Genomic DNA, 42013 nt, shown 5'->3' with positions numbered 1-42013 from the left:
GTCAATGGAGACGAGGCCGTTCTGACGTACACCGTGCCCATGCCGAGCGACGGCGTGAGGCGGGAAAAGGCGTCGGTTCTTGATTTCGTCCAGTCCAGCCCACCAACATATACGGTAGACAGAGCCGTCTTTGAGCTTTGGCTTGGCGGGCTGTGATCCCAGCACCGTGATTCTCACGGAACGTTCGAGCCCCTTCGGGCTGACCGGGCAGCACGGAATTCGCCGCAGCCTGCCGCACGCCATTCCGACATCCGTCGATCGCGCTCGCCGCGCCGGTTCCAACCCGCACCTCGATGGCCTGCTGATGGGGAGTGCATGGGCGTAACCGGGCGCTTGTGCGGCACATTGAAGATGGTCATAAGTGTTTTGCTGGAAGTTACGCAAGGGTTACACCTGCTTTGGTACAATAGGCGCTGAGGACCAGATCTCGAAGGTTAGAGAGGTTGTCCAACTCGCCTCAAGAGGACAATGTTGAGGATACCTGCGAGAAGAGCGCCAGGATTTCCCTTTACGGCGATCGTTCTGTCGGTGTGGTTGTTGATGCTCCTCGCGGCGGCCTGCGCCTCTGAGGATGGCACAGATAGATCCGGCTCAGCCGCGGCAGGGCGGGAAACCGACCGAACCGGGGACGGCAGCGCGGAGGACCGCGACGTATTCCTGGGCCGGGCCACTGCCACAGATACGCCACAGCCTGAGGCCACGGAAACGCCGTTGCTTTCCATCGAGCAGACCACGGTGGAGACGGACGAGGCGGCGCTTGTGGCGCTCTACAACGCCACGGATGGCCCAAATTGGGACGACAACACAAACTGGCTGAGCGACGCGCCACTGGCTGCGTGGCACGGGGTCACCACGGACAGGGACGGCCGCGTCACTGAGGTGGTCCTTACCGGCAACGGGTTGAACGGGGAGATCCCCCCGCAGCTGGGGAACCTTTCCTATCTGGCTGAGCTGATGCTCAATGAAAACGGGTTGAGCGGGGAGATCCCGCCGGGGCTGGGGAATCTTGCCAGCCTGGAGTGGTTGAGCCTCGATGAAAACGGGTTGAACGGGGAGATCCCGCCGGAGCTGGGGGACCTTGCCAACTTGCGGTGGCTGTCCCTCAGGGTCAACAAGTTGAGCGGAGAGATTCCGCCGGAACTGGGGAACCTCTCCAATCTGGAGTACCTCAATCTCGCTCGCAACGAGTTGAGCGGGGAGATCCCGCCGGAGCTGGGGGACCTCTCCAACCTGGAGGACCTGAGCCTTGGCTCCAACCGGTTGAGCGGGGAGATCCCGCCGGAGCTTGGGGACCTCTCCAACCTGGAGGACCTGAACCTTGTCGACAACCGGTTGAGCGGGAAGATTCCGCGGGAGTTGGGCGACCTTTCCAACTTGCGGTGGCTGTTCCTCAGTTTCAACGAGGAGTTGAGCGGGGAGATCCCGCGGGAGTTGGGGAATCTTTCCAGCCTGATTGGGGTGGAACTCGGGTATACCCAGGTGAGCGGGTGCATACCCGGAGAGTGGCGCCGCCTTGGCGATTACTACATCGAGGCCATCGGCATGCCCTTCTGCTAGGCTGCGTCCTCCGGTGAGGAACTGGACCGCCCGTGCATCGAACCCGGGGACACCTCGCTCCGGGGCGCGTGCGCGCCGGACTCGATCCGCCGGGGTTGTCGTGGCCCCGGGCTCGCTTTGGCAGCTGCTTGTGTGCGGCGGCCGTCCTGCGTTCGAAGGACGGCCGCCGGTTTGTGCTGGATGCCCGCTATTGCCAGAGGTCGGGATCGGGCCGATTCATGAGGCCGACGCCCAGGTATCCGTACCAGATGACCAGCAGCACGTAGAAGCTCCGAGCCAGCGAGATGAACGTGTCGCGGCCATCGTTGTTGAGGATGGCCACCATGAAAAAGACCATTATGGCCAGGCTGACAAGGGCAGCCAACAGGGAGATTATCCGGTTGAAGTCGTCTCTGGTGGAGAGGCCCAACGCGAATATGGCGCCGCCAAAACCAAGTGTAATCCCACCGGCGTAGACGAGAGCGGAGCCGGCGTAGTAGACGGGAACGCTTCCCATGATCTGCTCACTGGTCTGGGCATCGGCCAGAATGAAGTCCATGCCGCTGGATAGGATCCAACCGGTCAAGCCGACGAGGGTCATGAAGAAGCCCATCTGGACCAACGCCTTGCCGTTGCCCTGCAGGGTTACGTTCCGCATGAGCGCATAGAGGCCCGAGAGGATCAGGGCTATGCCAAGGATTATCCCGATGTTGGTTACATTGGTCAGCGCAGGGTTGCCACTCCTGGCCGATATGGAGCCAACAGCGTCTGACACCTTGGCGCTGTCTATCAGCAGTCCGCCCGGCTCCATGAGAAAGAAGACGAAGGCGATTATAGGCCCGAATATGAGAGACAGCCCCGCCAGCCGGTTCACGGATATTGTGCCCATGCTTGAACCTCCTTCATGCGATGTCATGAGAATGACCCTTTGGCTCAGTCCTTCCCGGCATACATCCTGACGCCAGAGTTGTGACATTGCAATAGGAGAGTGACCTGGCCCGACGGTTGCACAACTCGCCAAGGTGGTCCTGTGGGGCGAGGATGCCTGGCAGACCAACGCCTCAGATCTGGACCTCCCACCGCAAAGTTTGCAATTCGGTATGCTCCGGCCCATCAACTACGCTGGCTAAGGGCCCGGAACGGGCAACGGTCCTACAGACCGCTTCCAGGCGGTTCGAGCCCTGCTTACCCTTGACCCAGGTGGAAGAAGGTGACGAGCAATTTCCCCGCGCGTACAAGCTGCTCGTCGTTGCGGATTCGGGCATCGTGCTCCTTATCCGACGGCATGCCGCCTTTTGGCTGATGGGGCGCTCGGGCATGGGGAGCAAATGTCCTCGTGGACAACAACGCAGGACGGGAAGCCTTATCCCCGCTGCCTGATATCCCGCCGCTGGAACAGAACAAACGACAGGCCGAACAGCACGATGGAAAGCGCGGCCAACACAGCGGCGTCACCCCAGTCCATGCCGTTGATGAGCGGGTCGCTGCCAAGGTAGTAGTGGAACGGCGATAGCCATGCAATGGCCCCAAGGCCCTCGCTGATGTTTGCCAACGAAGTGAGCAGGTGGAAGACCAGCGCCCCGCCCGCAGCGCCAAGAATCGCGACGCCGGTGCGTCCCGTGCCCGCGCTGAGGGCCAGTGCAAGGGTCCCGAAAACCAATCCCACAAGCACCTGGTGCGCTGAGGCTGCTGCGATATTCCCTATGCTCATCCCGAGGTCGCCGAGCACGGACCCGAGGGCCACGCCCGCGAAGGTCGCAACACCGACGAGGATGCCGAAGAGGGCCATCGGCACGGTCTTTTCAAGCACGATCCTGTGCCGGCTGACCGGGTTGGCAAGCACGAGTCCCATCGTGCGGCGCGATTCCTCGCCGGCGAAGGCGCCCGCGCCCATGATGGCAGTCACCAGGATGACCGAGAGGGGGGCCATCAAGCCGAACGTCTCAAGGGTGTACCACCCTTCCGGTGTGCTCAGGTCGCCTCCGCCGAAGAGGGCGATCAGTTCTTCAGGGAAGTTCTCAAAGGCGGTCAACGTCTCTTCCGGAAGGGACGCGTACATTGGGCCCAACATCACACCCATCATCAGGAACATCGCGGCAGCCGTGACCAGGAGAAGCACCTGGTAATCCGACGCGGTCTTGACCCGAATCGATGAGACCCTTGCCGAGCCGGCAAGACGCCCGACCAACCTGTTCAGGTGTGGGTTGCCTCGGACTCTGTCCAGGAGGGTCGTCCCGACGGACTGGCCCTTCAGGTCCCGTCGATTGAACCCGATGACGGCCGCGACCAGGAACAGGGCTGACCCGAGAATCAGCACAGCCATGTGGCCCCAGGCAATGCCGTTGTAGACGGGGTCGCTGCCGTCGAAGTAGTACCAGGGGAGGGCCTTCCGCAGACCCTCCAGTCCCTCAACGAGGGGCAGGAGGCCGACCGCGAAGAAGGACAGCACAAGGATGGCGGATGTCCCGCCCGTCGCCGTGTCACGATTGCCGGTCACGGCGCCGATGGCCAGAGCCAGCATTCCGTAGAAGACGGCGTTGAAGAACATGTGAAGCGCCAGGGCCTCGACCTCCAGGCCGCCGATCTCTACGCTCAGCAACCCGGCGATGGGATGCACAGGAAGCCACATGACAAAGACTGTCAGGGCCGTGAGCAGCAGGAGGGCTACTGCCTTGGACAGCAGGACGCTGGTGCGGCTCCTGGGATTGGCGAGGAGAATGCCCATCGTGCCGTTCCGCTCCTCGCCGGCAATGGACGCCGCGCCCATCACGAGGGCCATCACCGCCACGACAATGGCGCCGATCGATCCGAAGACATAGCCTATGGCCAGCCCGCCCACGTCGACACTGTCGCCGATGCCAAGCAGCGACCGAAACGCTTCAGGCAGTTCGGTGTAGACCGTGAGATCGATGTCGCGGTAGGTGGCCATCCCGAATAAGAGGAGCAGCGTCAGGCTGGCGGCAGCGATCGCCCACCCCAACCAGCGGTCCCGCGCGGTCTTGAGGAAGATGTTGGCAACCGCCACGTCAGTCCTCCCTGTCGCTCTTGTAATACGTGAGGAAGATCTCTTCGAGGTCGGCCTCGCTGGTCTTGATGTCCGCAACGCCGTAGCGGTCGGTCGCCGCCTTCAGGAGCTCGCCCATGTCTCCGTCGAAGGACATCTCGACATGCTTGTCGTTGGCGATGACGTTGCGGACCCCCGCGACCGATGCGAAGACGGCGGCATCTGCCGGGGAATCCAACACAAACTCCACCTGACGGATCGCCTTCGACCGCAGGTCCGCGACCGACTCGACCGTTATGAGAAAGCCGTCGCGGATGATGCCGACCCGGTCAGCAATCCGCTGGACCTCAGAGAGCGTATGGCTGGACAGGAAGACGGTGCGCCCCTCCGCTGTGACCTCGCGCACCATCGTCTGAAACTCCCGTTGCACCAACGGATCAAGTCCCGAGGTGGGTTCGTCCATGATCAGTAGTTCGGGGCGGTTCATGAAGGCCTGAATGACTCCTACCTTCTGGCGGTTGCCTGTCGAAAGGTCTCCCACTTTTCTGGACAGGTCGGAATTGAGGCGTTCAGCGAGCTCGCCGACAAAAGACCAGTCGACCCCGCCGCGCATGTTCGCGAAGTACTCGAGGGTGTCGCGGCCCGTAAGGTTCGGGTACAGCGCCAAGTCTCCGGGGATATACCCAATGTGCCTTCGTATGGCCACAGCATCCCTGTGCGTAGCAAGGCCCAGGATCGTGGCGGCGCCGGCAGTGGGCCTGATCTCGTCCAGCAACGTTCTGATGGTCGTCGACTTTCCTGCGCCGTTGGGGCCGAGGAAGCCGAAGACCTCGCCTTCCCGGACTTCCAGGTCGAGATTCTCGATGCCGCGTTTCTTGCCGTAGTACTTGGTCAGTCCACTCGTGTGAATGGCCGCCCTTGATGCACCCTTGATCGATCCGGACTCCGTTTTCGCTTCCGTTGCCATGCGGCTGCCTCCCTGCGAGTCACTAGTCTTGTTGGTCAATGCAGCGTGTTCTCCTCAATCGGGGGCACTCTCTCTCGTGCCGACACCCGGGACGGCAACGGCATCATCGTTGACCGCCTCCAGATGATCGGCTCCCCGGTTGAGTATCTCTAGCGCTCGAACGACCACCTCGAGCTCGGCAATCGATAAGGCCATCGTGAGATTCTCAACGACTACGAAGTTGCTGCGCGCCATTGCTTCAATGACCTGTCGCCCCTCGTTGGTTAGACAAGCCAGAGCGACTCGTCTGTCATTGGGGTCGGGCACTCGCTGCACCAGACCCTTCTTGACCAACCGCTCGACCATGTTTGAGGCGTTGGGAAGGGCGACGCCGTGGGCGCGGGAGACCTCGGTGATCCTCTTTGGGCCGCGACTCAGGAAGTAGAGAATCCGAATCTGCGGAAGGGTCAGGTTGGTCTCCGTGGCAAGGTCTTCGGGTTTTGGTTGACTCTTGGCCGCCAGTGACTCCGACAGCTCGGCAATCCTGGCTACCAACTCGCCCTTTGCTGCCATGAGTCCCTCGCTCCATGAATGTTACCTATAGCATAATGATTATAATTATGATACTAGCTATTATCAAGTAGATAAGTATGGTAAGGATAGCTAAAGGAGTCTTCGCGAATCCGACAGCGCCAGGCGGCAACCTACTGAACTGACCATCGCCTACAACTTCGGCCTGACCGGGCGCGTACCGGCGCTACGGACCTGCTGGGAACGACTTCGCGCAGGTTGCGCTCAAGTCTGTCGATAGGGGATCAGGTGACGAGATGCGTGCTGTCAGCCCCATCGCCATCTGCTGGTTGGAATCGTTCAATGGATTGGCAGAGCCGCGAGATCCAGACTCCGAGGACTCGCCGAACATAAGCGAAACTGGCGACCCGCTCCCTGGATCAAGACTTCCCAGCGAAAAGTTCGCAATTCGGTACGTGCCGCCCACCAACTCTCCCATCAGTCATGGTCCCGCATCACAACCTGCCCCTCTCTTGGTTTGCTTCATGCTTGGCGCACGGCTGCTCAACATTTCGTGTGTCCCGGCCCGAGAGGGCTTGACCGCGAATTGGGTCTCCCAGAGATTGAGTCGTTCATGTCCTGTTCTTGGAGCTTCCCCACCCTCGTTTCGAAGGCGAGTAGCAGATGCAACCTTGTATTACGTACTCTCGGCCTCACCTATGCACTTGCCGCAGGTGGCGCAGATTGAGATACTACGGGAGTGTTTTGGAGCGGGCACTTGCTCGAAGAAAGATGCAAGTGCAAGCCAATGGCATGGCAGAAAGCTCTGTTCCTCGTTGAGTTACCGCACTTTTCTGATTACGGGGCAATGGAGAGTAAAACATGGACTTGTCCGCGATACGACGGGCCTCATGGTCGATAGTGCCTCTGTTGTTGGGCATCCTCCTGCTAACTACTGCCTGTGGTTCTGATCCCCCGCCGACTCCCACGCCGGAACCAGAGTTGTCGTTGGAGGAGTTGCTTTCAAGCGCGGGCGGGAATCTGGCCGCCTTGTCGACCGCCAAGTTCCGGATGAGCGACGAAACACAATCGGGAGCAAAGTTCTTTGGAACGACGCTGAAGACCGTTGAAGGAGACATACAGTCTCCGGCCAGCGCCAGGATGCTGGTGGACGTGGAAGCCCCGGGCATGGGGTTCGTGGAGATTGAGATCATAGCGATCGAGGAACAGGCCTTCATGAAGTTCTCCAGGGATGCGCCGTGGCTGCCCCTGCCGCTGGAGCAGGTGCCCTTCAACTTCGGGGGGATGGGGCTGACCCTGAGCGCATTGCTTCCCGTCCTGCAAGACCCAACGGTCGTTGGGCGGGAGTCTGTGGGGGACTTCCAGACGATCCGGGTCGATGGGAATGTGATGTCTGAAGACATGTCGAACCTCATCACGTCGGTGGACCCGGGCCACGCGATCACGCTGAGCTACTGGTTCGACGAAAATGGGCACACCCTGCGGCAGCTCAGAATTGACGGACAACTCTTCAACGACGACGCACCGGAAACGAGCCGTCTGGTGAACATGGACATTGACGTGCCTGTGGACATACAACTCCCAGAGGTAGCCTCCGGGTCGTGAACGCTGCAAGGACTTTCCTCACTTCTATAAGGACTTCCGAATCGGTTGTCCTGGGCATTATCTGCCTGGGCGTGTTCTCCACTGCGCTGGACCAGACTGTCGTGGTGGCGGCGCTGCCCAGCGTCATGGTCGACCTGGAAATCCCGCTTACGGACCTGGACCGGGCTTCCTGGATCGTGACCGCGTACCTCATCGCCTACACGGTGGCCATGCCGCTGGCGGGACGCCTCTCAGACGTTTACGGCCGCATCAGAATGTTCCATGCGGCGTTGCTCCTGTTTGCCATTGGGTCGGCGCTGGTGGCGCTTGCGCCGAACTTCCCCTGGGTCGTGTCCGCCAGAGTGCTGCAGGCCATCGGCGGCGGCGCGACGGTGCCCATCGGCCTGGCGATGGCGGTTGCAGCCGTAGCGCCGGAGAGAAGGGGAATTGCCCTGGGACTCGTGGCCGCTTCGGCCGAGGCCGGCTCCGTCCTGGGCCCGCTCTATGGAGGGGCCATCATCGAACTCCTTGGCTGGCGATGGATCTTCTGGCTGGACGTTCCCCAGAGCTTCTTTCTCATTGGGCTCCTGGCCGTCTTGCCGAACCGCCCCAACCCCGCGGCCAAAATGGACTACTTTGGGGCGCTGGTGCTGGCGGGCGCCCTCACCATTCTGTCCATTTCGCTATCGCAGAGAAGCATCTTTTCGGGAGAGTCCATCGTCCCGTATTTCATGATTGGCGCCGGCGTCCTCATGGTCCTCGCGCTGGTCGTTCTGGAGCGGAACACCGCCCAGCCATTGATGGCCTCCTTCCTGTACACGTCAAGGGCGTTTTTGTCCTCCAACATTGCGCAGTTCTTTGTGGGGGTCGCCTTGATCATATCCCTGGTGACTGTGCCCCTTATGGCCGCTACCGTCCAGGAAAAAGGCGCTTGGGAGAGCGCTCTTCACCTGTTCCGCCTGACGGTCGCCATACCGGTGGGAGCCGTAGTAGGCGGCTACATGCTGCGCTGGACTGCGGTGAAAGCGGTATGCATAACCGGGCTTGCGTTCATAGGGGTGGGGTTGCTGGTCATGAGCGGATGGGAAACAGAGGTGGACCAGTTCAGGCTGACGGCGCCCCTGGTCACGGCGGGGCTGGGGGTTGGGCTGGTCATCCCTGCCATAACCGTCAGCGCCTTGAGCGCGGCGCCGAGCCACTATTGGGGCGCCGCGGCCTCTTTGGTCACGGCAGCCCGGATGGTGGGTATGGCGCTGGGGTTGTCAGCCTTGTCCGCATGGGGGATAGAGCGTTTCTACAGCTTGACCGCCCACGTGACCATTGGAGCAACGTACGAGGAGACGGAAGCCCCTCTGATTGAGGCCGGTGTGACCGTCTTTCAGAACCTCTTCATGATATCCGGCTTTCTGGCGCTGATTGCCATTCTGCCGGCCCTGATGATGCGGGTGGAGAACGCTGAGGGAGGGGAGGGATTTCTCCTGGATTCCTGATGTATCACCGACCGTGCCGTATGGGCTGTAGCTGGTTGCCGGGAGTGGACCGGTAATGAGGCGCAGCCCATGTACGGCCTGTGACTGATAATCAGACCGTGCCGGCATTGGCAAGTGCATCGAGAGGACTTGCGGCTTCATTGTGTTTGCGGTTGAAAATTGCGTGTAGAATCAATTGCGTCAGGGATGGGGTGAATACGCGGTTCCAGCAGAAGCGGTGGGTTGCTACAGGGGACGAATACCGTTCGCCCGAGAATTCGCGTGAGGAGCGTTGTTCAATGACGACTCGGAGCAAGGTGCCGACGAACGACACAATTCCCTCTCCGTTTCCGGAGGGGTGGTACTTTGTCACAAGCCGTCAGGAGCTGCGAAAGGTCAATCTCGTCCGAAAGGCCTGGATGGGCGAGGAAATCATCGCATGGTGTGATGAGGACGGCCGCATTTGCGTCGCCGACGCCTATTGCCCGCACCTTGGGTCCGACATGGGCCCGGCCGCGGGAGGCTGCGTGCGGGCCGGCCGGCTCGTGTGCCCCTTCCACGGCTACGAGTACGATGCAACCGGCCAGTGCGTCGCCACACCCTACGCCGACCCACCCCGGACGGCGAAGCTACGGGTATATGAGACGCACGAGGAGGCGGGACTTGTCTTCGCATGGTGGGGCATAGGCGGACGAGAGCCGCAATGGCGCTTGCCTGAAGATGCGCTTGACCAGACCGGTTGGAGCGGCCTGGAGTTCTGGAAAACCAGATTTCCGGGCCATCCCCAAGATACGGCGGAGAACTCCGTGGACTTGGGGCATCTGCGCTACGTCCACGGCTACCACAACGTGGAACGCGTGGGCAAGTTGACGATTGACGGACCCCTTTTGAGGAGTTGCTTCAACTTCCGGACCGTCCGGAAAATCGCCAAGGTTGTACAGTTGACAATGGACTTGTCCGCAGACACGACCGTCTACGGGTTGGGCTACTCTTTCGTCCAGACCCGGGAGCTCACTATCGGAATGGACCTGAGAATCTGGGTGCTCGCCACGCCCGTTGATGGGACTGTCATTGACCTGTGGATCATCATGCAGGTGGGGGAGCTGCGGAGGCCAAAGCGTTGGATCGCCGGGTTGGGGTTTCTTCCGGTCAAGTTCCGCGCCAGCGTCATGTGCAAGTTCCTGGCGCCCATGCAGCACAAGGACGTTCTGCAGGACGTGATCATCTGGAGCCGCAAACAATACCGGTCACGCCCCCGCCTCTGCCGCTCTGACGGTGAGATCATGCCGTTCCGGACGTACTGCGCGCAGTTCTACCCTGATCCGCAGGACGCGGAGAACCCGCTCCCGGCAACGGTCGGCAGTATGGCGCAATGAACGGTCAAAGGATTGAGAGCCCATTGGCCGCGACCCCGAAGGGCGGTAGGTCTGAGGGAAGAGTTGTACGCTCGGACGGCCACCCAGGAGCGGCGTCCGGCGCCCCTCGGTGTTATTTCAGAGAGAAAGGGACGCGATGAGCAAGATACTGGATTGGCTGAGCCGGCTGGTCACCGCTCGACCGTGGTTGACGGTCCTCGTGGTCCTGATCATCACCGTCCTGTTGGGTATGGGCGCCGAGCGGCGGGCGCCGCCGCCGGAGACTGCGGACACGCTGCCGCAGGGCAACGCCGTCGCCGAGGCGCTGGACGAGATTGACAGGCTCTTCTCGGACTCCGGCGAGGCTCGCGTGACGACGGTCCTCTTCCGTGGCGACGCGATCACCCCGGCCGGCCTCTCGCAGATGGACGCTCTGCTCGCTCAGGTTGCCGTCGAACCGGGCGTGGCGGAGCTCCTGACCGCCACAGACCCCCTTATTGGCCCCTCACTGCTGTACAAAGCCATTTTGCAGGTGGGGAGTTTCGAGTCGGTTTCACAAGCAGAGATCGACTCGGCGGCGGTTCCGCCGCAGTTCCAGCTGGCCCTCGATGCCCTGACCGGAAACGACGATGACGGCACGCCCGTCAGCGTCGCCACCGTCCGCCTCCGCGATACGGGCGACGAACGCATCAACGACGCCGAGCGGACAATCCATGAGCTTGCGCTTGCGAGCAAGGGTATGCTGCAGGCGAGCACTATCTCGTTCATCGTCATTGAGGACGAATACGTCAAGGCCACTGAGGAGGGAATGGCGCCCCTGATCGGACTGGCCTTCCTGCTGATCGCGGCGCTGCTCCTCCTCTTCATGCGCACCATCATCGACCTGCTGCTCACGCTTGGCGGACTCTTCATAGCGGTCATTTGGATCGTCGGAACGGAGGGCTGGCTCGGCCCAAACGCGCTGGGGGTCATCGGCCCTCCCAACTCACTCACGACGATGGTGCCGATCATCATGATCGGCCTCACGGTGGACTACGCCATCCAGATCGTCTCGCACTACAGGGAGCAGCGCAACGCGGGCGAGCAGGTCCTGGGGGCTGTCCGCGCGGGCTGGCGCATCGTGGTGGTCCCGCTGCTGCTTGCCGCCGTTACGACGATTGTGAGCCTGCTGGCGAACCTCTTCTCACCCATTGAAATCGTCGGGGACTTCGGCATCGTCGGCGGACTTGCCGTGGGCATGAGCTTGATCGTGATGCTGACGCTGGTCCCGGCGGGCAGGGTGATCGTCGACCGGCGGCGGGAGGCGCGCGGCACCCTGCCGCCGGCCAGGCCGATCTCGACCGCGCTGCCTGGCGTCGAGCGGTTGGCGGAGACGCTGGGCAGGAGCGTCACGCGCAACCCCGCTCCTTACATTATCGCGGTGCTCGCGGTGACGGTTGCGCTTGGGTTCGCGGCCCGGGGGATCGAAGCCGAATTCCACATCCGCGACATCCTGCCTAGGAACGGCGACGTGCACGCGGACATGGCGACCCTCGACGCGGCCGTTGGCGGCTCCACCGAATTTGCCAGCGTGCTCCTGAAAGCGGAGGCGACGGAAACCCGCACGCTCCTGAACCTGCAGGACCTCACCAGGGCCTTTGCGGATGAACGGTCGCGTCCGGGCGCCGCGTCCGGCCCGATCGAGGCGTCGTACCATCTGCTGGTTGAAGACTGGATCGACGACAGCGGAGCGCCGGGCGACAAGTACGACCCGGAGCTTGCCGCGCTCTTCCGGGAGGCCTCGGCAAGCGTCGAACTCGACCCGGCGCTGATGCAGGAGTTCCTGGACACGCTTGGAGAGCGGGACCCAACTCTCAGTCACCTGCTGATCGACGACCCGAACGGCATCGACGCCATGTTGCTCCAGTTCCCGGTCTACACCAACGATCCCGCCCGGACCAAGGCGCTCCAGCAGCAGGTGGAGGCGGTCTGGCAAGGCGAGGACGATGCCATCACCGTGACCTCCAACACCGTCATATCGGTCACCGTGACGGACGCCATCACCGAGAACCAGACGGAGTCGATCACCGTGACGGTCGCCGTGGCCCTCACCGTCCTGGCCCTCTTCTTCTGGATGACGGTGCGCCAACCCGCGTTGGCGATCATTGCGGTGGGGCCCATCGTCCTCGTCCTCATCTGTGTGCTGGGCACGATGGCGCTGCTGGGCATCCCCTACACCATCATCACATCAATCATCACGGCGCTGTCGATAGGAATCGGGGTGGACTACACCATCCACATCATCCATCGCTACCGTGAGGAGTACGGCAAGGTGCGCGATCCGGAGAGGGCTGCAATCCAGACGCTCAGGACCACCGGCTCCGCGCTGCTGGGCTCCGCGATGACGACGGCGCTGGGGCTTGGCGTGCTGGTGATCTCGCCGCTGGCCGCCTCCGCGCAGTTCGGCGTAACGGCGGGGATCACCATCGCCTACGCGCTGATTGTGTCCATCCTGGTGGTGCCGCCCGCCATGACGGTCTGGGGCGCGTACCAGAACATGCGGCTGCGGGCCAATCTCATGCGCTGGGCGGACGAGCTTGACACGGCCATCGACTCCGTGCACCGGCGCTACGATCAGGAACAGAACTCATCCTAGAAAGAAGACTCATGCAATTCCGTAAACTGTCCAACGGGCTAAAGGCCGCGTACCGGGGATCGGACGCCCGCCGCCGTGTGAAGCATTTCTCCGGATGGCTGCACAGGGCGACTACCGAGGACGCCGGCCCTGCGGGTTACGACCACGCCGAAACCGTCAGGGAATACTACGACCTTTCCACTGAGTTCCTGGTGTTCGGTTGGGGCGAGTCCCTCCACTTCGCGCCGCTATCTCCCGGGGAGACCCTGGAGGACTCCAAGGCCCGGCACCAGCGGTTGATGATCGCCAAGCTGGAGTTGCGCCAGGGCATGGACGTGATCGATGTCGGTTGCGGGATCGGCGGTCCGATGCGCCGTGTGGTCCGGGAGGCCGGTGTCAGGGTTGTCGGGGTCAACAGCAGTGAAGTCCAGTTGGAGAAGGCGAAACAGCTGAACGCCGAGGCGGGGATCGACCACATGGTTGACTACCTCGGGTGCAGCTTCATGGACATGGGCGCCATCGCGGACGACACGTTCGACCGGGGATACGCGATCGAATCGACGTGCCATGCGCCGGACAAGGCGGGCGCGTTCGCCGAGATCTACCGCGTCCTGAAGCCCGGGGCCCTCTTCTGGGGTCAGGAAATGTGCATGACTGGCAAGTTCAATCCCGAAGACAATCGGCACCAGGACATCAAGAAGGAGCTGATGCACGGCATCGCGCTCAAGGATATCGCGACTATGGGCGAGGTGGACCGGGCCCTGGAGACGGCGGGATTTGAAATCATGGAGGCAAAGGACCGGGCCGTAGGGGGGAACGGTCCAACCACGCCGTGGTACAAGCCCATGGAGACCGGAGGGGCCAGGAAGCTGGGCAACGGTCTGCGCAGGATTCCGCTGGGCCGCAAAGCGATCATTGGGATGTCCAGGCTGGTTGAGGCGCTGGGGATGTTCCCGAAGGGGTCCGCGGACGTCGTCGGGCTGCTGGACCAGACCGCCAGCGCCTATGTCGCAGGGGGCAGGGCGGGGGTCTTCACGCCGTTGTACTGCTTCCTGGCCCGCAAGCCCCTCTAGGCCCCTGTCGTTCGGACTATACCATCGTGCATTAGACGTTTATCTCACGCCTCTGCTCTGCGATGCGGAACTTCAGCTTGCTGCTCGGCTTCAACGACGGTATTGGATTGATCTTGAGCTTGTAGTTGGCGGGGGCAATCCCAAGCGTGAAGTAGTGCGCCACCATCAGCACGTTGATGGTCAGTTGCAGGTTCATCCACTGGGAGCCCAGGCACGTGTGCGTGCCAAGCCCGAACGGGGCGTACCCTGGGTTGTGGTGCTCGTTGCGTGGCGGCAGGTAGCGGTCGATGTCGAATTTGTAGGGATCAGGGAAAACCTCCGGCATGTAGTGGGCGGCCGACTGGCCGATGTAGAGTCGTGTCCCAACCGGAATCTCGTAGCCCTCAACCATGCACGAATTCATCACGTTGCGGATGGACATGGGGACGATGGGGTACACGCGCAGGCACTCCATAAGGAAGCGGTGCGTGACGTCGACTGCTGACAAGGTGAAGTCCTCACTGTCGGGGTCGCCGTTTTCGAACAGGGCGTCGGCTTCGGCCTGGATCATCCGTTGGAGCTCGGGCTGCGACGCCATGGCGTAGAGGGCGAAGCTGAAGGCGTCGCCCAGGTAGACACTGGCGACCAACGCCGCCGAAAGCGCGAAACGCAAGTTCGTCTCCGGCATGAACTGCGGTTCGCTGGCATGCAGGCTGAGAAGGTCGTCGGCCAGGTCCCGTGCGCTGCCCGCCCGCTGGGCGGTGGTGTGCATGCCCTGGACGCGTTCCAGCAGGATGTCGACGATCTTGGCCCGGCGCCGCATTCCCGGCGTCTGCAGCATGAACTTGGGGAGCGCTTTCATGATATGCACCAGCAGCGCCCGCTCCTTGTATTTCGCCAAGTCCACGAGGAGGTCCTGCGATTCCACGCTGAGCATGAGGGGCGAGAGCTGCGCATTGACCATCGAACGGCACATGAGCGTCGCCTGGTAGGCGTCTCCAACCTTCCAGTCAGCCATGAACCCCCGGATGTAGCGGTAAAGATTGTCTATTTGCCCTTCCAGCCTTCCGCGGGAGTAGGCGGACGAGAGGGACTTGCGAAGCCGAAAGTGATCGGCGCCGTCCAGGGAAGGCAGGACGCCGTTCGCCCCATAGACCTTCTCAAAGTCGGCAAAGTAGTCCTTGGTTCTCAGGTACATGCGGCCGCTGCGATGCACCCATTTGTTTGCTTCCGGCCCGGCCAGGAAAGTCATGGGTTTTACAAAGGGCGGGTTGATCTGAAACACCGGGCCGTACTCTTGCGTAAGTTCCGCAAAGAGCGCGGGAAGATTGCCTTTCCGAATGTGTGGACTGAGCAGCAACTTTCGGAGAGGGACGGTTGGGATCTTCTTCGAAAGGGCGGAGTGTCGGAGCAGAGGGCCCGCGAGGTTGTGAGAGACCGCGGCGGCGATGGACCGGCCGATGAGATCCATCCTGCTGACGAGATGAATTCTCTCCTCCGCAGCATCATCGAGCGGGAGAATGAAGCGGAAGACGTCGCAGGTATTGATAAGGGCGATGATGATGACGTCCCTCGGGGTAGGAATCTCGTCGGCCAGGATCACCTTGCCGATGCGGGTCTTGACGAACTCAACCGCGGTGCCTTCCCGAGAGCCGGTGTACAGTTCCGTCTGCCAGGCGGTGCGAGACAGCGTCCAGAAATCGCCATCGTGGTGGTCAAGCACATTGAGATTAACCAGGCGGTCCAGGGTCATGTCAGTGGTCGACTCCGCATGGGGAGCGAGCCGTTCAACCCAATACTGGGCGCTTCGCTTTATTGGATCGCCCGCAATTTCGCTCAGGATGGGGTCCAGAATGGGGTCGCCCGTTGCTGTCGCGTTCACCACGAACAGGGAGTCCATATCCGTATCAATGCGGGACTGGAGGGAGAGTTCCGCGAGCGCTGCGCCGACAATGGCGCAGTTCAAGGCCCAGCCCGGCACTTGGTGAAAGTAGCCGTTCTCCTCGTTGAGGAGCATCAGGACGAGTTCTTCGGGCAATGTGAGCGTTCGGGTCGGCACGTCCCTTGCAGATTGTGTCGTCACTTTGGGCCTCCCCGCATCACCTGGATGGACAATCCTGTATAAACAAATTTGTTATGGAGAAAAGTATAACGCTGACAAAGGGAGGAGAGCAAACAACGGTGCAGATAGAGCTGCAAGGCGGACTCCAGCGGCGCGCCAAAGCATTCGCCGGTGTCGTAGCAGACCTCTTTCGCCCGACCGCAGATGCTTTTCAACGAATTTCCAATGCCGGCGGACGGTGGTCTTCAGCCCTTCGCTTTCTTGAAAGCCCAACCGTACATGATGCTCCCGTAATGGTTAAACCACCGTTTGGCATCGGGATCCTCAAAGGGATAGTCGGCGCCCATCTGCCTGGCGGTGGCGAGCCCGCTGACGAAGCAGGTTTCCTGGCTATTGACCAGCGTATGCGCGCCACAGTGCCACGTCCGCCTCTTTCCCTGAATGAAGCAAAACACCTGAACGAGCCAAGCCACATGGCGGACGTCATGCACGATGTGCTGAAACCACCACCTGGCGATGACCTTCTTTTCGTCGATCTGGCTGACGGGGTTGTAGGTAACCAGACAGGGCTTGTCAGACCTGTTGGCCCATGGCTGCTGGTTGTGCATGATGTACGTGATTTCGTAGTTGTCCGGCCTGGCGCCGTATTGCTCGATGTGATTGCTCCGCATCTGCAACGGCCGCGCTTCATTGTCCGGCAGCACAGAGGGGTCCGAGTGCACGATAGTGTGGTTGTGCAACTCGCTTTCGTAGCGAACCGAGGAGAGGATGTAGCGTTCCAGCAGTGTGGGGCTATCGAGGACCATGAGCGTCTGGTTCGCATTGCACGCGAAGATAACCTCGTCGAACCTTTCCTGCACTCCGTCCTCGTCCTCAACCACTACGCCGGCCCTCTCTCGATACACCTTTTGGACCGGGCGGTTGAGATAGATCTTGTCCTGGAAACCGGCTGACAGGTTCTCGTAGATGCGCCGTGTGCCCTGGTCCCATGTTTGCATGGGCGTAGCGGTTTCGATGTCAAAGAACTCGAGATACCTCGCAAACAGGGATGCAGGCATGTCGAACACGTTGGTCGCCATCAGGAAGTTGACGAACATGGGCTTCAGAATCTTGTACCTGAAGTCCCCGGAGAATCCTGCCAGATTCAGTACCGTCCCCATGCTGATGTAATTGAACGGATTGAGGGCGTTTACAAGCCTCGACTTGGCGTGGGTCAGCGGGGCAAACCTGCGCAGGCGCCTCAGCACTCGCTGAAACTTGGCTATCTCCAATTGCAACTGGGTCCTGATGTCGGAGTCAAAGTCATGCGCGTAGATGCGGCCGCGGTACTTCACACTGTAGCTGAATCTGGTGTCGACCATCTCGATGTCGAATTGCTTCATCAACAAGAGGACGTGCTGATACACCGAAGGAATAAGAGCGGTGACGGAAATGTCAAAGGGGATTGAGCTGCCGTCATCCTGGGGCATATCAACCGTGACAGCGTTGCCGCCAACCCTGCCCTGTGCCTCAAATAGCCGGAAATCAAACCGGTCTGGATGGCGGTTCAGCGCCCATGCGGCCCCAAGCCCGGAAATCCCTCCACCAACAATGGCGATACGGCGCAGGGTTTCTGTGTTCCTGTCGGCAGCCATGAAACTCGCCTCGATCACAGTGGTGACTGCTTGCGGGATAAGCATACATCCCAACGCGTGCGATTGCTTCTAAGTGGTGGACTCCGCTTTCCACAAATCGGCAATTGTTGGCGCCGCCTGCTGGCGCCGCTGACAGGCTTGCCACGGACAAAACCCCTCCCCGTTCGCCCTGAGCCCCGCCCCGTTCGTGGTGAGCCTGTCGAACCACGCCCCAACTCTGGCTCCCACCCCCACCGCACTATGACACGGCCCCCTTGCGCCCGGCCCAGCCCCCTCGCTACCCTCTCGCCATGAACGACGAAAGCAGGACGCACAGAGTGCGCCGGCACAGTCCCCAACCGGCGCGCGTTTCCGCCCGCTACAGATACGAATTGTTTCCCAGATAGAGGGTGCGTTTTCGTAGCTGTGGACATCCTTAACAGCTACGAATTGATATCTGAAAACAATTCCGAAGCCCCCGCAGCTACGAGGAGGCGCGGAAAAGCAGGGCAGGGGATAGGCCCCCGGCCGCATGGCAAAGTAGAGAGCGGCGCGCGGGCGGTGTAGCGCTGCCCCGCAAAATGCAACAGGAACCCGCCGGCGGGTTTCCTTGGCTTTCGCGTTGCTGCGGGTGCGGTATAATGACGTTGGCATAGCCCCGCAAATGCAATCCGCGGTCGAACTGTGGGCGTGTGCGGTGCACATCGCCGAGTCAACAAGCAGCAATAGCATACGGAGGATTCACTTATGGCAGCGGTCAGAGAGGCACAAGTAACCTGGAACGGCAACTTGGCTGAGGGCAACGGCACAATCAATCAGGTCACCAGCAGCGCCGTCAATGGTCTGCCGGTCACATGGGCGTCGCGCACGGAAGGGCCTGAGGGCAAGACGAGCCCGGAGGAGCTAGTGGCCGCAGCCCACGCGAGCTGCTACGCAATGGCCTTTTCCCACATGCTCAACCTCAACGGCACCCCACCCACTAAGCTTGAAGTCAGCGCTACCGTCACCTTCGACCGTGTGGACGCGGGCTTCAAGGTGGTGTCCAGTGCACTCAAGGTCAGTGGCCAGGTTGACGGCATCGAGGCATCGGCATTCCAGGAGACTGCGGAGGCCGCCAAGGACGGGTGCCCAATTTCTCAGGCGCTCAAGGGCAACGTCGAGCTTAGCGTCGAAGCCACCTTGGAATAGCGCTTCCCCAATGACACAATCCGGTGATGAGCGGGTCGTTCGCTGCTTTGGCGGACCGGACGACCCGCTCATGATGCGTTACCACGACGAGGAGTGGGGCGTCCCCCTCCATGACGACAGGAAGCTTCTCGAGTTCCTTCTGCTCGACGGCGCGCAGGCGGGCCTCTCCTGGCGCACCATCCTGCACAAGCGCGAGGCCTACCGTGCCGCCTTCGATGGTTTCGACGCGGACAAAATAGCTGCCTATACCGACGCCCACCGGGAGCGGCTCCTGGCCAATCCCGGCATCGTGCGCAACCGACTCAAGATAGACGCATTCATCAACAACACCAAGCGCTTTCTTGAAGTTCAGGCGGAGTTTGGTACGTTCGATGCCTATATCTGGGGATTCACCGGGCGCCGAACGCTGCGCAGGCAAGGAGCGCTCACGTGGGAGAACACCCCTGCGCGATCAGATGAGTCGGACGCAATGGCGGCGGACCTGAAACGGCGGGGGGTCAAGTTCGCGGGGGCGGTGATCTGCTATGCCTTCATGCAAGCTGCGGGCATGGTCAACGACCACATCACGGGCTGCATCCGTGAGCCGCAGCAGGGGTAACTAGGCCGCCGACGCCGCCGTCAGCTGCGAGAGGTCGCAATGCGCCGAGAGCAGCTGACCAAAGCGCCGCGCCTTGTGGGCGCTGTGGACGGTGGCCCGCTCCCCGACATTGTGCAGAGCCTCCATTGTCTCCAACGTGGGACGGCCTACGAGCAGCATTGGGACCTGGTTGAGATCGGCGTGGTGGACGATGTATTGCACGGGCAGCCGGCCCTCGGTCAGCACCAGGCACACCGTCGACGTCTCCAGCGCGGCCATCTGCAGGTCCGGCCGGTCGCCCCTTACGATCACCGCCTTCTCCTCGCGCCTGCCAAAGACATAGACGCCGGTGTCGAGGAAGAGGCCACCCAGCATGAAGTGCTCCACGAGCGCGTCCAATGCCACATCCGGATCTTCGAGGTCGCCGTGATTGATGCAGTGTGCGCCGAGGTGCTCTGCGACGTTGCGCACTGTTGGCGCCAACATGCGCCGGTCCTCAGGCACGAGGCCGAGGACAGGAACACCTTGCTCCTCGAAAGCCGTGGAGGTCTCTGCCCGGGCCGTGTGCGTCCCGTGAACCGGGACGTGGTTGATGATCACACCGGCAAGCCTGTCACCGTAGGCTTCGGCGGCCCTCGCCGGCTGCGCCGACGCCGGGCTGCTCACGAGCACTACTCGCGCGTTGAGCGCGTCCGCTATGGCAACATCTGCGCGCAGGCTATCTGACGCGCTGTCCGCCCCGCTTACTCCCTCCACAATGACAAGGCCGTCCGCCACCGGAGCGCCCGCAAACTGCGTGACCGAGCGAGCCACGTCATCGGCGGATTCGAGCGAAACAGGCCAGCTTGCCGGGGCTGAGGCGTGGGGAAGCAGCGCTCGGTGAAAGGCGGCGTCCGGGTCAGGAGAACGGAAGGAGGCGGCCTTGGCGAGAGTCACCACGCCACCGAGGTGAGATGCAAGTCCCGTGGCAGCTGCAGTGACACCGACTCCCGGCGCGTCGCCTGCAATGTAGACGATAGGCACGTGCCCTCCGTTGTCCGGCCGCGATGCTTGCGGCGCATACGCCCGCCCACGGCATTGCGCCGTGGGCGGGTTTCCTCACGAACCGATTGTGGAGTTGACCGAGGCCATGCTAGTCGTCGTTAAAGGTGGCGTCCACCGGGTCCATTGCCATTAACGCGGAGAACTCTTCCAGCTCGGCGTCATGCTGCGCGTCTTCGAGGGCAAGCCGAGCGGCCATTTCGCGGGCCGCTTCCTCTTCCGCCACTATTCCGAGGCGCTCCCGGCCTTCTTCCGTCATGTCCATGCGCGCCGGGATGAGTCGCCCAATGATCACGTTCTCCTTGAGGCCGGCCAGGTGGTCGACGGAACCGGAGATAGCAGCCTCAGTGAGCACGCGGGTGGTCTCCTGGAAGGAAGCTGCCGCAAGGAAGCTCTCCGTTCCCAGCGACGCTCTGGTGATACCGAGCAGCATCGGGGTGGCGCGAGCGGGTTCGCCGCCTTCAGCCAGCACGCGGCGATTGGCTTCGTCAAAGATGGCGCGGTCCACCGGCTCGCCCGGCAGCAGCTCAGTGTCGCCCTGGTGGTCGACCCGCACCTTCCGCATCATTTGCCGGATCACGATCTCGATGTGCTTGTCGTGCATGCTCACGCCCTGGAACCGGTAGACCTTTTGGACCTCTTCAATGATGTAATCGTGCACTGCGTCGCGGCCCTGGATAAGCAGGATGTCGTGCGGGTTCTTCTGGCCGGCGGTAAGCTCCTGGCCCGCCTTTACCGGGTCGCCAGTCCTGACTACGACGTGAGCGGTCAGGGGCGCCAGGTAGGTGCGCTCTTCCTGCTCTTCCCAAGCCACCGTCACCTTGCCGTCGCTGACGGACACGGTGCCGGGCATCCGAGCGACGACTGGTTGAAGGTCTTCATCTTCCGGCGCGGCGCCTTCGGCTGCGGTCGCCTGGGCCAGCGCCGCGCCGGGCTCCACCACGTCGCCTGACTGCACAACGACGGTGTAGTTGTCCTCGACCGGGTACTCTTCCCGGTATTCCTCTGTGCTCACGACACGGATGTGCTTGCCTTCCGGCGAGTCTATGACCTCAGCAGTGCCGTCGATTTGCGAGAGAATCGCGTGGTTCTTGGGCACCCGCGCCTCAAAGAGCTCCTCAACCCGCGGAATGCCGCTCGTGATGTCGACGCCCGCGATACCGCCCGTGTGGAATGTGCGCATAGTCAACTGCGTGCCCGGCTCGCCAATACTCTGGGCGGCAATGATGCCAGCGGCGTCGCCAAGGTTGACCATCTTGCCGGTGGCGGGCATGACGCCGTAGCACATGCGGCAGATGCCGCGCGCGGCCTCACATGCCAGGGGTGACCGCACGTAAGCCTCGGTCACGCCGGCCTCCCAGAGATCCTTGGCCATTTCCGCGCTGATGATCTCGTCCCTGTCTACCAGCACCTCGCCTGTGTTGGGGTCGGCGATTGGCGAGCACACCACCCGGCCGACAAGTCTCTCGGCGAAGCTGGCAATTGAGTTGTTGCGCTCCTTCTCGTAGTCGTGGCGGACCCAGATGCCTGCCATCGTCTCGCAATCTTCAGAGAGAATGATGACATCCTGTGCCACGTCAATCATGCGGCGCGTCAGATAGCCGCTGTCAGCAGTCCGCAACGCGGTGTCTGCCAGTCCCTTTCTGGCGCCGTGCGTAGAGATGAAGTACTCCAGCACGCTGAGGCCTTCGCGGAAGCTCGACTTCACGGGGAGCGGGATCAGGAAGCCCTTGGGGTCCGACATGAGGCCCCGCATCCCCGCCATCTGCTTGATCTGGCTGATGTTTCCCTTCGCGCCGGAAGTGGCCATCAGGTAGACGCCGCCGTACGAGGGCAGAGCCTTTTCGATGAGGCTGGTCACCTCGTCACTGGCGTCCGTCCAAATGCGGATGGTCTGGTCGTAGCGCTCGCGTTCCGTGATCAGACCCATCTGGAACTGCTCTTCCAACTGCTGGATCTGTCCTTCCGCGCTGGCGAGGACGCCGGACTTCTGTTCGGGCACCTCCAGGTCGGAGATTCCAATGGTGATGCCGGACACGGTGGCGTAGTGGAAGCCGGCGTTCTTGATTTTGTCCAGCATGTCCGCCGTCTCTTCGTTGCCTAGAATCCGATAGGCGTCCGACACCAATGTCTTGAGGGCGCCCTTGTCCATGAGCTTGTTCCACTTGGAGGGGTCCTCGGCGACGGAGTCCGGCAGCAAGTCGCGGAAAATCAGGCGCCCGACGGTAGTCTCGATCCACGAGGCGCCGTGGCCGTTGCTGCCCTGTAAGATCTGCACCGGGGCTTGGATGTTCACTAACCCCATCTCGTGCGCCATCTCAGCTTCTTCGCCAGAGGAGAACTTCTTGCCGGCGCCAGGAGCATTGACGTTTTCCATGGTCAGGTAGTAGCACCCAAGCACGATGTCCAGCGTCGGAGCGACCACCGGCTCGCCGGATGCCGGGGAGAGCATGTTGTAGATGCTCAGCATCACGCGCCGCGCCTCCTGCACTGCGCGGCGGGAAAGCGGGACGTGGATGGCCATCTGGTCGCCGTCAAAGTCCGCGTTGAAGGCGGTGCATACCAACGGGTGCAACTGCGGGGCGCTTCCTTCAATGAGGACGGGCATGAACGCCTGGATGCCCAGACGGTGCAACGTGGGGGCACGGTTCATCAACACCGGCCGGTCCTTGATGACCTCTTCCAGCACGTCCCAGACCTCGGGGCGCACTCGCTCCACGGCCCGCTTAGCGCTCTTGATGTTGTGCGCCAACCCCTGCACCACCAATCGGTGCATGACAAATGGCTTGAAAAGCTCCAGCGCCATCCGCTTTGGCAGGCCGCACTGGTACAACTGCAGCGTTGGGCCGACGACGATTACGGAGCGCCCGGAGTAGTCGACGCGCTTGCCCAGGAGGTTCTGACGGAACCTCCCCTGCTTGCCCCGCAGGAGGTCCGACAGTGACTTCAGACGGTGATTGTGGCTGCCGGAAATGGCGCGGCCGCGCCGTCCGTTGTCGATGAGCGCATCCACGGCTTCCTGCAACATTCGCTTCTCGTTGCGAATGATGATCTCCGGCGCCTCCAACTCAAGCAGCCTCTTGAGCCGGTTGTTGCGGTTGATGACGCGCCGGTACAAGTCGTTGAGGTCGCTGGTGGCGAAACGCCCGCCGTCCAGCTGCACCATTGGGCGCAGGTCGGGCGGCAGTACAGGCAGGGCGGTCATGACCATCCACTCCGGGTGGTTGCCGCTCTTGCGAAAGGCTTCCACCAGCCGCAGCCGCTTCACTGCCTTCTTGCGCCGCTGGCCGGAGGTTGAGCGCATCTCATGGGTGAGCATCTCTCGCTCGTGTTCCAGGTCGATGTTCTTCAGGATTGCCAGGATGGCTTCCGCGCCCATGCCGGACTTGAAGAGGTGTGAGTACTTGTCGGAGAGCTCGCGCTGCCGGGCTTCCAACAGCAGCTTCATGGGGTGAAGTTCATTCAAGTCGTCCAGCTGGGTCTGCGTCTCTTCATCCAGCATCTCGCGCTGGTCTGAGTGACTCTTGACCAGGGTGGTCTCCTGCTCGACGAGCCAGACGTTGACCGCCTCGGATGCAATGGACTTCTGCTCTTCCAACGCGGTCTTCTCGGTTTCCAGTGCTTCACGCTCTGACTCGATGGCAGTTCGAAGCTCAGCTAATTCCGACCTCTCCGCCGCTGCCGTGTCGTCGGCGTCTGTGACCTCCGGCAGCCCGCCTTCTCGCGTGGCGAGATCAGCCTCGCGGGAGGCGAGGTCTGCTTCCCGGGCAGCAAGCGCCATGTCCTGTTCCTCGAATGGCGCCAGCGCCGCCGAGCGATCGGCTTCGGCCTGCTCGCGAACTTGGCGCACCTTTTCCTGGTGGCGTTCATCCAGCAACTGCAGGTTCTGCTCCAGCTGTTCATCGAGTTCCTGGATGGCCATATCGCGGCCGGCAGTGTCGACTTCGGTGATGATGTACTGCGCGAAGTAGAGCACGCGCTCAAGGTTTCGGGGGGACAGGTCCAGGAGCAGCCCCAGGCGGCTGGGGATGCCCTTGGAGAACCAGATGTGCGCCACCGGCGCGGCGAGCTCGATGTTGCCCATGCGCTCTCGCCGCACCTTGGCGCGGGTAACTTCCACGCCGCAGCGCTCACACTTGATGCCCTTGAAGCGGATCTTCTTGTACTTGCCGCAGGCGCATTCCCAGTCCTTCGTCGGACCGAAGATGCGCTCGCAGAAGAGTCCGTCCCGTTCAGGGCGCAACGTGCGGTAGTTGATAGTTTCGGGCTTGGTCACCTCACCGTAGGACCACGCCCGAATCTGTTCCGGGGATGCCAAGGAAATCCGAATGGCGTTGAATTCCGCGCCGCTCTGTGCCATTCGCTCACTCTCCCTTCACTGTGACGTCCAAATTAGGTGCGGGGCGCTTCAGGGGATAGCCGCTCCGCTAAGGGTTCTGGTTCTCTTGCTCGCCGTCGTCCCAGACCTCCGGCTCGCTCACCTCCGCCGTGTCTGTCGGTTCGAGGGCGGGCGCCTGCAGTTCGGCCACAATCGCCGCAATGTCATCGTCATCGATCTCGTCGCTCAAAACGTCCCCGAGTGGCGGGTGGGCCAGCGGCTCGTCGAGGTCGAACGCGCCTTCCTCGTCGCTGAGGAGCTCCATTGACAGGCCCAGCGCCTGCATTTCCTTCAGGAGCACCTGGAACGATTCCGGAATGCCGGGGTGGATGACGTCCTCGCCCTTTACGATGGCTTCGTAGGTCTTCTGGCGGCCCACCACGTCGTCAGACTTGACCGTGAGCATCTCCTGAAGGTTGTACGCGAAGCTGTATGCTTCCAGCGCCCAGACCTCCATCTCGCCGAATCGCTGTCCGCCGAACTGTGCCTTGCCGCCGAGAGGCTGCTGGGTGATGAGCGAGTACGGGCCAGTCGAGCGCGCGTGGATCTTGTCTTCCACAAGGTGGATGAGCTTCATCATGTAGATGTAGCCCACGGTGACCGGCTGTGCGAACTGCTCGCCGGTACGTCCGTCGCGTAGCAGCATCTTGCCGAGGATGGGCGGCGCCAAATTCCGTTCGCGGTTCAGTCGTTGCGCCTCGCGCTGCATCTCGGCGTATTCCAGGTTTGATGCGTCGATCCCCGCCTCCTCCTTGAGCCAGAGCTCCAGGCAGACCCTGCGGGCCTCACCCTGGACCTTCTCGTCAAAGAGACGGTCGGGGTCGTAGCCACGGTCCCGTATCCACTCGTAGACGTGGTCCCACATAACCGCAGGCGTCTCGGGGTCGTGCCAGTCGACGCCGCCGGAGGTCTGGATGAGCCACACGCGGCCCAGACCATCCTCAATGGCGGTGTCGGTCGCGCCGTCGAACACGGGACTGACGGCACGGAAGCCCAGGAAGTTGGCGACCCAGCCCAAGTGCGTCTCAAGCACTTGGCCTAAGTTCATCCGGGAGGGCACGCCGATGGGGTTCAGGATGATCTGCCCCGGCGTACCGTTGTCCAGGTAAGGCATGTCCTCCACGGGGAGCACGCGGGAGATAACGCCCTTGTTGCCGTGGCGTCCCGCCATCTTGTCTCCCACCGTGAGCTTACGAGTCTGGGCAATCCAGACGCGCACCATCCGGTTCACGCCCGGCGAAAGTTCCTCCCGGCTGTTGCGGTCTGAAACGCGGACGTCGATGACCTTGCCGCGCTCGCCGTGGGGCACGCGGAGGGAGGTGTCCTTCACGTCCCTTGCCTTCTCACCGAAGATGGCCCGCAGCAGCTTCTCCTCGGCCGTCAGCTCGGTTTCACCCTTTGGCGTAATCTTGCCGACAAGGATGTCGCCAGGGCTCACCTCTGCGCCAACACGGATGACCCCCTCTTCGTCGAGGTCGCGGAGGGCCTCTTCGCCGACGTTGGGGATGTCGCGGGTGATGTCCTCATCACCCAGCTTGGTCTGCCGGGCCTCACACTCGTACTTTTCGATGTGGATCGACGTGAACTTGTCGTCCTGCACTAGGGACTCGCTGATGATGATGGCGTCCTCAAAGTTGTAGCCCTCCCAGCTCATGAAGGCCACCAACACATTGTGCCCGAGCGCCAGGTCACCCTGGTCGGTGGATGACGAGTCCGCCAGCGGGTCTCCGACCCGCACACGCTGGCCCATTGTCACCACCGGCCGCTGGTTGACACAGGTGCTCTGGTTGCTTCGCAGGAACTTGACAAGGTGGTAGATGACGTCGTTGCCGTCTTTGTCGCGGACGATGACCTCATTCCCGCTGACGCCGGTGACAACGCCCTCTGTTTCGGACAGAACCACCTGCCCGCTGTCCAGGGCCACACGCCGTTCCATGCCGGTGCCCACCAGGGGCGCCTCCGGCTTCAACAGGGGCACAGCCTGTCGTTGCATGTTGGAGCCCATGAGAGCCCTGTTGGCATCGTCGTGCTCAAGGAACGGAATGAGGGACGTGGACACGCTGACGATCTGCATAGGGGACACGTCCATCAGGTCCAGCTCCTCAATCGGCTGAATGACGGGGAGAGCGTTTGTTCGCGTCTCAACCTTGTCCGGGATGAACTGACCCTTGTTGTCCACGGGAATGTTCGCCTGCGCAATGACGTGGACCTCCTCGTCGTCGGCGGGCATTAGCTTGATGTCCTCGGACCGCATCGTGACGAAGGGGCGCACCAGGACCGGCCTTTCAGGCTGCTGTTGCAGCGTTTCCCACTGCCTCTTCGTAAGCGCCTTGCCTGCCTTGACCATGTTCTTGCCCTCGGCGCTCTTCATGTCCTCCCACAGCGTCCGCCCTATTAGGTCCGGGTCCGTGGAAAGCAGTTGCTTAAACACTGCGCGGTACGGAGTCTCAATGAAACCGAACTCATTGATGTGTCCGTAAGTGGCCAATGAACCCAACAGGCCAATGTTCGGCCCTTCCGGTGTCTCAATGGGACAGATCCGGCCGTAGTGCGAGTTGTGGACGTCGCGGACTTCGAAACCCGCGCGCTCACGCGATAGCCCGCCCGGGCCCAGCGCTGAGAGCCTCCGCTTGTGCGTCAACTCAGCAAGGGGGTTTGTCTGGTCCATAAACTGGGAGAGCTGAGAGCCTCCGAAGAACTCGCGCACCGCTGCGACGACGGGCCGGATGTTCACCAATGCCGCGGGCGTCACATTTTCCGGCTCGATGATGGTCATGCGTTCCTTGATGACGCGCTCCATGCGCAGGATCCCGACACGCAGCTGGTTCTGGATCAGCTCGCCCACTGCGCGGACTCGCCGGCTGCCTAGGTGATCGATGTCGTCAGCGCGGCCCTGGCCATTGGAAATGCGCACCATCTCCTTGATGACGGCCACCAGGTCCTCTCGTGACAGCACGCGCTGCTCGCGGTCCGCGGGCAGTCCCAGGCGGCGGTTGAGCTTGTAGCGGCCCACCTTGCCGAGGTCATAGCGTCGCGGGTTGAAGAACAGGCTGTCCAGCAGATTGTTGGCGTTCTCCAGGTTGGCGGGCTCGCCGGGACGGAGCCGACGGTAAAACTCGAGCCGCGCCAACGCGATCGTCGCGGCGCCCGTGCGGTCGTAGGGGTCCGAGCCGCGCACTGATTCCCACAGCGGCTTCAACTCCTCTTCGCGATAGCCCTCGGTCCGGTCCGTGTCGATAGGGTCTTTGGCCAGAGTCGCCGAGATGTACGGGTGGTCCGGGTTTGTGTCCACATCAGCGAAGAGCTCGTGCATCTCCTCATCGGTGACGTACCCGAGCGCGCGCAGGAGCGTAGTCACGTTGGCCTTGCGCTTGCGGTCCACCTTTACAGACAGCAGGTCTCGCGCACCCGTCTCAAACTCAAGCCAAGCGCCGCGGTAGGGGATGATCTTTGTGGAGCAGACCCCTCGGCCAGTGGAGGGGTCGACTTCCACCGTAAAGTAGGCGCCGGGGGAGCGCACCAACTGGCTCACCACCACACGCTCTGCGCCGTTGATGATGAAGGTCCCGTGGGGTGTCATGATGGGGATGTCGCCGAAGAAGATCTCCTGTTCCTTGATCTCCCCGGTCTCCTTCACCGTCAGTTGCGCGGTCACATAGAGGGGCGCGCAGTAAGTGATCTCCTTCTCCCGGCAGACCTTCATATCATACTTGGGGTCCCGAAACGAGTGGTCCAGGAACGTCAAGTCAAACCGGTTGCCGGTGAAGTCGTCAATGGGCGAGACTTCCTTGAGTAGTTCGGCGATGCCCTCTGTCTTGAACCAGTTGAACGAATCGATCTGTGTCTGAATCAGGTTGGGGACGTCTACGACTCGGGAAATGTTGGCGAAGGACTTGGAGGCAGTCGGAGTTATCTGGCGGGACGGTGTGGCTAGGGTCATGCAGCACGCGCTCCTTCATGCAAATCTGGCGACGCCATGAGGATTGGACAGTGATTGGTCCTACAATGAGACTAAATGGAGACAGACCTTGAGGGCGGAACCGAGAGTCTTGCTAACATCCGGTTTCAATAAAGACATAGTTCTACAGGTAACACAGCATATTTGAATCACCATATGTTGTCAAGGGGGTTTGTGGCCGGTTTTCCAAGAGAGGGTTTACAATAGCATTAGCTGGTGGTAGACTGGCCGCCTGATTGGGCTCGTCCAACAGTACACGGGGCGGGCTACTGGAGACCCAAGCGAGCCGTACAGGGCAACGGGCTGCTCAAGTCCGTCCAGCGGCTGCCTGGAGGAAAGATACGTGGCCCTTCGCATCATTGGCGGGAACGCCAAAGGCCGAGCATTGTCGTCCCCTGGTGGGGCTCGCACTCGTCCTACGTCCAATGTCGTGCGGTCCGCCATTTTCTCCATGCTTGAGCCATACCTCGGCGGAGCGCGTGTCCTCGATCTCTTCTCCGGCACAGGCGCCCTGGGCGTCGAGGCCCTCAGTCGCGGCGCCGGGTGGGTCGACTTCCTGGAGCGCGATGCCCGTCAGTGCGCTGCCATCAAAGGCACTCTCCGGTTACTCGATTACGCAAATCAAGGGCGTGTTCATCGCAACCAGGCCGAGCGTGCGCCTGAACTGCTGGAGGGCCCCTACAACGTCATCCTCATGGACCCTCCCTACTCCTATAAGAAGCTTGAGGCGCTGCTGGAGCGCATCGGCGAGTCATGCCTGACGGACGACGGCAGCGTGATTGCCGTGGAGCACTCTCGCCATCAAGACCTTCCAATGGAAGTAGATGGCCTGCGGTGCATCAAGCAACGGCGATACGGTGAGACCATGGTGACGCTTTACCACTGGGGGGAAGCCGCATGACGGTCGCGCTGTATCCGGGCACCTTTGACCCGATCACCAACGGCCACATGGACGTGGTCAAGCGGGCGGCCGCCCGCTTCGATAAGGTGATCGTCGCTGTCTACGCTGGCTCGCTCAAGTCCGTGATGTTCTCGACGGAGGAGCGCCTTGGCCTGTGCCAGAAGGCGGTGGAAGGCGTGGCCAACGCTGAGGCTGTCACGTTCAGCGGGCTTGTCGTCTCCTACGCAGAGTCCATCAACGCATCTGTGATGCTGCGCGGCTTGCGTGCGGGCGCGGACTTCGACCACGAGTTCGACATGGCGTTGATGAACAAGACGCTCGCTCCAAGCATCGAAACCATGTTCCTGATGGCCAACATCGAGTGGCAGTTCCTCAGTTCGTCGAGGATAAAAGAGGTAGCCGCGCTTGGCGCAGACGTCTCCAACTTCGTGCCCGCGCACGTGGGAGAGGCGCTGAGGGCCAAGCTGAATAATCAGGCCTAAGAGAGGCAGTAGATAAAGGAGGCGCAATGGACCTGTTGAATCTGGTAGACAAGTTGGAGTCAATAGCCACGGCCAGCGGCAAGTTCCCGGGCACCCGCAAGATCATGATCGAGCAGGACAAGCTTCTGGAACTGGTCGACCAGATGCGCTTGGGCGTACCCCGGGACATCGTCGAAGCCGAGGAGCTGATGGCGCGGCGTGAGGCCATCATCAACCAGTCGCTGCTGGACGCGCGACGCATCAAGAGCTCCGCAGAGGAAGAGGGACGCAACAAAGTTCACGATAGCGAGATCATGTCGCAGGCCCACAAGAGGTCAGAGGACATGCTTGCGGAGGCACAGGAGCAGGCTGACGGCATTGTGATGGACGCCCAGAAGAAGGCGCACCGCCTGATGCAGGACGCCCAGTCCTTCGCCGACCAGCGATTCGAAGAAGCGAACCAGTACGCCCAGGAGACGCTCTACCACCTGGAGATGCATCTCTCCACCGTGCTGAATAGCGTTCGCCGCGGGCTTGACAGCCTCGAAGGCAGTCCCACCAAGGCAGCGTAGCGCCTCCCGGCGGGGCCTCATGGCTACGGGGCCCCGCCGTAACGGCGCGATGATGCGGGCCGATTACGAGCACAAATGAGCGACTTGACCCCTCAGGGGCCGACCGTCCCAGTGGGCATTATTCAGCTTGCCTATTGACAAGCTTGAATGTTCCTGTAGGATAGACTGCGTATGAGCATTACCCTGTCCTATCGCTATGGTTATTTCTTTACCGGCACATATGTCGGTCGGGGAATTGCTGTGTGACAATCAGGACAGCGTAAGCAGTTGACACTTTCCCCGCCCAGCAGACGCCGGCGGGTTTTTTGTTGGCCCCCGTTCTGCTCCGGGAGATGCGTTGGCATTTGAGCAGGTCCAGAAAGGGATGTGAGGATATGCAGAAAACCAAAGTGGAAGACCTCAACGTAGTCGGCACCGCGCCGCTGATCAGCCCCAACGACTTGGACGCGCAGGTCCCCATTACAGAGGAGACCGCAGACCATGTCGTTTGGGGCCGCTCACAGATAGAGGCTATCCTGAACGGCACGGACAAACGCCTGTTGGTCATCGTAGGGCCCTGCTCCATCCATGACGAAGCTGCAGCGCTGGAATACGCCGGCCGTCTTGCCGCGCTGGCCGAGAAGCTCAACGACAAGCTTTTCATCGTCATGCGAGTGTACTTCGAGAAGCCCCGTACCACTGTCGGATGGAAGGGCTTCATCTACGATCCCGGTCTGGACGACAGCTTCGACATCAATACGGGCATCACGCGCGCCCGCGCGCTCCTCTTCAAGCTCAATGAGATTGGCATATTCGCCGCCACCGAGTTCCTGGACCCGGTGGTCCCCCAATACCTGGCTGAGTTCATCACTTGGGCCTGCATTGGCGCGCGTACTGTTGAGAGCCAGACCCACCGCCAGATGGCCAGCGGCCTCAGTATGCCCATAGGGTTCAAGAACTCCACCGAAGGCGCAGTCCAGCCCGCCGTCGATGCTATGGTCTCTGCCCGCTCTCCCCATGCTTTTCTGGGAATTGATCACGAGGGCCGGACGTGCATCGTGCAGACCAGGGGCAACCCTCTGGGTCACCTGGTCCTCCGTGGCGGCAACTCAGGAAGCAACTTCGGCTCGGACGCCATCACCTCAGCGCACCAGCGCTTGGAGGCTGCGGGGGTTCCGACACGCGTGCTGGTGGACTGCAGCCACGGCAACTCGAACAAGGAGTTCTCCAAGCAAAGCCTTGCCTTCAGCGACGCCGTGGAACAGCGGCTCGGCGGCGAAACCGACATAATCGGTTTCATGTTGGAGAGTCACCTGAACCCGGGTAACCAAAAGGTGACGGCAGACCTTTCCTCACTCAAGTACGGTGTGTCCATCACCGACGCTTGCATCGGCTGGGAAGAAACGGAAGAGTTGTTGACTTGGGCACATGGGAAGGTTGACACCTAGACCGAATGCATCGTCGCCGCGCTGTATAATGACCCCATCACTTCGGTTGAGGGGGCGCCATGACCAGCGAGCAGCAAGCGACACTCGGCGTGGAGGACTCGCCGCTCCTGGTGCTTCTGGACGGCCACGCCATGGTCCATCGGGCCTTCCATGCCATCCAGAACCCGCTCACCCTGCGTCGCACCGGCGAGGAGGTCCGCGGCGTCTACGGCTTCACGCAGATGCTCCTTCGCGCCATTGAGACTCTGCGCCCGACGCACCTCATTCTGACCTTTGACTACCCCACGCCAACGTTCCGGCACGACCTCTTCAAGGACTACAAGGCTCAACGCCCAAGCATGCCCCAAGAACTGAGCAATCAGTTTCCGCACATCCGCCGTCTCATGGAGGCTCTTCGAGTCCCCATCATGGAGATGGACCGTTACGAGGCTGACGACCTCCTCGGCACGCTATCCGCGCAGGCGGCGGACAAGGGCCTCGACACCGTCATCATCACCGGCGACACGGACACCCTGCAGCTTGTGGGCCCGCGGGTGCGCGTCCTGCTGCAGTACTCCACGGCCAAGCAGACCCTGTACGGCGAGCCCGAGGTGCGCGAGCGCTATGGCGGCCTCACCCCCGGCCAAGTCATCGACTACAAAGCAATCTGCGGCGACACCTCAGACAACATCCCCGGCGTGCCCGGCGTCGGCCCCAAGACAGCCTCCAAGCTCCTGCTGGACTTCGGCGACATCCCCGGCATCTACGACCACCTGGACGAGTTGCCGGCGAGGCAGTCGGCCCTCTTTGCGGAGCATCACGACCGCGTGTTCCAGGGGCGCACCCTCGTCACCATCGTCCGGGATGCCCCGGTCTCCCTTGACCTGGATGAGGCGAGGTGGGGCACCTATAACCGCGCCGAGGTGATCGACGTGCTGAAAGACCTGGAATTCTTCAGCACCATCAACCGCATCCCCGGCGGCGAGTCCGACGGCCCCGTTGAGTCGCAGTCCGCCGATAGCCCCCAGGCCGAGCCTGCCGTCGAGACCGACTACCGCACCGTGCGGGACGCCGCCGCGCTGGACGATCTCGTGAACGCGCTTGCAGCGTCGGACGGTTTCGCGTTCGACACGGAGACAGCGCCCGACGGCCTCGACGTCAAGGGCGTCCAGCCGATGCGCTCCAACCTCGTCGGCCTGTCGTTCGCCACCGCCCCCGGCGTCGCCTGGTACGTGCCCGTCGGCCACACGGAAGAGGGACAACTATCGCAGGAGCAGGTCTTGGAGGCGCTCCGTCCCGTTCTGGAGGACCCGGATCTGCCGAAGGCCGCGCACAACGGCAACTATGACCTCACGGTACTGGCCCACCACGGCGTCCGTATGCAGGGCTTCGCATTTGACACCATGCTGGCGGCGCACCTGCTCGGCCACAAGGCCATCGGCCTCAAGAACATGTCGCTGGACCTGCTGGGCATCGAGATGACGCCCATCAGCGACCTCATCGGCTCCGGCCGCGCGCAGACGACCATGGACCGCGTGCCCGTCGACCAGGCCGCGCCCTACGCCTCCGCCGATGCCGATATGACCTATCGCCTGTGGGTGATGCTGGACGAGCGGCTGCGCACCCAGGGAATGCTTGACTACTTCAAGCTCATAGAAGTGGCGCTGCTGCCCATCGTCGTTGACATGCAGGTCACGGGCATCTCGCTGCAGGTCGACATGATGCACCAAATGGCCGACGCCCTGGGGCAGCGCGTTGCGCAGCTGGAGGTGGACGCCTACGAGACGCTGGGCCACCGATTCAACCTCGGTTCTCCCAAGCAGTTGGGCGACATCCTTTTCGAGGAGCTCAAGCTCGGCGAGATGGCGGAAGTGGGGAAGCCCAAGAAGACCAAGACCGGGGGGTACTCCACTGACGCCGCAGCGTTGGAAGCGCTGCGCGGCGTACATCCGCTTGTTGACACGGTGCTGGAGCACCGGCAGCTCACCAAGCTCAAGTCCACCTACGTCGACGCTCTGCCCACGCTGATCAACCCCGGGACCGGGCGGCTCCACACCACGTACAACCAGGCCGGTTCCGTCACCGGCCGCTTCTCCTCCAATGACCCCAACTTGCAGAACATCCCCATCCGAACGGACCTCGGCCGGCAGATCCGCGTTGCCTTTCTGCCGAACCAGCCCGGCTGGCTGCTGCTCGCCGCCGACTACTCCCAGATCGAGCTGCGGGTGCTGGCGCACCTGTCGCAGGACCCGGGGCTGCTGGAAGCGTTCCGCGAGGACCAGGACATCCACGCCGCCACCGCGTCGCAGGTCTACGACGTGACGCTGGACCAGGTGACGCCGGACATGCGGCGCATCGCCAAAGTGCTGAACTTTGGCATTATCTACGGCCTCAGCGCATTTGGCATCTCGCAGCAGACGGAGTTGACGGTCGAGGAGGGTCGGGGCTTTATCGACAGCTACCTGGGGCGCTACCCGTTGGTTAAGGAGTACATCGACGGCACCAAGCAGATGGCCCGCGACATGGGCTACGTTGAGACGTTGCTGGGCCGGCGACGCTACATGCCGGAGATAGCGTCGAGCAACCCGCAGATCCGCCAGGCGTCGGAGCGCGAGGCCATCAACATGCCGGTGCAGGGCACCGCCGCCGAGGCGCTCAAGCTGGCGATGCAGGGCGTCGCGAGGGAGATGTCGGCGCGAGGCCTCCGCAGCAACCTCCTCCTCCAGGTCCATGACGAGCTCATCTTCGAGACGCCCTCAGACGAGATTGAGGAACTCAAGTCTCTGGTGGTAGACGTGATGCCGAGGGCGATGGAGTGGGCCCCCAAGCCGGTGGACTTTGCAGTGCCGCTCAAAGTCGCGACAAAGAGTGGCGGCAATTGGGGAGAGCTGGAGTAGGGGTGGGCAAAGGTAGAATGACCATCCAGCATCGCTGGCAGCCAATTGAGCCATTGACTGAATTTGAGGAGCGCATTGCCCATGGGCTGCAACCCCTCACAGAAGTGTGGCGAGAAGCGCAGGCCCGGCTACAAGAAGAGGCCCCTTACGGGCTGCAACAGTTCAATGAGCGCTTGGTCCGGCGGCTGAGCGTGGAAACCGGCATCATTGAGCGGTTGTACGATGTGGACCGTGGCACGACGAATGTCCTGGTGGAGCACGGCTTTCGCGAGGACCTTATCCCTCGCGAAAGCACCAACGTCGACCCTGCCCACTTGGCCACAGTGTTGTCCGACCATGAATCCGCATGGACACTCGTGCAGCAGTGCGTGGGCGGTGCGCGCGAACTCACCATTGGCCTTATCCATGAGTTGCATCAAGCCTACACAGCGCATCAGCCGGCCGTCACAGCATACGACCGAGAGGGCCGCATGTATGAAACGCGGCTGCTGCGCGGCGCGTTCAAGGTTCACCCCAACTCCGTCACGCTCCGGTCCGGCGCAGTGCACGAGTATTGCCCCCCGCTTCAAGTTGCGCCGGAGATGGAGCGGCTGCTGTCCTTGCTGGCGGAGTATCAGGACAAGGACCCCATTGTGGTGGCCGCATGGCTTCACCACCGATTTGTGCAGATACACCCGTACCAAGACGGCAACGGGCGAGTGGCACGGGCGCTCATGGGCCTATCACTGCTCAGGGCTGGCCTCTTGCCCATAGTCGTGGATCGTGACGACCGTACGGAGTATATCGACGCGCTGGAAGCCGCAGACGCGGGCGATTTGGTGCCGCTCGTTAGATTTCTTGTTCGGTTGGAAGAAACAGCGATTATTGAGGGTTTGAACTTGCAGACTGGCCCCCTTGAACAACCTTCCGCCTCAGCTACGGGAACCGAGTTGGCCAGAATCGAAGCACGGTTCAAACGCCGGGAGCGGGACGCCATTGTGGAATGGGGTACGGTGAACCACTTGGCAATACGACTGGCCATACGTACTGAGCATGCCCTCAACTCGCTACTCAACAGCCTCAGTGGCATCATTAGGAGGGAACACGGTTCTGGGTCTGCATCGTTTAGGCACGATGTCGTTGGCACCGATATTCAGGAGCGAGGTGTAGTTGGAAGTAGGGACCCAAATCTCTACCAGAACCTCGTCACACGAGCAGCGAATGCTCAAGGCCGCGAAGTAGATTTCAACGAACCGCATTATTATGTGGCCAAGATGATGGTTGAAGAACGCGAGACAATACGCAGAACATTTGCCTTTGTGGTGTCGCTGCACCATACTGGCCCTTGGCATGGAGGCATTATGGAGGCCCGTGCCTTCTATGCTGCTGAGGCCGAAGTGCGAGCGCCGTCTGAGCAGCCGTATGAAGTGTCCAGCGATGTGCCTCCTGACATCCTCAAGCCTTGTTCCCTGGGGCAGTTCGTATTTACATACAAGTCCCTTCTGGAAGAAATCGTTCCAAGTCTAGAGTCTTGGCTAGACAAGGCCTTTGCGGAGGCAGTGCGGGAGTACGGTGCGTTGCTGTAGCGCAAAGGTTTATGGCCAAAGGACTGACACAGGGTAAGCTCGCCAGTATTGTTTAAGGGAGACGACAGCCTTTTCTATTTGCTTGAAGTGCGGTGGCTGCCCTAACAAGAAGAAAGCAACTGTACTAGAATATATCACCCATACGTTAGTGTCGGGGAATACTTCCTGAATCTCACTAAGACGGCTCAGGGCTGAACAGCGGGGAGACAGCCCTTGATCTCTATGCTGATAGATTAGAAGAGTGTGGTTTAGCCCATACGCGTATCGCAGTTCATCCCAGCATATGAATTTCACCCTGTCTTTACCCTTTGATGAATCCCGCTCAATTCCAGTGTCAGGGTCAAAAAACATCACAGGAATCCCATTAGCACTAGAAAGAAACTTGTTGAACCATCTCTGCCTTTCTCCTTGGTCTTGAGGCACATAGTCATCAAAGAACTGGCAATTCGCAATTGGGCCTCCCAATGCCATCACCGAGACATTGAACTGCTTACGCTGCACTACTTGTTCCTGTAGGTAGTCAAAGACGTACGGGTCGAAGCTCCTGAAGTGATGTTTGGGGTTTCTGAGATAGCTGGTCTTACTCAGGTCTAGATTGCCAGCGTCCGGCATCAACATCCAGTTGACTGCCACACGTAAACTACCATACGCAAGTAGATGCCGTATTACACTGTATTTGAAGTAGTCATTCTTCTCGCCAAACCACCTGTTCTGCAACTCTACACCTCTCCCGCCACCCACGCCTTGATGAGGTGGTGCGCGATGGCTATGGGGCCCGGCAGCGCGAGGTTCTCGTTGGTGCCGGCGAGGGCGCTCGTGACGTCGTCCCGGGAGAACCACCGCACATCGGACATCTCGCCCGTGTCCATGTGGATGTCCGTCGTCGCCGCGTCCGCGTGGCAGCCGATCATCAGCGTTGACGGGAACGGCCACGGCTGCGACGAGTGGTAGCGCACGTTCTTCACGCGGATGCCCGACTCCTCCATGATCTCCCGCGCCACCGCCTCCTCTATCGCCTCGCCCTGGTCCATGAAGCCCGCCAGCGCCGAGTACCGGTTCATCGCCTGCAGCCGCCCGCGCGACTGCCCCAGCAGGCACCGGTCGCCGTCGGCGACGACGGTGATGACGACGGGGTCCGTCCGCGGGAAGTGCTGCGAGTTGCAGTTGGGGCAGAGGCGCATATGGCCGCCGCGCCGCATCTCCGTAGGTGTCCCGCACACGGAGCAGTAGCCGTGCCGGTTGTGCCAGTTCACCTGCGCCCGCGCCTGCGCGACGATGCCCGAGTCTGCAAGACTGATGAGATCAGTGACGCCCCGCGTGTCCTCGAAGGACCATGCTTCGTCGGCGCGCAACGCCTCGGAGGCAGCCTCGTTGCGTGTGATGTCCACCGTGAAGTGGGCGGCGCCGTCTCGCAGTCCAAGGAAGATGCCTTCCACCTCAATACCCAGCCGCTGCACGTCGTCCAGCCCAATCCAGCCGAGGTCGTGCTCATCCGAGCTGCTGACCAGGACCGTGTTCTCCCACAGTGGCAGGAACTTGCTGGTTGCATCCAGTGCACGGTCCCGAAGCCAACCCTCGTCTCGACGCTCCTGGTCACCGCGGTCGAGGGGGTTGCCGGCGTAGATGTGGGTGATGGGCGGAAGCTGATTGGGCATGGTGTCATCCATTCATTGAATTCAGGTGCATGCTACGACCAATCGCGCCAAACATGCGACGACGGGAGACGCATTCGAGCGACCTCCCGCCGTCGTTGCCTTGCCAGATCCGCTTACTTCACAGTGATGTCGTCCCAAACGACTGGGTCGTCCTTGAAGTAGACATCACGAGGCAGCACTGCGCCGCCGGAGCGCACCTTGAACACCTCCGGGTGGCTGGCCGCGTAAGGCTCGATGCCCTCTTCCAATTCGCGCGCGCCGATGATGAGGCGCCGGCGCATGCGGATGATGGCCGTGTCCGTGGTGCCCAGGTGTTCTTCCGTGCGGTCCACAATCGCGCCCATGCTGTCCGTCATTGCCGAGTCCTGCGCGCGGCCCATGCTGTCTGGAATTCCGCTGAAGGTCTCTGTCTTCTGCACAGTCCGGTCAATCATGTAGTGGTTGCTCTTGTTCGCAATTCCCTTGTACGTGCCGGGGAGCATCCCGCTCTTGGGCGCCTCAGTCCATTGACCCTCCAGAGGCCCGTAGGGGTTCCAGCGGCACAGGTAGAACCAGCAGTTCTCATCGTCAATGGGTACGATGAGGCCCGACCGAGCGTATCCGTGCGGCTCACGGGGGATCATGGTGACCCACGGGAAGAGCCAGCGGGAGATGCGCCAGTAAGAGGAGTCTGCTTCGGCGTTGCGCTTGGCGCCGATGAGGATGCCGCTGTCCGTGTCTTCCACGTGGAAGCGGGCCGGGCGGTCGTTGTACGAGTAACGCCCACCCATGGTCGTCGCTGTTGCAGCCTTCTCTTGGGCGTCCAATCGACTGTGCAGGATGGAAGCGTGCACCGTGTCAATCTCTCCCTCAATGACCTGCACGAAATTGGACTCGTACCACACCTTTCGGGCCTCTCGCTGGTTCTCCGCTATCGTGAGGTACTCCAGCTCCGGCATGGGCGGCTGAAGCTCCGACGGGCCCATGTACGCCCACACGAAGCCACCCGCCTCCTGCGCGGGGTAGGCCAGGATATTGACCTTTTCGGCGAAGTTGCTGTCCGCCGGCTCTGACATCATGTCGACGCAGTTGCCCGCGATGTCGAACTTCCAGCCGTGGTAGGCGCAGCGCAGACCCTCTTCTTCATTGCGGCCGTAGAAGAGGCTCGCGCGACGGTGGGGGCAAAACTCCTTCAGCACGCCTACCTTGCCGCTGGTGGTGCGAAAGACCACCAATTCCTCGCCGTAGATCTTGCTCTGCACAGGCGGGCAGTCCGGCTCCGGTATCTCCTCAGAGAGGAGCACCGGCGTCCAGAACCTGCGGCAGAACTCGCCCATCGGCGTGCCCTTGTCCGTTCGACACAGGAATTCGTTTTCTTCCCTGGTCAGCATCCCCTTGCCTCCTCTTTGTTGTTGCGCTACGTCTGAAGACAAACCGCAAATGCTACTGGTGAATGCCGGTAGCCTTAGCCTGCTAGCCTACCACTGAAAACCGCTCTAAGCTACTGGACCGTAATGTCCTCCCACACAACCGGGTCGTCCTTGAAGTAGACCTCGCGCGGGAGCAGCGCGCCGCCGGACCGCACCTTGAAGACCTCGGGGTGGCTGGGCGCGTATGGCTCGATGCCGTCTTCCAACTCCCGGGCGGCCACGATCAGCCGGCGCCTCATGCGAATGATTGCCGTGTCCGTGGTGCCGAGGTGCTCCTCGGTGCGGTCGACGATGCGGCCCATGCTGTCCGTCATAGCGGCGTCCTGCGCGCGGCCCATGCTGTTGGGGATGCCGCTGAACGTTTCGGTCTTTTGTGCCTGCCGGTCGATCAGGTAGTGGTTTGTGGAGTTGGCCTTGCCCAGCCACGTGCCGGGCACCATACCGTCGCGCGGAGCCTCATTCCAGTTGCCCTCCAGGGGGCCGTAGGGGTTCCATCGGCACAGGTAGAACCAACAGGTCTCGTCGTCAATGGGAACAATGAGGCCGGAACGGCAGGGGCCGTGCGGCTCCCGAGGGATCATGGTGACCCAAGGGAAAAGCCAGCGCGAGATGCGCCAGTAAGAGGAGTCCTCCTCGGCGTTGCGCTTGGCGCCGATGAGGATACCGCCCTCGGTGTCCTCGACGTGGAAGCGGGCCGCACGGTCCCGGTACGAGTAGCGGCCAGCCAGTGTCGTCGCCGTTGCCGACTTCTCCAGCGCGTCCAACCGGCTGTGGAGGATGGATGCATGCACGGTGTCAATCTCGCCCTCGATGACCTGTACGAAGTTGGACTCGTAGAGCACCTTGCTCGTCTGCCGCTGGTTGTCAGGCACACTCAAGTATTCAAGGTCCGGCATGGGAGGCTCCAGCTCCGGCGGGCCCATGTACGCCCACACGAAACCCCCTGCCTCCTGTGCGGGGTAGGCGAGAATCTTGACCTTGCTGGCGAAGTTGCTGTCCGCGGGCTCCGACATCATGTCGATGCAGTTGCCCTCGATGTCGAACTTCCAGCCGTGGTAGGCGCAACGCAAGCCCTCTTCCTCGTTCCGGCCGTAGAAGAGACTGGCGCGACGGTGGGGGCAGAACTCCTTGAGCACGCCCACCTTGCCGCTGGTGGTGCGAAAGACCACCAGCTCCTCGCCGTAAATCTTGCTCTGCACGGGTGGGCAGTCCGGCTCCGGAATCTCCTCAGAGAGGAGCACCGGAGTCCAGAAGCGCCGACAGAACTCCCCCATGGGCGTGCCTTTGTCCGTTCGACACATGAGATCGTTCTCTTCCCTTGTCAGCATCGCGATGCCTCCTCTCTTAGGCTTTCCGGGGCCGGTGCGGTCTCACTTCCGCTACGCGTATGGGTTTACGCCCTTGCCGATGGCCGGTGCAAACTCATCCGAGCCACCCAGCGGCACTGCCGCGATTGGCACGCCGGCGTCGGCATTACGGGCCTTGTCAGTGTGTGCCTTCCAGTCTTCTCCCGGAGGGAGAATGATCGACGCCGAACGGACGCGGTACAGCCTCTCGTCGTCTACGACGGCGGGCACTGACCCATCCTCCATGTATTGCCGCGCCGCGGCCATCAACTGCTTGCGCACCATGATGATCATCCGGTCGCTGGTGCCCAGGTGCTCCTTGCGCCGGTCATAGATGGGGCCCATTGTTTCGGTCATTGCCCGGTCCTGCAGATTCCCTGCGAAGGGTATGCCGGACTTGTTCAGCGTCTTCTGGATTTCGTAGTCCAGCAGAAAGTCGTTGGTCTTGTTGGCCGCCGTGTGGTACCGCGTCCGCGGGTCCGGCGTCTCCTCCACGTAGCCGCCCGACAGCACGAAGGGGTCGAGCGCCCGCGCCCGTTCTTCCTCAGTGACCGGGCCATCCAACTTGCCCCGCATGCTGATGAGCATGTGGTACTCGTCGTCGATGGGCACCCATGCCCTGGCCGAGACTGAGTTTTGGCTGCCTGCCGCGATCATGCTGAAGTAGGGGTAGATGTATTGCGTGATTCGGTGGTAGACCTCGGAGCTGTCCCTCTTCCACTGCCGCTTCGCAGAGTACACGACACCGTATGGCTGGGGGACCACCTCCAGGGTTGGCGCCAGATCGTGCGCCCACGCGCCCAGCATCACTCCCTTCGGTCCCACCTGCTCCTCTCGCAGCCGGCCGTGGATGAAGAAGACGTGCGAGGAGTCAAGGTCGCCCTCGAGTCCCT

27 protein-coding genes (1 of these 27 running past the window's edge) are annotated in these 42013 nt (G+C 61.7%); 14 read left to right on the top strand and 13 right to left on the bottom strand.

Annotation, left to right across the window (positions count from 1 at the left end; genetic code table 11):
- Nucleotides 1–540: 540 nt before the first annotated feature.
- Nucleotides 541–1557, top strand: coding sequence for a hypothetical protein (locus OXC99_07005; GenBank protein MCY4624730.1), 1017 nt, complete (start codon nt 541–543; stop codon nt 1555–1557).
- Between the two features lie 187 nt (nt 1558–1744).
- Here OXC99_07005 and OXC99_07000 read toward each other — a convergent pair whose 3' ends face one another.
- From OXC99_07000 to OXC99_06985, 4 genes are all read right to left on the bottom strand, one after another.
- A complete protein-coding gene (locus tag OXC99_07000; GenBank protein MCY4624729.1) occupies nt 1745–2425 on the bottom strand; it encodes a hypothetical protein in 681 nt (226 codons plus the stop codon).
- A 474-nt stretch (nt 2426–2899) separates the two neighbouring features.
- Complete coding sequence (locus OXC99_06995) at nt 2900–4561, bottom strand: ABC transporter permease subunit (GenBank protein MCY4624728.1); 1662 nt, start codon at nt 4559–4561, stop codon at nt 2900–2902.
- Nucleotide 4562: 1 nt separating this feature from the next.
- Complete coding sequence (locus OXC99_06990; GenBank protein ID MCY4624727.1) at nt 4563–5507, bottom strand: ABC transporter ATP-binding protein; 945 nt, start codon at nt 5505–5507, stop codon at nt 4563–4565.
- A 54-nt stretch (nt 5508–5561) separates the two neighbouring features.
- Nucleotides 5562–6059 carry a MarR family transcriptional regulator gene (locus tag OXC99_06985; GenBank protein MCY4624726.1) on the bottom strand — a complete coding sequence of 166 codons (498 nt, stop codon included), beginning with the start codon at nt 6057–6059 and terminating at the stop codon, nt 5562–5564.
- Nucleotides 6060–7067: 1008 nt separating this feature from the next.
- Between OXC99_06985 and OXC99_06980 the strand changes: the two genes are divergently transcribed.
- From OXC99_06980 to OXC99_06960, 5 genes are all read left to right on the top strand, one after another.
- Nucleotides 7068–7622, top strand: a complete 555-nt coding sequence (locus tag OXC99_06980; GenBank protein ID MCY4624725.1) for an LppX_LprAFG lipoprotein — start codon at nt 7068–7070, stop codon at nt 7620–7622.
- A 71-nt stretch (nt 7623–7693) separates the two neighbouring features.
- Nucleotides 7694–9091, top strand: coding sequence for an MFS transporter (locus OXC99_06975; protein ID MCY4624724.1), 1398 nt, complete (start codon nt 7694–7696; stop codon nt 9089–9091).
- A gap of 278 nt (nt 9092–9369) precedes the next feature.
- Nucleotides 9370–10446, top strand: a complete 1077-nt coding sequence (locus OXC99_06970) for a Rieske 2Fe-2S domain-containing protein (protein MCY4624723.1) — start codon at nt 9370–9372, stop codon at nt 10444–10446.
- A gap of 136 nt (nt 10447–10582) precedes the next feature.
- Nucleotides 10583–13060, top strand: coding sequence for an MMPL family transporter (locus OXC99_06965; GenBank protein ID MCY4624722.1), 2478 nt, complete (start codon nt 10583–10585; stop codon nt 13058–13060).
- Between the two features lie 11 nt (nt 13061–13071).
- Nucleotides 13072–14112, top strand: a complete 1041-nt coding sequence (locus OXC99_06960; protein MCY4624721.1) for a class I SAM-dependent methyltransferase — start codon at nt 13072–13074, stop codon at nt 14110–14112.
- A 31-nt stretch (nt 14113–14143) separates the two neighbouring features.
- Here the strand turns inward: OXC99_06960 and OXC99_06955 are convergent, their stop codons facing one another.
- Nucleotides 14144–16174 (bottom strand): cytochrome P450, encoded by a 2031-nt coding sequence (locus tag OXC99_06955; GenBank protein MCY4624720.1) that lies wholly within the window; start codon nt 16172–16174, stop codon nt 14144–14146.
- Nucleotides 16175–16398: 224 nt separating this feature from the next.
- Nucleotides 16399–17787, bottom strand: coding sequence for an FAD-dependent oxidoreductase (locus tag OXC99_06950; protein MCY4624719.1), 1389 nt, complete (start codon nt 17785–17787; stop codon nt 16399–16401).
- A 726-nt stretch (nt 17788–18513) separates the two neighbouring features.
- Between OXC99_06950 and OXC99_06945 the strand changes: the two genes are divergently transcribed.
- Nucleotides 18514–18954: an OsmC family peroxiredoxin gene (locus OXC99_06945; GenBank protein ID MCY4624718.1), complete on the top strand. Its 441-nt coding sequence runs from the start codon at nt 18514–18516 to the stop codon at nt 18952–18954.
- Between the two features lie 10 nt (nt 18955–18964).
- Nucleotides 18965–19552, top strand: coding sequence for a DNA-3-methyladenine glycosylase I (locus OXC99_06940; protein ID MCY4624717.1), 588 nt, complete (start codon nt 18965–18967; stop codon nt 19550–19552).
- Here OXC99_06940 and OXC99_06935 read toward each other — a convergent pair whose 3' ends face one another.
- From OXC99_06935 to OXC99_06925, 3 genes are all read right to left on the bottom strand, one after another.
- Complete coding sequence (locus OXC99_06935) at nt 19553–20554, bottom strand: DRTGG domain-containing protein (GenBank protein ID MCY4624716.1); 1002 nt, start codon at nt 20552–20554, stop codon at nt 19553–19555.
- Between the two features lie 109 nt (nt 20555–20663).
- On the bottom strand, nt 20664–24932 hold the full coding sequence (rpoC, locus tag OXC99_06930) for a DNA-directed RNA polymerase subunit beta' (protein MCY4624715.1): 4269 nt from the start codon (nt 24930–24932) through the stop codon (nt 20664–20666).
- A 67-nt stretch (nt 24933–24999) separates the two neighbouring features.
- Nucleotides 25000–28890 carry a DNA-directed RNA polymerase subunit beta gene (locus tag OXC99_06925; GenBank protein MCY4624714.1) on the bottom strand — a complete coding sequence of 1297 codons (3891 nt, stop codon included), beginning with the start codon at nt 28888–28890 and terminating at the stop codon, nt 25000–25002.
- A 361-nt stretch (nt 28891–29251) separates the two neighbouring features.
- Here OXC99_06925 and rsmD point away from each other — a divergent pair, with 361 nt between their 5' ends.
- The 6 genes from rsmD to OXC99_06895 all read left to right on the top strand — a co-directional run bounded on the left by rsmD (nt 29252) and on the right by OXC99_06895 (nt 36710).
- Nucleotides 29252–29809 (top strand): 16S rRNA (guanine(966)-N(2))-methyltransferase RsmD, encoded by a 558-nt coding sequence (rsmD, locus tag OXC99_06920; protein ID MCY4624713.1) that lies wholly within the window; start codon nt 29252–29254, stop codon nt 29807–29809.
- Complete coding sequence (coaD, locus tag OXC99_06915; GenBank protein ID MCY4624712.1) at nt 29806–30291, top strand: pantetheine-phosphate adenylyltransferase; 486 nt, start codon at nt 29806–29808, stop codon at nt 30289–30291. The genes rsmD and coaD overlap by 4 nt, the downstream gene beginning before the upstream one ends.
- Before the next feature lie 26 nt (nt 30292–30317).
- Complete coding sequence (locus OXC99_06910) at nt 30318–30842, top strand: hypothetical protein (GenBank protein ID MCY4624711.1); 525 nt, start codon at nt 30318–30320, stop codon at nt 30840–30842.
- A 374-nt stretch (nt 30843–31216) separates the two neighbouring features.
- Nucleotides 31217–32269, top strand: coding sequence for a 3-deoxy-7-phosphoheptulonate synthase (locus tag OXC99_06905; GenBank protein ID MCY4624710.1), 1053 nt, complete (start codon nt 31217–31219; stop codon nt 32267–32269).
- A gap of 59 nt (nt 32270–32328) precedes the next feature.
- Complete coding sequence (polA, locus tag OXC99_06900; protein MCY4624709.1) at nt 32329–35145, top strand: DNA polymerase I; 2817 nt, start codon at nt 32329–32331, stop codon at nt 35143–35145.
- Between the two features lie 17 nt (nt 35146–35162).
- On the top strand, nt 35163–36710 hold the full coding sequence (locus OXC99_06895; GenBank protein MCY4624708.1) for a Fic family protein: 1548 nt from the start codon (nt 35163–35165) through the stop codon (nt 36708–36710).
- A 719-nt stretch (nt 36711–37429) separates the two neighbouring features.
- Here the strand turns inward: OXC99_06895 and nudC are convergent.
- The 4 genes from nudC to OXC99_06875 form a co-directional block, all read right to left on the bottom strand.
- Entirely contained in the window at nt 37430–38377 is a 948-nt protein-coding gene (gene nudC, locus OXC99_06890) for an NAD(+) diphosphatase (GenBank protein MCY4624707.1), read from the bottom strand.
- A gap of 101 nt (nt 38378–38478) precedes the next feature.
- Nucleotides 38479–39735 carry a Rieske 2Fe-2S domain-containing protein gene (locus tag OXC99_06885; protein ID MCY4624706.1) on the bottom strand — a complete coding sequence of 419 codons (1257 nt, stop codon included), beginning with the start codon at nt 39733–39735 and terminating at the stop codon, nt 38479–38481.
- A 110-nt stretch (nt 39736–39845) separates the two neighbouring features.
- Complete coding sequence (locus OXC99_06880; protein ID MCY4624705.1) at nt 39846–41102, bottom strand: Rieske 2Fe-2S domain-containing protein; 1257 nt, start codon at nt 41100–41102, stop codon at nt 39846–39848.
- A 51-nt stretch (nt 41103–41153) separates the two neighbouring features.
- A protein-coding gene (locus tag OXC99_06875; GenBank protein ID MCY4624704.1) for a Rieske 2Fe-2S domain-containing protein crosses the window boundary here: on the bottom strand, nt 41154–42013 show its 3' portion. It continues 511 nt past the right edge of the window; the window shows 860 of its 1371 coding nt (coding positions 512–1371); its start codon lies beyond the right edge, outside the window; it ends in the stop codon at nt 41154–41156.

Source organism: Chloroflexota bacterium, assembly GCA_026713825.1.
Lineage (GTDB): Bacteria > Chloroflexota > Dehalococcoidia > Lucifugimonadales > UBA1127 > UBA1127.
Note: the sequence above shows the minus strand (reverse complement) of the source record. Positions and strands in the feature narration are given on the sequence as shown.

What these genes read in the sequence shown, in the direction of transcription:
- OXC99_07005 (MCY4624730.1), top strand. Translation starts at nt 541, where the DNA reads ATGCTCCTCGCGGCGGCCTGCGCCTCTGAGGATGGCACAGATAGATCC.
- OXC99_07000 (MCY4624729.1), bottom strand. Translation starts at nt 2,425, where the DNA reads ATGGGCACAATATCCGTGAACCGGCTGGCGGGGCTGTCTCTCATATTC.
- OXC99_06990 (MCY4624727.1), bottom strand. Translation starts at nt 5,507, where the DNA reads ATGGCAACGGAAGCGAAAACGGAGTCCGGATCGATCAAGGGTGCATCA.
- OXC99_06985 (MCY4624726.1), bottom strand. Translation starts at nt 6,059, where the DNA reads ATGGCAGCAAAGGGCGAGTTGGTAGCCAGGATTGCCGAGCTGTCGGAG.
- OXC99_06980 (MCY4624725.1), top strand. Translation starts at nt 7,068, where the DNA reads ATGAGCGACGAAACACAATCGGGAGCAAAGTTCTTTGGAACGACGCTG.
- OXC99_06970 (MCY4624723.1), top strand. Translation starts at nt 9,370, where the DNA reads ATGACGACTCGGAGCAAGGTGCCGACGAACGACACAATTCCCTCTCCG.
- OXC99_06965 (MCY4624722.1), top strand. Translation starts at nt 10,583, where the DNA reads ATGAGCAAGATACTGGATTGGCTGAGCCGGCTGGTCACCGCTCGACCG.
- OXC99_06960 (MCY4624721.1), top strand. Translation starts at nt 13,072, where the DNA reads ATGCAATTCCGTAAACTGTCCAACGGGCTAAAGGCCGCGTACCGGGGA.
- OXC99_06950 (MCY4624719.1), bottom strand. Translation starts at nt 17,787, where the DNA reads ATGGCTGCCGACAGGAACACAGAAACCCTGCGCCGTATCGCCATTGTT.
- OXC99_06945 (MCY4624718.1), top strand. Translation starts at nt 18,514, where the DNA reads ATGGCAGCGGTCAGAGAGGCACAAGTAACCTGGAACGGCAACTTGGCT.
- OXC99_06940 (MCY4624717.1), top strand. Translation starts at nt 18,965, where the DNA reads ATGACACAATCCGGTGATGAGCGGGTCGTTCGCTGCTTTGGCGGACCG.
- rpoC (MCY4624715.1), bottom strand. Translation starts at nt 24,932, where the DNA reads ATGGCACAGAGCGGCGCGGAATTCAACGCCATTCGGATTTCCTTGGCA.
- OXC99_06925 (MCY4624714.1), bottom strand. Translation starts at nt 28,890, where the DNA reads ATGACCCTAGCCACACCGTCCCGCCAGATAACTCCGACTGCCTCCAAG.
- coaD (MCY4624712.1), top strand. Translation starts at nt 29,806, where the DNA reads ATGACGGTCGCGCTGTATCCGGGCACCTTTGACCCGATCACCAACGGC.
- OXC99_06910 (MCY4624711.1), top strand. Translation starts at nt 30,318, where the DNA reads ATGGACCTGTTGAATCTGGTAGACAAGTTGGAGTCAATAGCCACGGCC.
- OXC99_06905 (MCY4624710.1), top strand. Translation starts at nt 31,217, where the DNA reads ATGCAGAAAACCAAAGTGGAAGACCTCAACGTAGTCGGCACCGCGCCG.
- polA (MCY4624709.1), top strand. Translation starts at nt 32,329, where the DNA reads ATGACCAGCGAGCAGCAAGCGACACTCGGCGTGGAGGACTCGCCGCTC.
- OXC99_06895 (MCY4624708.1), top strand. Translation starts at nt 35,163, where the DNA reads ATGACCATCCAGCATCGCTGGCAGCCAATTGAGCCATTGACTGAATTT.
- nudC (MCY4624707.1), bottom strand. Translation starts at nt 38,377, where the DNA reads ATGGATGACACCATGCCCAATCAGCTTCCGCCCATCACCCACATCTAC.
- OXC99_06885 (MCY4624706.1), bottom strand. Translation starts at nt 39,735, where the DNA reads ATGCTGACCAGGGAAGAAAACGAATTCCTGTGTCGAACGGACAAGGGC.
- OXC99_06880 (MCY4624705.1), bottom strand. Translation starts at nt 41,102, where the DNA reads ATGCTGACAAGGGAAGAGAACGATCTCATGTGTCGAACGGACAAAGGC.